We start from the raw sequence: 57,671 nt of genomic DNA on the forward strand, positions 1-57,671 counted from the left end.
CGTCGCACCGCCGGAAATGCCGGACGACCTGCACTGGTCCAAGTGGCCGTCGTACACCACGTGGCTGTCGGGCGCGAGCCTCTTCACGGTGCTGTATCTGATGTCGCCGTCCACCTACCTGATCGACAAGAACGTGCTCGACATGGGTCCGGTGGTCGCGGTTGCTTCGGCACTCGGCTTCCTCGCCGCGGGCTGGATCGTCTATGACTCGCTGTGCCGCCTCCTCGGCAATAAGGACAAGGTGCTCGGCATCTGCGTCGGCGTTTATGTGGTGATTGCGGCGTACCTGGCGTGCCATATTTTTGCGGGCCGCGCGGCTTACCTGATCATGGGCGCGATGCTGGCCACGATCATGTCGGCGAACGTGTTCTTCGTGATCATCCCGGGTCAGCGCAAGATGGTTGCCTCGATGCTCAAGGGCGAAACGCCGAATCCGATTTACGGCAAGCGCGGCAAGCAGCGTTCGGTGCACAACACGTATTTCACGCTGCCGGTGGTGTTCGCGATGCTGTCGAACCACTACGCGATGACGTACACGAATCAGTACAACTGGGTCGTGCTCCTGATGATCATGCTGGCCGGCGCGCTGATTCGCCAGTTCTTCGTGATGCGTCACCGTGGCCAGGTGCTGTGGTATCTGCCGCTGGTTGGTATCGTGCTGATGTTCGCCGCCCTCTTCTCGACAATGCCGAAGCCGATCGTGCCGCAAGCGCAAGCCGCGAACGCGCCGAAGGTCACAGTGGCTGAGATTGCGCCGGTGCTGCAACAACGCTGCGTGGCATGCCACTCCGCCCATCCGACAATGATGGGCAGCGCGCCGGCTGGCGTATTGCTGGACACGCCGGACGAAATCTCGCAGAACGCACAGCGGATCTATCAGCAGGCGGTGACGTTGAAGGCGATGCCGCTGGGCAACGTCACGCACATGACCGACGACGAGCGGATGAAGATCGCCGCGTGGTTCGAAGGCGGTGCGGTGAAGTAATGAACCGGCCGGGCGTGTTGCCCGGCTTGGCAAAGCAGCATGAAGCGGGCTTTTCGCGTGAGCGGGAAGCCCGCTTTTTTGTTGATCGTTCGGTTCGAATGGTTTATCAGAACGACAAGGCAAATTGTAGCCCATGAGACACAAAATCAATGATATTCGATAAAATGTAGCCCATGAGACACAAAATCATAAAAATGAATTGTGTCTTATGGGCTACAATATCACCAATACTTTCCAATTTGACGCCCTGGGGCTACAAATGACCAATCTCGCTGACGTATCGGACATGTTGAAGGCCGTTCGGCGCGAAAGCCATCTGTCGCAAGAGGAATTGGCGCGCCGCGCAGGCGTCGCCCGTACCACTGTCGCGCGCATGGAAACGCTCGCCAAAAACGATATGAGCGTGTCGGTACTCGTGCGCCTGCTCGAAGCGGCCGGCTACGACCTCAAGTTCGTCGAGCACGGTCACGGGAGAACGCTCGACGATATCCTGGCTGAACAACGCATGCCGGACGCGGACGCATGAGGCTCGACGTTCAGGTACTGGGCAAGCACGTCGCTACGCTATTTCGCGAGCGCGACGACTACGTCCTCAAATACGACCGTAACGCGACGGCGGCCGACTTCGTCAGTCTGACCATGCCGGTACGCGAAGAAGCCTGGCGCTGGCCACGCGACCTGCATCCGTTTTTTCGCCAGAACCTGCCAGAAGGCTATCTGCTGAATCTGATCCGCGAGCAATTCGGCCCTCTGCTCGACGGCACCGATCTGTCGCTGCTTGCCGTAGTCGGCGCCATGGGAATTGGCCGCGTCACCGTGACGCCCGAAGGCGTCGTGCCCGGCACCGATCTGCAAGCGCTAGATGTGCGGGATATCCTGCACGGCGACAACACCGCCGAACATTTCGCTTCGCTGGTGCGCGAATATGCGCGCGCGGCCATCTCGGGCGCCGTGCCGAAATTCATCGCGCCGCAGGCCGAAGCTTCCGGCGCGTCCGTGCCGATGCCGCTCGGCAAACCAACAATCCGAACGAGCCGCCACATCGTCAAAGGTTCCGACGACAATACGCCGTTTCTCGGCTTCAACGAGTTCTACTCGATGCGCGTGCTCGAACGGCTCGGCGTAGCGCCGGTCGCGCGCACGCAGATGTCGGACGATGGGCGCGCGTTGATCGTCGAGCGTTTCGACGTGGATGCGCATGGACTGCCCGCCTACGGCGTGGAAGACATGTGCGGTCTATTGGGCTTGCCACCGCACGAAAAATACAATTCGACCAGCGAAAAGATGCTCAAGGCCGCACGTGCCTACCTGCTCGATCGCGACAGCATGCGGCAGCAATTCGAGCATCTCGGCTGGCACTTGCTGACGAACTACGTCGTGCGCAACGCGGACTGCCACACCAAGAATGTCGCGTTGTTTTACACGTCCGTGGACGACGTCGCGTTTACGCCCGTCTACGACATCGTCACGACGCAGGCTTATCCGCGTTTCGCGGCCAATCCGCCGGGCCTGCCGATCGACGGACGTAAAACCTGGGCGGCCGGCAAAACGCTCGAACGATTTTTCAATACGCGCATGGGAATCGCACCGCGGCAATACGCGCAGATGGTCGAAGCATTGTGCGACTCGGCCGTCGCCGTCGGTCACGAGTTGATTGAAGCGGCGCGCAACGAGCCGCAGTGGCGCAACGTCGCCAAGCAGATGCTGCATGCGTGGGACGACGGTATGTCGACATTGCGATCGCCTAAGAAGAGCTTGCAATTCAAGGGGCTCAAACCGGCAATCGAAGCGGCGGGATTTTCCGCACCGGAGCCGGCCGAACATGCGCGTGAAGTCATCGGGCGTTCACCGCTTCTCAGCAAGCGAAACTGACCGGCGAGATTGCGCCCTGCGGCGTGGTGGTCCGCGAATGAAAAAGCCCACAGCATGACACTGTGGGCTTTTTTATAATCAAGCTGCTCAACGTAGTCGCTGAAGCAACCTAAGGCAACCTAAAGCAACGACCTCAAACGCTCACCGCGCTCAATGCGTCTTCAGTGAGCCAGAGCGACTCGGCCAGATCCAGCTCGTTCAGGTTGAGTCCGTCGCCGCCACGATCGACGACGATAAAGTCGCTCACGTCGCCCAATGCGATCAGCGGATGGTGCCAGACACCCTTCGCATAGTTCACACCCTGCCAGCCGCTCGTCACGAACGCGCGGATCTGTTGCGGGTTCAACTCGCCCGCCGGCGCCACGACCACCAGATACGGCTTGTCGTTCAACGGCACGAAGGCCTGGCTGCCCAGCGGATGCCGTTCGAGCATTTTCACCTCGAACGGCAACGTGCGCGGCTGCCCGCGAAACAGATTCACCAGCGTGCGGCCGCTCTCGTCGGTCACGTCCACTTTCGCAAGATCGTGATAGCGGATCGTGGTGCCGAGATTGATCGGAATCTGCTTCGCGCCTTCGAGTTCGATCACGTCGCCGAACGCGGCGAACGCTTCCTTCGTCAAGGGTTCGATGGCCAGCGTTTTCATGATGCGAGTGTGCCCCACAGACGCAGACGCGACACGCCGCCGTCCGGAATGATGTTGAAGCGCACGTGCGTGACCGGGCCCAATGCCGCGATTTCGCTTTCAAAGTAGTGCTGGTTGTCCATCTTCAGCTTCTGTTCGCCCAGCAGCACCGGCCAGAACATGGCTTGCGTGATCAGCGAGCTGTCCGTGCCGCCCGTTACATACGCGGCCTGGATCGAACAACGATCCGGATAGTTGCCCTTGAAGTGAGCCGTATCGACTTCGATCTTCCTGATCACACCCGGTTGCGCCAGCGCGACGATCGCCCAGTCGTTGCCCGGTTCACGGCGGCGGCGCGTTTCCCAGCCGTCGCCCATGTTCACGCCGCGGCCCGGCATCAGGATCGTCGATGCAGCGCCGAAGTGCTGGTTATTTGCCGCGACCAGATACGCGCCGTTTTCCATCGCGGCCAGATCGAACTGCTCCGTGCGGCTTGCGCCGGCCCAGTCCACTTGCGGCTGGCCATACACACGCAGACGCGCAATACCGCCGTCCGGGTAGATATTCACGCGCAGGTGCGTATAAGCGTTCGCGTCGCTGACTTCGTGATAGTGGTGACTGTTGCCTTGCAGCGTGGTCGACGGGACGATTTCGGTCCATTGCGTCGACTGGTTCGGCACGCCGTCTACAACGCGCGCAGCCTCAACCGACGCTGCCGGCGGAAAGTTGCCCGTGAAGTGGCTGGTGTCGAGGTCGAGCCCCTTGATCACGCCCGGACGCGCGAGCTTCACGACGCACCAGTCGTAACCGTTGGCGCGCTTGCGGCGCGTTTCCCAGCCGTCCATCCACTTGCCGTTGTCGTCGTACTTGCCCGGAATGAAGACGGCCGGCTCCGGATTCAGCATACGTTCCTTCGGTGCGAAGAAATCGTCGCTGGCCTCGAGGGCCTGCGCGCCCAGACGCGGGTCCGCCAGATTCACATAGCGGCGCGTGAATTCCGGTGCGTTGGGGTCGAGAATCGGGAGTGCCATCTTTGTCTTCCTTGATGTTTGTTGGTACTGAAAAAACGTTTCAATTCGAAGTCCGCGACGCGTGGTGAAAACCTTACGCGTCGATCAGGTCGTCGAGTCGGAAACGCGCGATACGGTAGATCTGATCGAGGCTGGCGCGAAGTTCATCCGCGCGGCTGTTGTTCACGCGCGCCTCGAAGTTCGCGATGATGCCGTGGCGGTCATAACCGCGCACCGCAAGGATGAACGGAAAACCGAACTTCTCACGATAAGCGCTGTTCAGCGCGACCAGCCTGTCGAATTCTTCCTGCGTGCACTGGGCCAAGCCCGCGCCGCTCTGCTCACGTGTGGATTCGGCCGTCAGCTCGCCACGCACCGCGGCCTTACCGGCGAGCTCCGGGTGGGCGTTGATCAAGGCCAGTTGCTTCACTTCACCGGCAGTCTCGACGATGTTCGACATCTTGGTATGCAGCTCGCCGATGCTGGCAAACGGCCGTTGCTGCGCGGCGATTTCCGCGACCCACGGCGAGTGCTCGAAAATGCCCGACAGCGCTGCGACGAACGCGTCGGTCGAGGTGCGGTTGAGTTGGTCCAGAGTGTATTGCATCGCCTTCATGCCGCTGCCCCGCGGTTGTTTTGTTGGTAAGGGTGATGTTCGCGCCAGTGCCGCGCGATATCGACGCGACGCGTCACCCACACGCGATCGTGCTGCTCGATATGGTCGAGAAAACGTTGCAATGCGCGGAAGCGCCCCGGGCGGCCGAGCAGACGGCAGTGCATGCCGATCGACAGCATTTTCGGTGCTTCGTCGCCCTCTTCGTACAGCACGTCGAATGCGTCGCGCAGGTACGTGAAAAAATGGTCGGCGGTATTGAAGCCTTGCGGGCTCGCAAAGCGCATATCGTTCGTGTCTAGCGTGTACGGCACGATCAGTTGCGGGCTCTTTGCACCGCCCGTCACCTCGACATCCATCCAGAACGGCAGATCGTCGCCGTAGTAATCCGAGTCGTACAGAAAGCCGCCGTGTTCGGCGACCAGACGATGCGTATTGGGACTGTCGCGGCCGGTATACCAGCCGAGCGGCCGTTCGCCGGTGATACGCTCGATCGCTTCCATACCGAGACGCATGTGTTCCGCTTCTTTTTCCGGCGACACGTCCTGGTAGTGAATCCAGCGATAGCCGTGGCACGCGATCTCATGACCGAGTTCCACGAAGGCCCGCCCCAGATCAGGATGTCGTTCGATCGCCATGCCGACGCCGAACACCGTGAGCGGCAGGCCGCGCTTTTCGAATTCGCGAAGAATGCGCCACACGCCCGCGCGCGAGCCGTATTCGTAGATCGACTCCATGCTCATGTGACGCGCCGGATAGGACGCGGCGCCAACGATTTCCGACAGAAACTGCTCCGAGCCCGGATCTCCGTGCAGTACGCAGTTTTCACCGCCCTCTTCGTAGTTCAGGACAAATTGCACCGCGACACGCGCTCGACCCGGCCAGTTCGCCTGCACCGGGTGGCGGCCGTAGCCGATCAGATCGCGTGGATAGTTCGAGTCGAGTGGCATGGTTTAACGAAAGCGTGATGACGGTACGTAAAATTCGCAGGGAACTCACGTGACAGGCACGTCGGGTTTGCGTGCGCTCAGCGTGTGTTTGCGAATGTTTGTGCGTATTTGCGTGTTACGGATGCCGGCGCGGGAGGAAACAACCCACAACAGCGGCACCAGAAGCAGCAGCAAAATAGCGTCGAGGTACCAGCGCCGAGTGGGACCAGTGTAGCGAAAACACCCGGGTGCGCCCATACACCCGGGCAGATAGTGCGTGTCAGACTGGATGTATGTGCAAAGCCGCCTCCAGCGGGCGTTCCGTGGTGTTTACCCGAAGTAAACCGGTCGAATTTGCACTTTCCGCGGCGCTTAGGTTCAAATCGCGACGCGGCGCAAGATTTGGGTCCGCATCGGCCGGACTGAAGGCTTCCAGCGCGCCGTCATAGCGCTTGGCTAGCGGCCGGGCGTAGTCACCTCGCTTGGCCGTCGACAAGCGCAGCGCGACCAGTGCCTCTGTCCATTTGAGTGCCGCCGTCACGCCCTCGATCACCGGCGCGCCCAAGGCATCTTCGATCTCCGCGCACAATTCGGCCATGCCGGCGCAACCGAGCACGATCGCGTCCGAACCGTCCTCCTCCAGCGCGCGCCGGCATTCGTCGAGGATGATGCGGCGCGCCGCCGAACCCGGCTTATCCAGGTCCAGCACGGCAACATCGGTGGCGCGCACGTTGCGGCAAAAGCGCTTCATGCCATAGCGCTCGGCGAGATGCCAGGCCATGCCGCAGGTGCGTGCCAGCGTGGTCACCACCGAAAACCCCGGTGCCAGCACGCTCGCGGCATGCATCGCAGCTTCGGCGATGCCGATCACCGGCCCGCGCGCCAACTCGCGTGCCGCGTACAAACCGGGGTCGCCAAAGCAGGCGATCACGTAACCATCGCAGCCCTCGCGCTCACCGGCGAGAATCTCGCCCAGCAAGCCGGGGGTCGCGAGCGCTTCGTCGTAATAGCCCTCGATCGACGGCGGCCCCATCGTCGGATTGACCGCGATCACCTCGGTGCCGGGGGCGGCGACTTCACGCGCGCAACGGCCCATCGCTTCGGTCATGCGTTGCGTCGTATTCGGATTGATCAGTTTGATGCGCATATCGACTCCTGTTGCAGCACTGGCTCAGCGAGCGAGCACACGGTAGAACACGGCACCCAATGCCGCGCCGATAAACCACGAGAAATTGGCGAGCCCATCGAGCCCCGGCACCATCACGCAGATTACGGCGATGAGCGCAGCCGGCAACAAGGCAGCCACGGCGCGGTAGTTGACACCGTTGCTGTACCAGTACGAGCCGCTTGGCGAGACCGAGTAGAGATCATCAAGCACGATCTTTTGACGTTTCACGAGAAAGTAGTCAACGATCAGGACACCATACAAAGGTCCAATGAAACTACCGAGCACGTCGAGGGTGTAGTGAATCACCGCCGGATTGTTGAACAGATTCCACGGCGTGATGAAGATCGATGCCACCGCCGCGAGCATGCCGCCCGCGCGCCAGCTGATCAGACGCGGTGCGACATTCGAAAAATCGAAAGCCGGTGACACGAAGTTAGCGACGATGTTGATGCCGATGGTCGCGATCGTGAAGGTCAATGCCCCGAGAATGACCGCGGTCGGATAGTCGATGTGGCCCACCGTTTCGACCGGGTCCGTAATGAGTTGGCCGAACACCGGCAGCGTGGCTGCCGTCGTCACCACCGTCACCAGCGAAAAGGCGAGGAAGTTGACCGGCAGCCCCCAGAAGTTGCCCCGCTGCACACTGCGAAAACTTTTACCGTAGCGCGAAAAGTCGCCGAAATTCAGCATCGGTCCGGAGAAGTACGACACCACCAGCGAGATTGCCGTGATCATTACCGGCACCACTTCCATGCCGTGATACTTAACACCGCCCAGGTTGATCCCGATGTTTCGCCATCCTGCGCGATACACCATGTAGCCGGCAAGGATGAACATCACCACATAGACCGCGGGACCAGCGAAGTCGATGAACTTCTTGATGGTTTCCATGCCGTGCCAGAATACCAGCGCCTGCAATACCCACAGCAGCATGAACCCCGCCCAGCCCAGGGTGGAGAGACCCATGAAACCGTGGTGATGCACATCCGCGTACGGCAACAGTTGCGGGACGAACTTCAGCACCACGATCACCAGCGCGCTCGACGCCAGATAAGTCTGGATTCCGTACCATGCGACTGCGATCAAACCGCGAATCACCGCGGGAATATTCGCGCCGAGCACACCGAACGTCGCGCGGCAAGCGACCGGATAAGGCACGCCGTTCGCCTGACTCGGCTTGGCAATCAGGTTGCAGAGCAGGTTGACGATCGTAATACCGACCAGCAGCGCGATCAGCACCTGCCAGCTCGTCAGCCCAAGCGCAAACAGACTGCCCGCGAATACATAGCCGCCGACACTGTGCACGTCCGACATCCAGAACGCAAAGATGTTGTAGGCGCCCCAGGTTTGATGGCGCAGTGGCGCGAGGTCTTCGTTGTATAGCCGCTCGCTGTAGCCCGCGGGTATCGGCGGATCGCTGGGCGCGTCTGCGTGGGCGGAAACTGCGGAAATTGCGGGACTGCCTGGCGCTGCACTGAACTGGGCCATGATTCCTCCTTGGGATAGGGACCGTCGATAGCAAATCGAAGGACTTTGCATCGGCCATGCCAGTCGTCCTCTTCTTCCCGATCGGGAAACAGAAGGTTCTAGCCAACTGGTTGACCACGCCGCGGCTGTCTCCGTACTTGATGTACTTTTGCTTATCGCATCGCCTATAGCCGCGGATTCCCGGCGATGCGTTACTACTTCAAGACCGTCATCCCGTAACGGCCACGCGTGCACAAGCCGGCAGCGCTCATGTCGAGCCGCCTTGCAACGCCTGATTCGATTCAGTTCAGTTCAGTTCAGTGCAGCGCGTACCAGCAACGAGTGCGCACCGGCCGCTTGCCTCAGTCTGGCGCGGACTTGGTCCTGGGTGCTTCCTTCGCTGCGCCGTTCAATGCGCCGAAAACTTCGTGCAGATCGGCCGCGCCACGCACGGGGCGCTCCAGCATCTTCAACTCGACGCTTTGCAAATGGCGCGACATCAGTGCCGCCGCCTCTTTGGCATCGCCGGCGTCGAGCGCGGCAAGAATCGCTTCATGGTCTTCGAACGAGCAAGGGCTGCGTCCGAGCGACTCGTACAGCGCGGAAATCAGCGTGGAGCGCGCCACCAGTCCATTCAGGCAATCGCACAGCACGGTGTTGCCGGTGAGTCCGGCCAGCTCGGTATGGAATTCGCCCGACAAACGAATCCACGCCGGAAAATCACGTGTTTCGAACGCTTTGCGTTCGCGGCCAATCATGCTGCCGATGCTCTTCAAACGGCGCATGCCATGACCGCCGCAAATCTTTTCAACCACGGCCAGTTCGATGATCCGGCGCATTTCGAACACCTCATGCACTTCTTGCAGCGACGGACTGGCAACAAACGCGCCACGATTCGGTTCCAGGTCGACGAGGTGGTCAGTCGCCAGTTGGGCGAGCGCCTGCCGGATCGGACCTCGCTTCACGCCGAATACTTCGCACAACTGTGCTTCTGTCAACTTGGCGCCAGGTGCCAGACGATGCTCGAGAATCGCGGCGCGGATGCGCTCGACGATCGCTTCGGGCTTCGAACCATTGGCTGCGGCGGAGTCTTTGTCGGACATGATGTTCGTCTCGGTATGGTGGTAATCATAGAATGGACATAAAAATTGTCAACAATTTTTGCCATTAATTTCGACAATCCGGATGGCTGGAGTGATGCTGAACGTCAGCGGATACGGCGCACAGGCCCTTCTGAACTTCACTACGAGTTTAATTAATGTAAGCGACGGCCGTCTATGGCAAGCTGATTTTGTCAACAAAGTGAAGAACTATATGCGACGGGTCCGCCAGGAGGCGCCTTGAAAAATTGACAGTTAGTTGCGTTATTGACTCAAAAAAAAGCGGGCAAACGCCCGCCTCCCTGCCTCACGCCGCTTCAGGCGAGGGTCGGATAGCCTGACACCATCAGTTTGAATCCGTGCGCGTTGGCGACGAGGTGCGCGTCCGCGCCAACCGGCAACGTCAGCATGTTAGGAATATGGCCGAATTGCAGACCGGTAATCACCGGAATCCCGATCACCGACCTCACCTGCTCGATCATCGTGTGCAAGTCGTAGCCGTTGTCGTATTCGTACTGTTTGCTGCCGGAGAAATCGCCAAGCACAAGCGCCTGCTGCTGCGCGAGGATACCTGACAGGTGCAGCTGATAAAGCATCCGCTCAAGCCGGAACGGCTGCTCGTTGACGTCTTCGAGGAACAGAATGCCACCCTGCACCGGTGGCATGTACGGCGTGCCGATCAGCGATGTCAGCACCGCCAGATTGCCACCCCACAGCGTGCCCGTCACGTCGGCAGTCTGCGCTTGCGGCACATTGCTCATTACCGTCATGGTCGGATTGCTTAGCGCGGACCAGAAGTGCTGCATGGTGAACTGGCTCAGTTCCTCCGCGCCGAAGTCGCTCAACAGCATCGGGCCACCGAATGTCTTCACGCCCGCGCGTGCCAGCAAAGCAAGCTGCACTGCGGTGAAGTCACTATGGCCCACCAACGCGACCGGCTGACCGGTCAACCGGCGTTGCAGTCCTTCGTAGTCGAGACCGTGCAGTATGCGCGCCGCACCGTAGCCACCACGCACGGCCAGCACGACGTCCGGCAACGCCCGCGACGGATCGGCCAGCCGGTTCAGATCGGCGGCACGCTCGCCGTCGGTGCCGGCGAAGCGCAGGTAGCGGCGCTTTGTTACCTCCACACCTTCGACGCGATGCCCCTGCTCGTGCAAGCGGTGCAATGCGCGATGCAACACCTCGGAATCGTGCGGATAGCCGGACGGCGCAATCAGCTCAATGGTGCGATGAACGGTCATTGGCAAGACCTGTTGGACGTTGTTGTTTTAGAGCGGCTCAGCCGACCCCGGTTTGCTGTGTGCTGTGGCGTGCGCGTCGAGGTGTGCTTCAACATGCGCTTCGTTGCCTGTTTCAGCGCGCGCCTCCGGCCGTGCTTCGCCGCCTGCTGCGGTTTGCGCTTCGCCCCGTGCCGCCGCGCGTGCTTCACGGCTTGCGCGCCGCCGGTCCGCAAAAAACGATTTGAGCGCGGCACCGCATTCGGTTTCGAGTACGCCGCCGGTCACCGTGGTGTGATGATTCAACTGCGGATTCGAGAATGCATCGACGACACTGCCGCACGCCCCGGTTTTCGGATCGCGCGCCCCGAACACGACGCGTGCGATACGCGCATGCATGATCGCGCCGGCGCACATCAGGCAGGGTTCCAGCGTCACATAGAGTTCGCAGCCCGGCAGACGGTAGTTTTCGACAGCTTGCGCAGCCGCGCGCAACGCGATCATTTCCGCATGCGCCGAGGGGTCGTGAGCACCGATCGGATGATTAAATCCCGTGGCGATCACCTGGTCGCCACGCACGAGTACCGCGCCCACGGGCACTTCGCCAGCTGCGCGAGCTTCTTCGGCGGCGGCCTGGGCGAGCGCCATGAAGCGGCGATCGCGCTCGGGGAAAGACGGCGCGGGAGATGCGTCTGAATTAAGCGTGTCGACCGGCGTAGCGGCGACAACGGTTAGCGCCGGGTCACTCGCCGTGGATGCGGGCACGTCTGGGGCAACAGATCCGGCCTGAGGCGCTGGCAATATAGCCGCCTCTGCCGACTCAGGGTATTCGACGGACTCCGGACCTGGCGCGGCGGAGTGGACAAGCGGCTCGCTCACCGCGGACCCGCATCGGCCATATTGAGGTTGCCGGCGCGCTCCGAAAGCCGCTCGGCAATGCGACGGCAGTATTCGCGCGGCAAGACCAGCGGGCCGCCGCGCAGCGATTCAAGTGCCATATCCAGCGCCAGCATGCGCGCCTGGAGACGGCAGCGGGTGGCGGGGTCGCTCACGGCATTCAACTCCGCTTGCAGGTCGCGCAAGGCGCGCAACTGCTCGACAGCCGGCGGCACGAAACCCGCATTTTTCAAAATCCGGTTGGCGACACGCACTTCCTCCGGGACCAGTACATCGTCCTCCAGGGGCAGCGGCGCACCCGCGCCCGGCAAATCGTCGAATTCGCCGCGCGCGGCTGCGGCGGCAATACGCTGTTCGACTAACGCATCAAGCAATTTCATCTGCAGTCCACTACGTTGCGGCCTAGGCATTCTATCAGGGAGCGCGCGACGGTTCCGGCAGTCTGACCGACGAATCCTCCTGGTTTTCAGATTTTGCGTATTTTAGGGACGCATAACGTGGCTTAGGCTGGGAGGTTCGCGGCCGCGCCACTTTCTGCCCGCCGGAACCAACAAAAACCTTTCGATCAACAGCACGACTCGTTTCGTTACGCGTCGCTTATCGTGCCCAACTACGCCATGCAATCAGGAATGACCGACCACCGCCTTGACAACTCAGGTTCCGCTTGTACCGCGAGCAACCGTCCCAGACTTGCTGCATGCCCTGCCCGCGCCGGACTGCGCGTTCTCAAAACTCGTCTGCGTGCAACGGTGGCGGTTGTTGCGATGTCGGTCGCCCTATCAGGCTGCGGCGTATTCTGCGGCGGTGGGGGCGGAAGCGGTGGTGGCTTTGCCGGTGGTTGCGCGACCGGCGTGCGGTTCTAGGCACTAGCGCTTGGACGCATTGGCAGCATCCCGGCTCGAACCGTGCGCTGAGGCACTACTCCCCCGCGCCAACCAGGGGCCATCGGGCCAGCGCGATATGCCGGGTACGCCCGAGCAAACTGTGCACCAACGCAAACTCGCGCACGTTCCAGCAGACAGACTCGATAGGGCGTGTGGGCAATGGAGGCATGCCATAAGCGAGGGTAACGTGCGGGGTGTACGGTGTGCTGGGCGCCACCGTGCGATCGCCAAAACCCGCGTCCTGTAAGGCCAGTCCAAGTGTATCGTGCAACGCATGAAGTCCGACGAGCCCCTCGTCTCCGCCTAATACCAGCGGCCCTGGCCTCGGCTTCACCGCGAAGCTCACCACCTTGTCGAATTCGACAGTAAAGGGCTTCATCCTGATCGACGCGGCCGCGCGGATCGCAGCATCAACACGTGCCTGCGGTAAGCCACCGGCGAAATTCCCAAGATGCAGCAGCGTGACATGCAAGCGGTTGGCCGCGAGCGGCTTGCTCTTCGAGCGCGTTTCCCCGCACAGTTGCTGCGCGAGCTTCGCAATGCCGGTCGCCGTGTTGGTATCGGGAAAGACCGCGAAAAAGAGCCCGTCTGTCGGCGTTGGCGGCGCCTCTAGCCCAGGTAACCAGAGTTGTTCAGGCATGTTGCGCCAGAATGGATAACACAGACATTTAGACGAATCTCCTCTTATCGATACCGGCCGGCCCACGCATCCGAAACTTCTCATAACTCGACGGAGCGAGGTTCGGCACGCCCCGTTTCCCAACAAAATGTGCACTCACTACCTACGCCAAACACTGTATATTCATACAGTATAAATGGCAACTTGGAATTGCTCAGGAAGCCGCAAATACCGCCCGACGTAGCGGAATACCACCAGGCTGTTGAGCATGCCGGCACATTTAAATAAGGGCGCCGTAGCGCCCTCTTCCATACAGTCAAATCGTTCCCGGAGGTTGGTGAAGCACCTATCGAAGCGAGTCCAGTGTTGCCTCCTTCGCAGGTAACAACAAACGCTTAGCGCGTAGGCAAAACGGCAACACCCACAACCGCAACCCGCTAATCTTGGGAAACTCAAAAACAGGCAGTGGCTGGTCAAAGGCAGCCGTCCTGGGATAGATCAGTACAACATCGCCCTGCCCATTCAGGTAGCTCTGCCCGTAAGCCTGTAACTGGTAAAAATCGCGCTGCGATAAACCGTACTTCTCCGCCCCGTTTGCTTTCAAAACATCCAGCAATTTCCACTTGGTATCCAGCACGAGAATATCGCGGCTGGCATTGCGAACGAGTAGATCCGGCTTCAACTGAAACCAGTGCTGCTCCCGATGACGCACCAGATGATGGCTGCGGGCCTGAGTCTTCAGTATCAGTGGCCGCGACAACTGTCGCGCGAGATGTTTTGCAACAAATGCCTCGAATACCCCCTCCATCGGGAACAGCAGCGACGGTGCCTTGTGGCCGCCCGCTCCTGTCAGGGGCGCCGCCTCCTCCAGGAGCAGGCGTGCCCAAGCCATGGCATCCGAGTAATAGCCCATACCCCGGTCCAGCCGAACTCGCTGAAAATCGAAGCGTGGTTGAGTTGAAGCCGGAACATCCGCAAACACGAAATCCAGTTCACGGGCCAACTGCTGGTTGGCCTGTGACACCGACAATGTCAGCACGCGGCCCAATGCGGCGCGAAGCAAACGGTTTTCTGGGCGGTCTGTCGAGAACTCATCATGCGCCGTAAAAAAACGATCGGCCCGATGGAGGTTTTGTCGCAAATGCGGTGCGATCAGCAGCTTGCCACGCAGCGCAAACAGATTGTCTTGCCGGGCGACGTAGTCGCTGCGCAGACCTCGCTTGACAATATGTTCTACCGTGCGCAGGAACTCAGCGATAAAGATCTCCATCAGTGGCATACGCACCGCCATGAGCTTGGCGCTGTCCGTCTGAACGTGCCGGAAACCTTGAAGGCAGCAGAGCATGTCGATCAAAAGCTGGCGCGCCTCTACCGCACCACCGCTGATCGCCTTGCCGACCTTGGGCAGCACCTCGATCTGGTAACCATTCGGCGCGCGGATCACACCGACAAAACTGGTGACTTGAACCACACGGCGTCCGCGCCGATGGTTCAAGCGCAGCCATGCACCTTCACCCTGATCCGCTGCCTGTAGACACTGTGTCTCGAGCCACCTGAATACTCTTTCCGGAATGACGTGCAAGCACTCGCCTCCTCCGAAGTCGGGCCCGTTTGCCGCCAGCGCATCAAACTCGTAGATTGTGATGCCGCTCATCCGCTCCACCACCGATCAGGTTGACAGCGTCTGATAGATGCCGATGTAGGCATCCGGATTGGAAAAGGCAGCCTCCTGCACAACATAGCTCGGCTTTGTGCCGTAGCTTTCCAGACCGTGGTCATCACCGAACAGACGCGCCAGATCATCCTCGTGATCCGGGCTTTCGATGACAAATCTCGCCGCCTCGATCTTCTGGTTGTCCGCCAGCACAAGCCTGATCTTCTGCCAATCCTCAAAGAAATATTCTTCCAGCAGCGGCAGGATGCGCGTGCTGAACACTTGCTGCAGAGCCACCAGCCGTTCGTCCCCGTCAGGCACTTTCGCCAACGGAGTGAAGTAAGCGTGGCCAATGCAGTGATCGCGATCGTAGAGTGCCCCGACCCGTTGGTTGACGGCACTCAGTATTCTCGGAATGTCGATAATCTGTTCGCCCACCGTTACCCGCAATCCGGAGAGCGGGGCACCAGGTTCATCACGCGCATCTGGCATTACGGGTACGAACTCGAAACGTCGACGCAGCGCCGTATCGAGCAGTGCCAATGATCGATCCGCCGTATTCATTGTGCCGATGATGTCCACATTCGGCGGAACGGAAAAGATCTCTCCGGAATACGGTAGTGTCAGTGAAACAGCGTTTTCCGCACCCTCCCGCTTGTCCGGTTCGATCAGCGTAATCAGCTCACCGAATATCTTGCTGATGTTGCCCCGATTGATCTCGTCGATAACCATCGCGAAGCGCTGCTCGGGATCCAGACGCGCTCTACGGCACAGATCCTTGAACACTCCTGATCGGATCTCGTACTGAATTTCACTCGCCTCTATATCCCCGTCGAGCACCGGGCGCAGCCCTTCAACAAATTCCTCGTAACCATACGACTGATGAAAGGTAACAAAGCTATAGCGTTGCACGGCACCCATTGGCCTTGGGCCAGCTTGATAGGACTTCACTGTCTCAATGAGATCAGCACCGGTTTCCTGCCAGTCACCTGCAAACTGCCATACCGAGTCGGGTGTCTTGTCAAACACCGCCGGTGCCACGCGCTGCGCGATGTTGACGGTTCTTGATTCTTTCACCGTGTGGTGCTGCAGAGTCCCCCACAGCGTATTGCGCACATTCTTATTCCCCGACTTCGTCGCTGCAATCGCCTGAATGAACGGGTGGTCGAACAGTTGCCCGACCTTGGCATTCCCGCCAAGGTCGTAAAGTGCTGCAGCAGCCCCCTCCCACCACGTCAAGCCCGCGATACGCTCGTTGATGAACTGGTGACGCCATTCATCACGAGACAGCGTGGTCATGGACTGTTCGTACTTGCGCTTGAGCAGCCTGGACAATTCGTAAGTCTTGCCCGTCCCCGGCGGTCCATAATAAATGCGGTTGAGCGCCTGCTTGGCGGCATCCAGATCACCAGACCCTCCTTCTTCGTCTGCATCATCCGACGGCTCGGCCGGGTCGTCCTGCAACTCGTCCGGCCACAAACCCGAACGCTCGACGTCGAGCGCAAGCCAGGTATCCAGGGATTCCCGATCGGCCGCCAAGGCCGCCTCGATCCTGCTGACCTGTTCGTCCGTCAGCACTTCCCGATCGAACTTGGCCATAGCGCCCAAGGCCCGCGTCGAACTGATCTTGCAGACCCGGGTTCCCTGAATACGAGCAAGCACACCCACTGCGCGTTCGTTGCCCGGATTTTTTCGTCCAAAGCGCACTTCGATGCCCTTGCCCACATGCCACCAGTCAAGACCGGCCGCATGGACAACCCGAGCCAGCCTGCAGAAGACTGCCTTCTGCTGTGGCGACCAGGCAGCCCGGAAGGTTTTGAACGCAAGCTTGGAGTCAAAGTGCTTGAGCAGGTCTTCATCGCTCAACGCATTGCCCAGGTTGAGCATGGCTACCACCTCGTCATAACGCAGCTTGAAATTACGGATAGCCTCCACAGTCCACGCCACCAACTCAGCTAACGACTTGGACAGTCCTTTGTCCGTCGGCAATTTCGCGACGTTCAGGTTTTCGCCACCATGATCCCTTAACAGTTGCAAGTAAGTTCGGCGGATTGGGTCATCCATGGGCAAACCCACCGTCCCCAATCTGACAACGAACCCGTCGTCAGGATTCACGCTGACGGTATAGGCCAACGCGTTGGGAGCGTGCCTGGATGGATAGATGCGAACACCGATGTATCTGATGAATTTTCCATCGTGTCTGGCGAAACGGCGTGTATCAATCTGTCCTATGGGGAACAATTTCGCGTTGACCTCGCTCGCCCATGCCTCGGCCACCTCGTAAGCTCTATTAAGTTCCTCGTAGGCACGGTTCTGTTCGGGATTGGACTCATCGCGCTTTTGCCCTTTCCATTTGTTGAGCAGCTTGAAGTGGTCGCTGGTGAAATAGTCCGCCATTGTTTTTAGATCCCTTCGACATCGATTCCGTGTTCGGCCAGCCAAACCTTGCGCTGCGTGAAATCCGGCATGGCGCGCTCCACGCGCAGCCAGAACGCAGGCGTGTGGTGTGGCTCGTGCAGGTGGCGCTCCAGTTGGGGCAGAGTCAGAGGCATTGAAAATCCAGTGGATATATTGAGTCGTGTTGATCTGATTGGTAGTTACGCATGCACGGCAAGACGAAAGGCAGCTTCCATTTTCTGCTGTTCTCTGTGCGAAATCGACAGAGAGTCGGCAATCGTCCGCCACTGCGACACAACCAGAATCTGGTTCGAAATAATTTCTTCGGCCTGGTCAACGGAAACTCTGAAGTACGGCGCAACGGATTGCGCCAACTCCAGACTCATGGCGTTGTCCGACTCGCTGATATTGAGCTTTAGCCCGTGCGCGTGGGCTACAGGATTCATATCGAAGGCAGGAGAAAGCGCCCACCCCCGGCTTGGCTCCAGCAAGAAACCGTGGTTACGCAAATGATCATCCGTATTGGACACGAGCACATTGAAGACAACGCGTGACCACAGTTCTCGCAGATCGGCATCGGTACTCGCACCGTCTGTCATCAACACCTGCGCGATTTCCAGGTAGCTAACGCCCGTCGAGGCATCGTCGCCATCCTGATGACCAGTCAGGTTCATCGCGGAGGCAAAGTGCCGCCGCCGTCCCTGCGCCGTACGATCGAAGCGTTTGACCAGGAAGGTGTGGTGGGCGCTGCCGAACCGCCGGACCAGCGCATCGGGTACATCAAGCCCGCAAGCTTTGGCCAGGGCGTACACCACCATCTCCCAGGCTCCGACGTCATAGTCGTCCCGCACACTGGGAAACTTGGCGATCCACAGGTGTCCTGCCGGATCGACCACGCTGGCCTTGGGACGTGCGCCGCCCAATGAACCGCCGGGTGCGATCAGCATGCGCAGCCATTCGTCAGCTTCGCTCGCCATATTGTCTTTATCGCGCTCCAGGGCCAGGCTTGCGGCCTCCAGTGCACGCAGTTGCACAAAGGGCGGCGCCGCAATATCGTGCTGATCGTCCAGAAACGGCCCTTCGTCGTCGCGCCGAAAGCGCAGCGCCCCCGCCCGATATGCGTCGTGCACGCCCGTCAGGTAGTCCGATTCGTAGAGCCGTGTCTTGGGATTGGCCTGACCAGCGCGTTGCGCCCGCTCCAGCCGTCGGCGCATCAACAATCGCCCCCATCGGTCCGGGCTGGCGTCGCTGAATGCACCAAACGTCTCCTGTCCCTGCGGCGGATATTGCCGACCCGCAAACCAACCTAGCCGCGGGTCGAGCTTGAGACCTGCCATATCGGGTCGATTCAACACGTCGCCCTCGAATTCGTATTCGAAGACTTCCTGAGCGCCAGCGGGACGCGTGTAAAGCCGGCCTAACCTTACCGGCTCGGCGAGGCCATCCCAATCTCCATAGACGGTAATAAGCCCGTTGCTCATCTCGCCGGCCCCTTCTTATCCGGCTTGGGAATCTTGATGAGAGAAGCCAGGCTGTCGGCACTGACGAACGTGTCATCTGCCGTCCAATCGCTCGTCGCCGTGGGCTCTGCCCTTGCGGCAGGCGCAGACGGAATGGCACGGCGCTTTGGCGCCCCAGGCGCGACATGCGCTGTCGCGCGCGATCGTCTTGGCAGTGCCGCATCCTGCAGGTTTCGGCCGAGGGGGTCGTCCTTCAGCAGCAGATCAAGATCTTTTTCCGCGCCCAATACCTGCATGACAGCCAGGTAGGCGCCTATCGTGACCCCGGAACTCCCTTTCTCCAAACTGCGCAACGTGACGGGCGTCATCCCGGCCCGCTCCGCGACCTGTTTGCCGGTCAGGCGCCGACGCAGGCGGCCCAGGCGCAAGCGCTCCCCGAGCTGCTGCAAGCGCAGCTCGGTACCTGGAAGCAAGGGAGCGGTTTTTTTTGCCATAAAGGCAATATTACTATCTTAATCGCCGAAAAAGGAAAGAATATTATGCTTTTCCTTCTACCCGGTCGCTGACAGAACGCTCCTGCTACAGCGCTGGTAGGCCTTATCGACGTTATTGCCGACTGCCGGATTTGGCGAACTACCCAGATCACGACGCATGCTCCCCCATTGGGCCGAAGATGAGCCAAGTGACAGAACGAGGCTCGCCAAGCTAGAACCGATACCCCAATCCGAGAAAAACAATCACCGGATCCGCCGTGATGCGGGTCTTGTTCGACAACACCGTCTGACCATTGGCGGCCACCGAACTGACCGTCGCGTTCGTCTTCAGAAACAGATACGTCACCGACGCCGTCGCGTACCAGTTCTTGCTGATGTTGTACGAAGCGCCCACGTCGAACGCGGGGTTCCATGACGGACTGAGCGAAGCCGTGACCCGTCCGCCTGGCCCTGCGATCTGCTGCAACGCGCCATTGAATGTGGAATTCAGATCGGTATGCGAGTACCAGGTATAGTTCGCGCCTACACCGATAAACGGGCGCAGCTTCGTCTGTGCGTCGAAGAAGTAATACTTCAGGAACAGAATCGGGGCCCACGACCGGGTGGTGGCGAGCGGCTGCAGATTCCCCAGCGCGAGCGAGGGTCCGCCGCCGCCGAACGGCGTGGCGTTGCCCTGTGCATAAAGCTTGAGCTTGGGCGGTATGCCTGTTGCCAGATCAACCGCAATGTGGTCCGTAATGAAGTAGGTGGTCGAGAGTTCCAGGGTGAACGTGTTATGGATCTGACCACCCGTTCCCGCCGACGTGAACGTGCCCAAGGCCGAACTGCTCTGCAACGACGTGGCGGAAGACGGCCCAAAGTCGAGCCAGGCCCCGCCCACACTGGTGATGAGACTCCCGGCGCTCTGCCCCATGGCACGGGAACATATCGCGCCCAGCACTAATGCAACACATAATAATTTTTTCATCACATCTCCTCCTTATTATTTCGGATTGCATATCAATACTTTTGCATCGAATTGCTTTTCATGAATCGCCGTCTAGAATTGCTCGATTGGTAGGCCGGACGCGCTCGACGCGCCGCTGCGGATCGCCTCCAGAAGCCCATTCGCTTTCGGCAAGACTTTGTCGGCGTAGAAACGCGCAGTGGCGAGCTTGGTGCGATGGAAGTCCGGATCCTCATTCACCGCGATTCTTCTTGACGCAGCAAGCGCTGCGCGCGCCATCTGCCACCCGCCACACACGTAGCCGGTCAGCATCAGGTAGTCGACGGAACTGGCAAGCGCAGCGTCAGGCTGAGTCGTCAATGCGTGCAGCATCCAGGCGGTGGCATCTTCGAGCGCATCCACGCCCTTCCCCAGCGCTGTGCCGACAGATGCCACTTGCGCATCCGTGCTGCGCTCGAGTTGCAGCGCCGTCTCACGTATCTCCGCAACCAGCGCGGCCATCGCCGCGCCCTGATCCGATGCGAGCTTGCGGCCCGCAAGGTCGGCGGCCTGGATGCCGGTCGTGCCTTCGTAGATCGGCGCGATTCGTGCATCGCGCAGGAACTGGCATGCGCCTGTCTCTTCGATGTAACCCATCCCGCCGTGCACCTGCACACCCGTCGATGCAATCTCGACACCCAATTCCGTGCACCACGCCTTCAATACGGGAATCAGAAGGTCGACCCGCGCCTGCCGGCGTGCGCGTTCGCCAGCGTCCGGGGCACGGTGCGCGCGATCCATGTCCGCGGCCATCACGTACGCAAAAGCACGCATCGCTTCGATCTGCGACTTCATCGTCAGCAACATGCGCTGCACATCCGGGTGATGGATGATCGCGACGGCGCCGCCCGATTTGCCGCCCGCGAGCTTCCCCTGGACGCGCTCCTTCGCATATTCACGGGCCTGTTGATAAGCGCGTTCCGCGATTGCGAGACCCTGGATACCGACCTTCTGGCGCGCCTCGTTCATCATCGTGAACATATGCGCGAGACCCTTGTTCTCCTGCCCCACCAGGTAACCGATCGCGCCGCCGTGATCGCCGAAGCTCATCACGCAGGTCGGACTCGCGTGAATGCCGAGTTTGTGTTCGAGCGACACGCAGTGCACATCGTTGCGTGGCCCCGGCGAGCCGTCGGCATTCAGCAGGAACTTGGGCACGACAAAGAGCGATATGCCACGCACGCCCTCGGGCGCATCCGGCGTGCGTGCGAGCACGAGATGAATGACGTTGCCCGTCATATCGTGGTCGCCCCACGTGATAAAAATCTTCTGACCGTAAAGGCGATAATGGTCGCCTTCGGGCACCGCCTTCGTGCGCACGGCGGCCAGATCCGAGCCCGCCTGCGGCTCGGTCAGATTCATGGTGCCCGTCCACTCGCCATTGACGAGTTTCGGCAAATACTGTCCCTTGAGTGCTTCCGAGCCGTGCTGCCTCAACGCCTCCGTGGCGCCCGCCGTCAGCAGAGGACACAGTGCGAACGCCATGTTGGATGAATTCCACATCTCGACCGTCGCCGCGTGCAGCAATTCAGGCAAGCCCTGGCCGCCGAAATCCGGGTCGCCGGCGAGACCGCTCCAGCCGCCGTCGGCAAACTGGCGGTAGGCCGCCGCGAAACCGTCCGCAGCCACCACGCCGTCCTTCGTCAACCGGGCGCCCTGCTCGTCGCCGGATTTGTTGAGCGGCGCCAGCACTTCGGTCGCGAGCTTCGCCGCCTCGTCGAGTACAGCGCCGGTGAGTTCGGGCGTGACCTCCTCGAAGCCCGGCAGCGCAGACAACTCGCCAAGGCCGGCCAGTTCCGTCATTACGAAGCGCATGTCGCGCAGCGGTGCAATATAAATGCTCATCATGGTCTCCGGAATCAGTCTTGTTGAAGCTTGTCCAGTTCGCCGGACAACTCGGGCAATACCTTGAAGAGATCGCCGACAATCCAGTAATCGGCGACCTGAAAGATCGGTGCTTCCTCGTCCTTGTTGATCGCGACGATCACCTTCGAGTCCTTCATGCCGGCCAGATGCTGGATCGCGCCCGAGATGCCGACCGCGATATAGAGTTGCGGCGCGATGACCTTGCCGGTCTGGCCCACCTGATAATCGTTCGGCACGAAGCCCGCATCCACGGCGGCGCGTGACGCGCCGACGGCTGCGCCCAGCTTGTTGGCGATGTCCTCCAGCAAGGCGAAGTTTTCGCCGGAGCCCATGCCCCGGCCGCCCGAGATCACCCGCTTCGCCGAGGTCAGCTCGGGACGCTCGGAGCGGGTCAACTGCTGGCTGACGAAACGTGAACCCGGGATTGCGATGGCCGGCGCGAGCAATTCGATCGCTGCGGCACCGCCTTCGGCGGCCGCCGCCGCAAAGGCTGTCGTGCGTACGGTGACGACCTTGATGCGGTCCGCGCTGCGCACCGTCGCCAGCACGTTGCCCGCGTAAATGGGGTGCACGAATACATCGGCGGAGTCGACCGCGACGATGTCGGAAATCTGCGCGACGTCGAGCAGCGCGGCCACGCGTGGCATCGCGTTCTTTGCGGTTGTGGTGGCAGGCGCCAGCACGTGGCTGTAGTCGGCCGCAATCGTCGTAATCAATGCGGCCAGGTTCTCGGCCAGCGGATGCGCATAGTGCGGCGCCTCGGCGAGCCGCACACGTTTCACGCCGACGATGCGTGCAGCCTGTTCGGCGACGCTCGCGCATTGCGATCCGGCGACGAGAACATGAATGTCCTCGCCAAGACACGCAGCGGCGGTGACGGTGTTCAACGTTGCAGCCTTCAGCGTCTGATTGTCGTGTTCTGCAATAACGAGTATGGACATGGTTTCCTCTTCCGCTCAGATGACGTGCGCGACGTTTTTCAGCTTCGCCACGAGATCCGCAGCGTCGGCGACGCGCACGCCCGCCTCGCGTTTCGCCGGCTCGGCCAGCTTCAGTGTCGACAGCCGCGGTGCAATATCGACGCCGAGGGCAGCGGGCGTCATCACCTCGAGCGGCTTCTTCTTCGCCTTCATGATGTTGGGCAGCGTGGCGTAGCGCGGTGTGTTGAGCCGCAGATCGGTGGTCACGACCGCAGGCAGATCGACCTCGATCGTCTCGAGTCCGCCGTCGATTTCGCGCGTCACGCTCGCCTTGCCTGCTGCAACGCTCACCTTCGATGCAAAGGTCGCCTGCGGCCAGCCGAGCAGCGCCGCGAGCATCTGGCCGACCTGGTTCGCGTCGTCGTCGATGGCCTGTTTGCCGAGCATCACGAGTTGCGGCTGCTCCTTGTCCACCAGCGCCTTGAGCAGCTTCGCCACGGCAAGCGGCTGCAACTCGGCATCGGTCTCGACGAGGATGCCGCGATCAGCGCCTGTCGCCATCGCCGTGCGCAGCGTTTCCTGGCAACCCGGCACACCGCAAGACACGACCACCACCTCCGAGGCCACGCCGGCTTCCTTCAACCGCACGGCCTCTTCCACGCTGATTTCGTCGAAGGGGTTCATCGACAGTTTCACGTTCGCGAGATCGACGGCGCTGCCGTCGGCTTTCACGCGAACTCTTACATTCGCGTCGACGACACGTTTGACTGGAACCAGTACTTTCATTGCCTACTCCGTTGGGATAAAGAATGTCGGGGACTCACCCATGCCGGCCACGTGAACCGGTCGCACAAGGTTTCGTTCTGTTGGCCGGGGATACGTGCCGCCGCTCCGGGTTGGTGCGCCGCAATACGACCCGCTGCGGCAGACATGTCTCCTCCCCCGGGTGGTTGGGCGTATCATTTCCAGAGCAAAACACCGGTTCAGGCAGAGCCCGCCGAGGGCAATCACCCACCACTGGCTGGCTGCACCGTTATCCGGTTGTCGAACTGCGTGTCTGCTCGCTGGAATCCATAGTGTCTGAGCGCAGCACCGCGCAAAATCCCCCATAAAGGGGAGCACGACTGGATGGATGGGGGATGGCAGCCAGGGTCAACCCGAACGCCTGGAGTAGCTGATGCGCGTGATAGAAGCGACGAAAGCGATAACGGTGCCGCCCCTCAGCAGGCCACCGTTCGTCCTCGCGACGAAGGTTTTTCCGCCACGCCTGCCCGCCGGCCTGATCGATCGCCCGCGTCTGGCCTCGCTTGCCGGGCAGACGGAAACGAAGCGCCTGACGGTGATCAAGGCGCCGGCCGGCTTCGGCAAGACCTCGCTCGCGCTCACCTGGCTCAAATTGCTCGGGACAACCAGTGCGCGGGTGGCCTGGCTATCGCTCGACGCCGAAGACGACGAGCCCGCCCGATTCTTCAATCATCTCGCGCACGCATTGCGACAAGCCTGCGGTAACGTCGGCGCCTCGGTGATCGGCTTGACCGCCGAGGCCTCGTTTGTGCCGGCGAATTCGCTTGCGGCAACGCTGATTAACGAGCTTGTCGACGTCGACGACGAGGTCTACCTTTTCATCGATGACTACCACCTGATCAGCGAGGCACCCATTCACGAAGCGATGTCGCTGTTCATCGCCAATGTGCCCTCGCAGGTCCACGTCGTGCTGTGCACGCGAACGGATCCCCCATTTCCCACGGCCAAGCTGCGCGCTCACAACGAGCTGCTGGAAATCGACGCGTCGACGTTGCGCTTCAACTTCGACGAGACGCGCCGCTTCGTCGAACACGAATGCCCCGGCAAGCTCGGCACCACCGACGTCAAGTCGCTCTTCACGACCACCGAAGGCTGGGCGGCGGCGCTGCGCATCTCCTCCTCGGTGCTGGCCCGCAACGATCGCCCCCGGGGCTGGCGGACAAGCGCGCCGAGCGGCGCGTCAAGGCCGCTGGCGGACTACCTCGAAGACATACTGCAGTCCTTACCGGTTGGAATGCTCGAATTCATGTTGCGTACAGCGATACTCGATCGTCTTAGCGCACCGCTGTGTGAGGCGCTCACCGGTCTGGCGCCGAGCCAGGCCATGCTGGACGCCATTGTCGCGCGCCAGTTGCTGCTGGAGCCGCTGGATCTCGAAGGCCACTGGTTCCGCTATCACCCGCTCATGGCCGAGTATCTGCAGCGTGGGCTGGAGGCGAGGCACCACGAGGAGATCACCGAACTGCATCGCCGCGCGTGGCAATGGTATGCGGCGCATCATCAATGGACCGACGCAGTCAGGCACGCCATTGCGGCCGGCGCGACCGATGAGGCCATTCGCCTCATGGAACACTGCGCCATGTCCCTCCTCAAAGGCGGCGACCTGCTCACGCTGGTCGGCTGGCAACGTCAATTCCCGGCTGACCTGATGCGCGCACAGATCACGGTCACCCTTGCGATCGCCTGGGGCACGGTACTCGCCTTGCGTTTCGATGACGCGGTCACGATGCTGGATTCGATCGAACACGATGCTGCGCACAGGGAGATCGACGCGGAGCACGTCCGTTCGGAGTGCGTCGCGATCCGTTCGACACTCGCAGCCTTGCAGGATGACCCACAACGGGCGCTCGCGCTCACGCAAGACTATCTGGAGCGGCCGTCGCGCGATTCGTGGACCACCAACGTGGTCTCGAACGTCGCCCGTTTCTGTCACTGGAAAGCGGGCGATCTTGACGCGCTGCATGCCACACCGTGGATTCCCGACTCGATCGCGGAAGACCAGCGCAGCGTATTCTCCACGGTCTACCGGCTTTGCCTGCTCGGCCATGTGGAAATGCAGCAACTGCGCTGTCCGCTCGCGGAGCGCCGTTTCAACGAAGCGATGGCGCTTGCCGAACAGCATTCGGGTCCGCAGTCGATAGCGGCGGCGTTGTGCGCGCCGATGCTCGCGCAATTGCGTTATGAACAGGGCCGGCTGGACGAAGCCGAAGCGCTGATCGTCGAACTCATGCCGGTTATCGACCTGGCGGTGTTTCTCGACAGCGTGCTGATCGCCTATCGCATACTCCTTCGAATCGCCGTGGCGCGCGGCAATTTCACCCGCGCATATGCGTTGCTCGATAACGCACAGGAGCTGGGTCAGGCACGTCGATGGAACCGGCTGGTCGCGGCCGGGCTCTCGGAAAGAACCCGGCTCCATCTCGCAGAAGGCCGATTTGCCGAAGCAGCCGCGTGCGTGGCACAGCTCCGTCAGTTGGCGACCGCCAACGCCGGGTCGTCCGTGCCGGTCTCGCCGGAGATCGAGAACTACCGGGACCTCGCGGCGGCTTGCCTCGCGATACGACGGCAGCAGGCTCAGGAGGCGGTCACGCTATTGAACGGGGCGCTGGCGCGTCTCGAACCTCTCCACGGAATCTATCTCGCGTTGCGATTGCGGACCCTCCTCGCGCTGGCGTGGCTGAGCGCCGGCGAGCGCGATCGGGCACTCGACATATTCCACCAGGTCGCAACGGTCGCAGCGCCAGCCGGGATTTGCCAGTCTATTGTCGACCAAGGGCCGGAGATCGGTCCTCTATTGAAGCTGGCACGCGAAAGCACGCGCGCGACCACGGCCAAAGCGCAGGAAATCGTGATCTGGCTAGACCGTCTGCTCGACAGCTGGCGCGCACAACACGAACCCAACAGCCAACCACAGCGGGACAGCGAGCGCGAGCGTCTCAGCTCGCGAGAACGCGGTATCGTCGAGTTGATCGCACAGGGACAGTCAAACAAGGAAATCGCGCGTACGCTCGGCATCACCCCTGAAACGGTCAAGTCCCACGTAAAGAGCATATTCATGAAGCTCGAGGTCGACAAACGCGCTCAAGCCGTCGCGCGCGCACAGGCACTTGGTCTCGTCATGCACAGCTAGCAGCACCTGATACGCGGGTGGTGCCTGGTCTACCGCAAGACAAGCAACACGCACGCATGGATCAGGACGCCCACCGTGCCAGCAACAAACGTCCCGTTGATGCGGATGTATTGAAGGTCCCGGCCGATCTCGGCTTCGAGCTTGCGGCTCACCTCCTTCGCGTCCCAGCCTTTCACGACGTCGGCGATCAGCGCCGACAACTGACGGCGATGACGCGATACGAGCAGGCCGGCAATATCGAGCCACCACGCATTCAGTTTGCGCTGAATGGAAGGCTCACTCGCCAGACCCCTACCGATAGATACGAGTGTCCCCGCAAGCATGTCGCGCACGACCGAGTCCTTGCTGCCAAGGTCAGCAAGCACGGCCGCACGGACGTGCTCGAGCATGACACCGTAATAGTCCCCTGCTTCGAAATGTCGAATGCAGTCGCGCAGCAACAGCCGGCCAAACCGGCGATAAACCGCTGAGGTCCGCAGATTGCCGGACAATTCATGCACCGCCGCGTCGAACCGGCGCCGAAGCTCGTGCTCCGGATTCGCCGCAACCTCATGGATGAGCGCGATGACGCCTTCGACAAATTTGTTGACGATGTAGGCGTCCAGCGATGCCAGCGTGAATTTCGACGCCTCGCTGAACTTCGCCTTGATCAGGTCCACGTTGGCAGTCAACCACGTTTGCACGGCGCTCAGTCCGCGATCCAGCAAAGGCTGATGACGTTTGCCTTCGGTAAGGATAGTCAGAACGTGGCCCGCCACACGCGATACCTCGAGCGTGCGCAAGCGCGGCATCAGCAGTCGATCGAAGAGATGCTCGACGTCCGTCTCGTCGATATCGTCGAGCAGACCGGGAAGCGAGTCGGCTACCGCACCCGCGATCACCGCACTGTTTTCAGATACCGCGAGCCAGCCTGCCAGCGCTTGCGCCGCGTTGAAATCACCCAGTCGCCCGACGATCACTTCGGCGGTCAGGAAATTTTCTTCGATAAAACTGCCCAGACTTTCGGCAATGCGCTGCTGATTCTTCGCAATGATGGCCGTGTGCGGAATCGGCATCCCGCACGGATACCGGAACAACGCAACGACGGCATACCAGTCCGCAATCGCACCGACCGTACCCGCTTCGGCAAAAGCCCGTGGCCACGCGAGCCACGGATGCCGCGCCTGCCAGGCGACGCAGATGACCAGCAACACAATCATCACCGCCAGCAAACAGGTCGCCGCCGTGCGCATGCGCTTCAACCGGGTGAGCTTGGTGTCTCCGGTTGGGTCGCGCTCAGCGCGCTGAAAATTTCCGCTCCTCTGCGGCACGGAACTCAACGCGCCTCCCGCCGCAGAAACCGCTTCACCACGGGAGCGACTTCTTTTGCCCGGGTGATCAGAAACAGATGGCCGTCGTCTATCACATGCAGCGTCGCATTCCGAATCCTTGCCGCGAGAATTTTTGCGTTCGTGAGCGGCACAATGGGGTCGTCGTTGCCATGCATGACGAGCGTCGTTTGCCGAAGCGCGCCTAGCCACGGCAAGCTGGTCCAGCCCGATGCGGCCAGCAATTGATAAAGGTAGCCACGCCCGCGCGGCGCCTCGATATGCCGGCTGTGTTCTTCGAGCAACGCGGGGTCGCGCCGGTACGCACCCCCGTATATCTCCGCTCCGATTTGCCGCAGGTAAGCCGGATCGGTATAGCGTCGCGGCCCGATCAGTTTTGAAAGCACCGACAGCCGCGCGGGCACCATGATCACCCCGGGCGACGTGGCCGCGAGAATCAGTCTGCGGCAGCGCTGCGGGTAAAGGTGCGCGAACTGCTGGGCCAGCGCCCCGCCCCACGATACGCCGAGCACGTCGACCGGGTCGACGTAGCCGAGCCGCGTCAGCAGCTTGTCGGCCAGGACGGCAAGCGTCGAGAACCGATACGGGATCAAGGGAGCGGGCGAGCCGCCAACGCCGGGGACGTCGAAGATGATGACAGTCACGTCATCCAGTGCCGCAACGAACGGTTCAACCAGTTCGAGATTCGCTCCGATACCATTGAACATGAGCAGCGGCGGCGAAGCGTCGCTGCCTCGCCGGACTGCGACACGCAGCACCTGCCCGTCAAGATCGATCGTTTGAGTTTGCATCGCGTCGATAGACTCCGCGCCTGTTTTTAAGTCGGTCATCCGGTTGGCCCCAGGTTGGACGCTTCGCTTCGTTTCGTTTCGTTTCGCTATGGCGGCGGCTCGCACCAGCCCGTTACTTCTTCGGCTGCACGAGCGCTTTCAGCTCCTCGACATGCTCCGCAAAGCGCTTCGTGACGACAGCGATACTGTCGGTTTGTGCCCGGTATGCCGCGTCCGCGAGTTCCTGCATGTCCACGAAGGCTTTTTGCAACGCCTTTTGAACCCCTTCTCCCGTAGCCGCGGGCGACTCGCCGCCCGGGGTCCTCAAACGCGTCACGAGCGATTGCAGTTCCGTCATCGTCGAGCGCGCGATATCCATCTGCTTCTGACCGAGTTGCTGCACCCCGGCGAGCGCAGTCATATTCGCTTCGGCGAGCGCTTCAATGTCCTTGCGGCGCGATTCGAGGATGGCGGATACGTCGACGCCCGGTAGTTTGAACTGGGTAATGAGCTTCGTATATTCGCCAAAGATATTGCTGGGTTGAGTTGCTGCCATGATGACTCCGTTAAGGTAATTACAAAAAATCGGTTTCGCTATTCGGCAACCATGCCGCTTAGGCTTCCGAAACATAGGCCCCGGGTGCTTTCACACCGGGCGGGTGCCCTTCACTGCCGAGCGCCGCCGGCGCTGCACGCTTGTCGCCGGAACGGGCGACCAGCCAGTCTCTCCAGTTGCCCCACCACGAATCCGTTTCTGCCTTTGCACTGGCAAGCCACGCATCGGCACTCGTGGGCAACTCGGGGTTGAGGTAGTACTTCGCCTTCGGATTGCCCGGAGGGTTGATCAGGCTCTGGATATGACCGCTCGAACTCAGGACGAAACGGGTACTGCCACCAAACGTCGTGGCGGTGTTGTACACGCCCTTCCACGGCGTAATGTGATCCGTCATGCCCGCCACCACATACTTGTCGCACTTGACCTGGGACAGGTCGATCGGCGTGCCCAGCACCGTCAGCGCGCCAGGCTTGCTGAACAGGTTCTGCGTGAAAATGTCGAGCAACTGCCCATGCAGCTTCGCCGGAAGCCGGGTCGTATCGTTGTTCCAGTAAAGGACGTCGAAGGCAGGCGGTGCATTGCCGAGCAGGTAATTGTTGACCCAGTAGTTCCATACCAGATCGTTGGGCCTCATCCACGCGAAGACTCGTCCCATTTCCTCGCCCGCCAGCACTCCGCGTGAAATGCTGTGCTGCTTGGCCGCCGCAATCGCCTCGGGCGTTGCAAAGAGACCGAGTTGCGAGTCGTTAATATTGTCGAGTACGGCGACCATCAAGGTAGTGGCATTGACCGTCGTATCACCCCGGCTCGCGAGATGTCCAAGCAAGGCCGAGATGGTCATCGCACCGGAGCACGCGCCATGCAGGTTGACATCGTCGCAGCCGGTGATCTCGCGCACCGCCGCAATGGCTTCCACGAGCGCGCGGACGTACGTGTCCAGGTCCCAGTGGCTTTGCGCCGCAGTCGGATTGCGCCAGCTGACGACAAAAACCTGGAGCTCGCTCCTGACCAGATAGTCAACGATGCTCTTGCCTTCGGAGAGATCGAAGATGTAGAACTTGTTGATCTGGGGCGGCACGATCAGTTGCGGCCGGCTATAAACCTGCTGCGTTGTCGGTGCGTACTGGATCAGTTCCAGTACTTCATTGCGAAACACCACTGCGCCTGTGGATGTACCGAGATTCTTGCCGAGTTCGAAAGCCGCCTTGTTGACTTGCGCGGGCATGCCGTGATTCTTGAGCAGGTCCGTCACGATGTTATTGCAACCGTCGAGCAGACTCGCACCACCCGTATCGATGACTTTCTTGAGCGCGGCGGGATTGCCCAGCAGCGTGTTGGTCGGCGACGCCGCGTCAGTCAGGAGCGACATCACGAACCGCGCGCGCTCCTTGTTCACCGGATCCAGAGCGGAGCGCTCGACGAAACCAGCCAGCGCATCGCGCCAGGCGAGGTAGCCTTGCAGCGTCATGCGATACAACGAATTGTTCTGCCATGCCGCGTCGGCGAAACGTTTGTCGCCCTTGGGCGGGGTAGCTTGCGCGCTACCCGGGAAAAGCCCCAGAAGCTCGCGAACGAAAGCCACTTCCTGCTCCATGACAAGACCCGGTTGCCGCCATGCCTGCGCGCCGATTTGCTGCGCGGTGGCGACGATGTCGCACGGCCGCAGCCCGACAAAGGGATTCGGGCCCAGCATGCCTTCCGCCGCCGACGCCGCGAGATCGTCGGCCTTGTCACCGGGTTGCGAGTTCTGCTGCGGGCTTTGTTGCGGGCTTTCTGTGGTCACCGCCATGTTGCTGCTCCTTCAGGAATATCTTCCACTTCGTCAATCGTTATGGATCACGCGACCAGCATTGCGAGCGTTTCCGCAATCAATGCCGGCTTATCCTCGCCATCGATCTGCAGCTCGTTCATGACCTTGATAAGAATGCGGCCACCGCCCTTGCTCTCCGCCGACACGAGCGTCATACGGCAACGCACGCGCGCGCCCGCCTTAACCGGTGTCATGAAGCGCACTTTGTCCAGACCGTAGTTGAGGCCGGCGGACGCGTCTCCCGGAACGATGCCGATCTCGATCGCGAGGCCTCCTAACAAGGACAGGGTCAGATAGCCGTGTGCGATCGTGCCGCCGAACGGACTCTCTCGTTTTGCCCGCTCCTCGTCGACGTGAATCCATTGCCTGTCGCCGGTACACTCGGCGAACGCATTGATCCGCGCCTGATCGACCAGCACCCAGTCCGACACGCCCAGCTCGCGCCCCACGAAGTCGCCGATAGTGGCAACGCTGTAATTCGCCACGCTGTCATTGTTCATACTCATCGCTTGCACTCCCGGAAATTGGCCGGCCAATCAGGCGAACTGCTCGCGCAGCCACTTCTTGTTGGTCTTGCCGACACTCGTCTTCGCGATCGCGTCGACGAACTTCACCATCTGCGGCACCGCGTACTTCGATATCTTTCCGGACGTGCTGAACGACAGGACGTGTTGCTTGATGTCGTCCTCCGTGACGGCCGCGCCCTCCTTGAGCACGACCAGCGCCACCGGCCGCTCGCCCCATTTCTCATCCTTGATCCCGATGACGGCCACTTCGGACACGCCCTCGTATCGCGAGATCAGGTTTTCCACCTCGAGCGATGAAACCCACTCGCCGCCGGACTTGATCACGTCCTTGAGACGGTCGGTGATTTGGACGTTGCCCGTCGGATCGATACTGGCAATGTCTTGCGTATGCAGATAGCCGCCGGCCCAAAGTTGCCGGGAAGCTTCGGGATTGTTCAGATAGCCCTGCGTGAGCCAGGGTGCCCGCGCGACGATCTCGCCGGTGGCTTTGCCGTCGTGGGCGAGCTCCACCATGGTGTCGTCGACGACCCGCAGATCGACCAGAGGAACGGGTCGGCCTGTCTTGCAGCGCAGGCTGAGTTGCTCGTCGGCGCTGAGTTTTTCGGCACCGGGCGGCAGTTGTGCGAGACTGAGCACGGGGCAGGTTTCCGACATGCCGTAACCGACGAACACATCGATGCCCCGCTCCAGCGCCGCCTTGGCGAGACCTTGCGGCAACGCGCCGCCGCCGATGATGATCTTCCACTTGCTCATGTCCGTCGCCTTCCCCTCCTCGCACGAGAGCAGCATGTGCAGGATCGTGCCGACGCAATGCGAGAACGTGACGCCTTCTTCGCGCACGAGCCGTGCAAGCCGGTCCGGCAAATAGCGACCGGGATAAACCTGCTTCACACCCAGAACCGTGGCGATATACGGCATGCCCCACGCGTGGACATGAAACATCGGGGTAAGCGGCATATACACGTCGCCACGATGGAAACGCTGTCCCGAGACGGGGCTCGCCAGTGCCGCCATCAGCGTGATGGTGTGCAAAACCAGTTGCCGGTGCGTGAAGTAGACGCCCTTGGGCAGACCGGTCGTGCCGGTGGTGTAGAAGGTCGTTGCACGCGTGTTCTCGTCAAAGTCGGGAAACACGTAGCTCGTGCTGCTCGCCGACAGCATCGCCTCGTATTCGGTCGAGAATGGAATGCTGTGTGCAGCAACTTCGCAGCCTGGCTCGTCGATCCAGATGAAGGTATGCACGGTTTCCAGTTTGTCCCTGATCGTTTCGACGACCGGCAGAAAATCCGTGTGAACCAGCAGGACTTCAGCGCCCGCGTGATTGATCGTGTAGGCGATTTCAGCCGGGGACAAGCGCACATTCACGGTCTGCAACACAGCGCCCATCATCGGCACAGCGAAATAACTCTCGAGATAGCGGTGGCTGTCCCAATCCATCACCCCGACGGTGCTGCCGTGCCGCACGCCAAGCTGGTTCAAACCGTTGGCGAGGCGCGCGATACGCTCACGCAACGTCGCATAGGTCATGCGGAACTGATCGCGGTAGACGATCTCCTCGTCCTGTGCCTGAACGAACGGTGTAAGCAACAGTTGCTTGATCAGCAACGGATAAGCGTAGGCGGCGGACCCTGACGTCGTGACTTCGTCCTGCATCTGTATCTCCTTCAGTCCCAAATTGAATGGCAAGCGTGGATTGCAGGCGAATGCTGATCGGGTTGTTTTTCTCGGCCTGCTGCGATAAACGCGTTGGGATAATCATGCAAGCGTCGGGGCGTGCGAAATACCCCCTGAATGGGGGAGCGCTGCGGACACGAAAGGGGGAGAGATGAGGCGGCCGCGAATCGTCGGAGGAAACGCGGCCCAGTCAGGCGGGGAGTTAAAGCGGTGAAACTGCTGCTATGCGTTAGATCGGCGCCGCCAGGTAGGGATTCCCCTTACCCGGCTCATAGCGGTGCGCCTTGAGTTCCATGCGTGCAATGCTCTGCAGATGAACCTCGTCCGGGCCATCGGCGAAGCGCAATGCACGGCCCCACGTCCAGCTATCGGCCAAAGGCGTGTCGGGGCTCAACCCCATCGCGCCAAACACCTGCATCGCCCGCTCGCAGACGGCGGTGTGAACACCCGGCACGAGCGCCTTGATCATCGAGATCTCCTTGCGCGCCTCCTTCGCACCGACGTTGTCGATCATCCACGCGGCCTTGAGAACAAAGAGCCTCGCCTGATCGATTTCGATGCGTGACTTCGCGATCCATTCGGCGACCGTGCCATGCTCAAACAGCGTCTTTCCGAATGCCACGCGTGCCTGGGCCCGCTCCACCATCAACTCGAGCGCCAGTTCCGCGGCGCCGATCGAGCGCATGCAGTGGTGAATCCGTCCCGGCCCGAGACGCGCCTGCGCGAGCGCGAAGCCGCTGCCCTCTTCGCCGAGAAGATTCGACCGGGGTACGCGCACACCTTTGAATTCGATCTCGCAGTGTCCTTCCGGCGCGACGTGATTGACCACCGTGATATTGCGAACCACTTTGACGCCCGGTGTATCGCGCGGCACGAGAATCATGCTCTGCTGACTATGGCTCGGCGCGTCCGGATCCGTTTTGCCCATCACGATGAAGAGTTGGCAATTCGGGTGGGCTGCGTTCGTGATGAACCACTTGCGGCCGTCGATGACATAGTCGTCCCCGTCACGGCGAATCGAGGTCGTGATATTGGTCGCGTCTGACGAGGCCACAGCCGGCTCCGTCATCGCAAACGCGGAGCGGATTTTGCCATCGAGAAGGGGCTTGAGCCACGCTTCCCGCTGAGCGGGCGTGGCAAACATATGGAGCAGCTCCATATTGCCCGTGTCAGGCGCATTGCAGTTGAACACTTCGGACGCCCACGACACCCGCCCCATGATTTCAGCGAGCGGCGCGTACTCGAGATTGCTCAGGCGGGTGCCGGGTTCGTCGTCACGCAGATGCGGCAGGAACAGGTTCCACAGCCCCTCTTCGCGCGCCTGTTCTTTCAGCGTCTCCATAAAGGAGACCGGATATTGACCCGCGCTCACTTCGTCGTGCCATTGCCGGATGCGCGGAACGATATGAGTGTCCATGAACGCGCGCACCTGTGTGCGCAGCGCTTCGACCTTCGGGCTGTAGGCAAAGTCCATTTTTACTTCTCCAGAATCGTGATTGATGTCGCCGGCGCAATGGTCTGTACCAGGCGACGAGCGCTTGACTAGATCGTCAGTCCACCGTCGACGACGACGCACTCTCCATTGGTATAACTCGCGGCGTCGGACACCAGATAAAGCACCGTACCCGCCATCTCGCGAGGTTCCGCGTGACGCCGCAGCGGAATCTGCGACAACCACTTTTCGTACGTAGCCTGATCGGCGAACAATGCCCCTGCAAAGCGGGTTTTGGTCAATCCTGGGAGCAGCGCGTTCACCCGGATCCCCAACGGTCCGCACTCCTTTGCGAATGCTCGCGTCATGTTGACAATGGCGGCCTTGGTGATCGAGTAGATGCCCTGCCGGTCGCCAGGCTGCAAGGCATTGACCGAAGCCGTGTTGACGATCGCACCGCCGCCATGCTCGCGCATCAGCTTGCCCGCCTCCACGGACATGAAGAAGTAACCACGCAGGTTGACTTCCACCGTCTTTTCGAAGGACGTCAGATCGGTGTCGAGAATGTGACCAAAGTACGGATTGGTCGCCGCGTTGTTGACGAGGATGTCCAGACGGCCATGCCGTGCGCGAATGTGCTGAAAGATCGCGAGAATGTCCTCGACACGCCCCACATGGCACGCGTGCGCTTCCGCGCTCCCACCCGCTTCCCTGATCGTGCGCGCGACGGATTCGCAATCTGCCAGCTTGCGGCTCGACACGATCACGTGGGCGCCCTGTTCGGCGAGCAGCCTGGCGATCTCTTCGCCGATTCCGCGGCTGGCACCCGTCACCAGCGCTATTTTTTCTTTCAGATCAAATAAATTAGTAGTCACGATCAGCTTTCCTATGTCTATGTTCTGGTTCCGCGCCTGCCTTCAGATCAGCTCGGTGCCCATTCTGGCAAGCGCCCCAGCCATGTTGCCCACCTGGCGCGCCTTTTCATTCGATGCGTTACCGCCCAGGGCACGTTTTTTCACGCCCTGGGCGATAGCGGCAAGCCTGAAAAAGCAGAACGCGAGGTAGAAATTCCAGTTCTCGATCGACCCAATGGCCCGCAGCCCGCAATACCGCTCGACAATCGCCGCCTCGTCCGGCACGCCCAATACCGCCCGATTCAGGCCTGCGAGTCCGGCGATATGGCTGCCGGGCGGGAGCCGCAAACACATGCAGAAGTACGCGAGATCAGCCAGAGGATTGCCGAGCGTGGAGAGCTCCCAGTCGAGAACGGCACGAACTTGCGGCGCATCGCGCATGAAAATGAGGTTGTCGATACGAAAATCGCCGTGTACAAGCGAAGGCTTGCCGGTTTCCACCGGGCAGTGAGCCGGCAGCCATTCGATCAGCGACTCCATCGCTTCCAGCACATCGGTTTGCGCGGCGCGATATTGTTTGGTCCAGATATCGATCTGACGCGCGAAATAGTTGCCCGGGTGGCCGTAGTCCGACAAGCCGGCTTCGTCGATATCCACGTCGTGGAGCGCCGCCATCGTGCCGATCAAGGCGTCGTAGATCGCGCCGCGTTCCTCGACGGGCACTTCCGGCAACGCCGGATTCCAGAAGATTCGCCCGTCTTCGTAGCTCATCACGTAAAACAGGCTGCCGATGACGTCACGGTCCTCGCAAAGATGCCAGGCGCGCGCGACAGGGACCGGAGTCCGGCCCAGCGCCGACAGCACGCGAAACTCGCGATCGACGGCATGGGCGGACTTGAGCAACACGCCGGGAGGTTGGCGCCGCAGCACATAGCGACCGCTTTGCGCGTTCAAAAGAAACGTCGGATTAGACTGTCCGTCGGGAAATTTCTCGACGGACAACGGTCCATGAAACCCGGGCACGTGCGCCGTCAGATAACGTGCGAGGTGTTCAGTGTCGAATTGAAGCGGAGCGTTCATGTTGTCTCCCGCCGGGCCGCCCCAAGGGGGACAACCGCCCCCTCGGGGGGCAGCGAACGATAGTGAGCGTGGGGGTGGTTCATCTTGTCTCCCGCCGGGCCGCCCCAAGGGGGACAACCGCCCCCTCGGGGGGCAGCGAACGATAGTGAGCGTGGGGGTGGTTCATCTTGATGGGGATATCAACCGTAGGTGACAAATTCACGCCTCCCGGCATGTTCGAGATGAGGCACTGAATTGAAGCTGACCAGCGACATCGCGTCGTGGTTGAAGACGTATTGGCAAATGCTGCTGTTCCGGATCTGCAGGTTCAATGCAATCGCAGTGGCCGCGGGCGTCTGCAGAACCTGTTGAGCGGTTACCGCGATCGGACCGCCCGAACTCACCACCAGAACGCGCCCACCGCCAGCCCGCTGGATGTCGGTAAGCGCACGTTGCACACGCGTCTGGAATTGGCGCCATGTCTCTGGAACACGCCCCGGCAAGCGGTCATCGGCCCAGAGCTGCAGCACGTGTCTGAGCCCTTTGTAGAAGTCCTTTCTGGCACTTGTGGCCGACCTGTCTGCAACCAACCCCGAAGGCAAGCCCTCTTCGCCGACGGCTGCGAACAACGCCTCGAAATCGTATTCGTTCAGACCGGCGTCTTGCGCGACCTCGACTTGCGGGCCACCCATCGCGGCCAGGATTCCGTCGGCGGTTTGCCGATGCCGCTGCATCGTGCCGATGACAACACGATCGAACCGCAAGTTAGCCTGCGCGAAGTACTCGCCGAGCCAACGCGATTGGGTGCGGCCGCAAGGCGATAGCTCGTCATAGTTTTCAGCGCCGAATGACGCCTGGCCATGCCGTACAAGATAGAGTTCTGCCATGCCATCCTCGCTTCAACATGGCTAGCAGAATACCCAGCGCCGCAGCATTCAGGAAATTGATTGTTGTGATAGATGACTATAAGTTTTCGTGACACCTGGCGTGGAGGTCCCTGCTCCCTCATCGCCCCCGGCTACTGATTCATTTCCCGCATAAGCCGGGCAATCTGCTCGCGCAGCCACCGGTGAGCCGGGTCCCCGGTCACGCTCCGATGCCAGTAGCAATGAGACTGAAGATCGGGAAGATCGAACGGCAGCGCAAGGATCCGCGCGTCATACCGCTGCAGGAGCACGAGCGGAGCCGTCAGCACAAGATCGGTCCGCATCGCGATCAAGGGGGCGACCAGATAGTGTTGAACCCGCGTCTGAATCGATCGCCTGAGGCCGAGCCTGTTCAGTTCCGCGTCGACGAGACCCGACCCCTGCGGGCGGCTCGATACGTGGATATGACCGAATTTGAGGTAATCGTCGATCGTCAGCTTCTTGCGTTTGAACGGATGATCGTGGCGCAGCATGCAGGCATAACGGTCACGGCCCAGCGGCTCCTGCTCGAGGTAAGGATCGTCAATCAGCGGCGCGTCGATCGCGAGATTGACCGCCCCGCTGGCTAGCGCCTCCGGCACCTCTCTGCGCGTGGTGAAGTAGCTTTCGATACGGATGCCGGGCGCCAGTTGTTGCAACACCTCCTCCAGCGCGGGCAGAAGGAGTGCTTCGGTGAGGTCTGTCATGCTGAGGCGGAAGGTACGCTCAGACGAGGCAGGATCGAAGCGCTCTCCGACATGGGTACTCGAGTCAAGCAGTTGCAGCGCCTCGCGAATCTGGCCGATCATGTTTTCCGAAACGGGCGTCGGCATCATGCCGGCCGACGTGCTGACGAAAAGCGCGTCGTCGAATGCCTTGCGCATTCGTGCCAGCGCATTGCTGACAGCAGGCTGAGTGATGAACAGCAGTTCCGCCGCGCGCGTCAGGTTTCGCGTTCTGTAGACGGCTTCGAAGACTACGAAGAGATTCAGATCAACCCTGGACAGACGCATTCTCGATTTTTCCCCGACCCCACTCGACCCGCATTCCCCACTCCATTGACTCACGCGCATGGTTTGGCGCGGTCTCACGGAGCAACCCTGGCGAGTCTACTCCCGCGAGGGTAAGACAGCCAAACCGGGACATGAAGAGACTCCGCACGCACTTATCCCGTGCTTTTGCGCGATCGTCGAGGGGGTGATCGCATCAGGGACCACCCCGCTTGCCGCCTGAGTCCTATAAATTTTCGCGGATCATGGCGAACACGTCGGCGGATTGCCCCTGCAGCATGGCCTTCGCCGAATACAGGACCATGCCGTACGCCGCCCCCCACTCGATCTTCGGCGGCATCACAAGCGTCATCGTGTCGACCTTGACGTTCAGCAGCGCGGGGCCGGGCACGTACAACCAGGTCATCACAGCCTCTTCCAGCTCATCGGCTTTCGCCACCGTGCGCCCCCATAATCCGATCGCCTCGGCGACCTTGCCGAAGTCCGGATTTTGCAGACCTGTATAGAGCGGGAGCATGCCTTCTGATTTCTGCTCGATGTCGATAAATCCAAGCTTGCCGTTGTCGAACACGACCACCTTGACGGGCAGCTTCTCCTGCACGGCCGTCATTAGCTCACCGAACAACATGGCGAGACCGCCGTCGCCGGACATGGAAATCACCTGGCGTCCAGGCTGGCACTTTTGCAGCCCCAGCGACATCGGCAGTGCCGCCGCCATCGTGCCGTGAAGCAGACTCGAAAACACCCGGCGTTTTCCGTTCGTCTGGATGTGCCGATAAAGCCAGACGGTGGGCGTCCCGTCGTCGGCGCAGAACAGTGCATCGCTGGCCGCGTGGCGGTTGATCAGCTCGGTCAGATAGATCGGCGGAATCGTTCCGCGTTTCGATGCAACGGCTTTGGCGAGGTGGGCTTCCATCGCGCTGACATGCCGTTCGACGAGCTTGTCGCGGAACTCGGTCGACGTACGCGGTTTAAGCCGCGGCAACAACGCCTCCATCGTGGACTTGATATCGCCCACCAACCCTAGCGTAACCGGATGCCGGCGGCCGAGATGATCCGGTGCGATGTCGATCTGGACGATTTTGGCCTTCTCCGGGTAGAACTGCCGCCATGCGAAGTCGGCGCCCAGCAACAGCAAGGTCTCGCATTCGGACACCGCCAGATAGCCCGCTTCGCTGCCGATAATGCCGGTCATGCCGACGTTATACGGGTTGTCGTGTTCCAACGCGTCTTTTGCGCGGGACGTGTGCGCAATGGGCGCCTTGAGCCGCTCGGCAACCGCCAGGATTTCCGCGTGAGCGCCACGGCATCCCGACCCTCCATAGATCGCGATCTTGTCGCCGCCGGCATTGAGGATCTCGGCGACCCGGTCGAGGTCTGCGTCACTCGGCCGGACCACCGGCACATTCGTGTGGACCGAATACGGAACATCGTCGCTCGTATTGGCGTGGGCGATGTCGACCGGAACGATCAACACGGCGACGCCGCCCTTTGCGATGGCGGTCTGACAGGCAATCACCGTTTTGCGGCGCGCCTGCTCCGGCGTAATGATCATGTCGCAGAACACGGTGCACGATCCGTAGATCGCCTTGAAGTCGACCTCCTGCGGAAAGTTAAAACCGAGCTCCTCGCTCGCTACCTGGGTTGCGATCAGAATGACCGGAGCCCGATTGCGGTTCGCGTCCACCAGACCGTTAATGAAGTGAAGGCTGCCGGGGCCGCAGCTTCCCGCCACGGCCGTGAGGTTGCCGGTCAACATGGCTTCGGCTTCTGCAGCGAACGCCCCTGCCTCCTCATGGCGCACATGAACCCACTCGATGTCGCTCTCGTTGATATGGTGGGCGATGAGATTCAGCGTATCGCCCACGATCCCGTAGCAATGCTTGACGCCCGCCGCGGCGAGCGTGTCCACAATGACTTCCGCAACTTTCTTGCTCACGTCTGCTCTCCTGAAGGTGCTTCCCGGATGAAACAATCAGCCGCCGTTGCACAAGCGCAGTCCCCGAGTTCGTCACTGCCGGTCACGCTGCGCCCATCGAAGGGACAATTCACTTGCCTTGCAGCATGCGGGTCCGCCAACTGTTGGGTGACTCGCCGACCATCCGCCCGAAGACCGTCGTGAAATGCGCATGCGAACCAAAGCCACAACTGAGCGCGACGTCGAGCACGCTGAGCGTCGACGAGCGCAACAGCATCTGGGCGTGTTCGATCCTGCGCCGCAGCAGGTACGCGTGCGGCGAATAGCCGGTCGTCGAGCGGAATTGCGCGGCAAAATGCATGCGGGTCAGGCCCGTGCTGGCGGCAACATCGGCAAGTCCGACAGGCTGCGCGAGATTCGCTTCGATGAAATCGAGCGCGCGCCGCAGACGCCACGCCGGCAACGGCGCTGCTTGCCGCTCGGCCCGCGGCGCGCGCTCGGCCGCCCGCGCGAGCAGACGCGCGACGATCGCGTCGCAAACGCTGTCCGCGAAGAGCCTGCCTGATGCGTCGGCGAGCGGATTGACCTCCTCGAGCGCGGTTGCGAGCCGCTCGACCGCGACGTCGCTGAAAATGCGCGGATTTGCGATTGCCCCGAGTGGCTCCCGCAGCGCGCCCTCGGCCTCCTCGTAGCGCCTCGACAGCAGATCCGGCTCGATGAACAGATGCATGACGCGGCACGAGGTCGAATACGACGCACTGACGCTTTCGCCGGGTGCCGTGATCTGGATCGCGCCCGGCATCAGGGGACCGTCCCAGATCACGTTGCCGCCGTGCTGCAAGTGCACCGTGGCCGGCGTCAGATTGATACCGACAATACAGAAACGGTCGTCGCGGCGGCTCGACACGTCCCGCCCGTCGCCGGGCTCCCGAGCCCAGCGCGCTACAGCGATCCGGTCGCCGGCGAGGCTGCCGGCCGCCGATGGCGGCGGGCAACGCCAGGCCTGCTCGACCAGCACGACCGGATGGACGGTCACAGCCCCAGGGTCGGCGGCGAGCCCCGCCGCCTCGTTGCCGCCCGCCACATTCGATATCCTCGTGATCATGTACGCCTCTCCTGTCGATGCAGGCGATGCGCCCGCGACGAAAGCCGGCCGGCATCCTGGCCCGGTCTCGACAGTTCCTGATCTTGCGCAGTCCGGCGGCGGCGCAACATCCCCCCTTTGGGGGAGTGCGACGGGTGCGGCGTCCCTCGCTCCTTGTTCCTCGGGTCATCTCAGGTTGTCGCGACGCGGCTTGATCGCGCCCGCGGGATGGAGCCTTGCGATCGACGAGCGCAGCGCGGAATAAGCCGGTGCGACCATCGGGTAATCAGCGGGCAGGCCCCACTTCGCGCGATATTCGTCGGGGGTCATCGCGAAACAGCGCTGCAGGTGGTACTTGAGCGACTTCAGCTTGCGTCCGTCCTCGAGACAGACGAGGTAATCGTCATGCACCGAGTCCTCGATCGGCACCGCGGCCCGCTGCTGCGCAGCCGGTGCGGACGTCGTGCGCAATGCGGCCAGCGCGGCGTAGGTGCTCGAGATGAACCCCGGCAGATCAGCCGGCGGCAACGGATTGCACGACACGAAGCTCGCCACGATTTCGGCGGTGAGTTCGATCAGATCAAGGTCATCCCTCACATCCCGCCTCCCTGGTGCGTCTTCGTGCCGGCCGGGTCTCCCGGCAGGTCGTCGCTGCGATAGCCGCCACCGAGCGCGCGGGTCAGCAAGATGCCCGCCTCGATCTCGTCGCCGGTCAATTGCACGAGGTCCAGGCGTCCAACGATTACCGGCGCCTTCGCCTGCATCGCGCTCGTCCTGTCGCCGAGGCCAGTCTGGTAACCCGCCTCGGCGCTGTCGCTCGCAACACGCAACGCGTCGATGCGCTCACGCTGCAGATGCACGCGATGGTCGAGATCGTCGATCTCGCTGCCGTTCTGCGCGACGTCGCGCACCGCGTCGAGCACCGCCTGGTCGTACTGCTCGATCAGCGTGTTGCTGGCCGTGCGTGCGCCGTGCAGGTTCGCGTTCAGACGGCCGCCGTCGAAGATCGGCAGTGTGAGGCCTGGAATGAGGTTGATCTGCTGACTCGAGTGCATGAACAGGTCGCGCATTCGCAACGCGTTGAACCCAAAGAACGCAGTGATATCGAAGCTCGGATAGAACGCCGCTTTCGCCGCGTCGATCCGATCGAACGAGGCCTCCACCAGCCAGCGCATCGCCTGCAGATCGGGGCGCCGCGCGAGCAGCTCATACGACAGCGTCGACGGCAGCGAAACCGCCGGCGCGGGCAACGGCACCGGCACGATCGCCGGCAGATCGTCGGGACCCGCGCCCGCCAACGCACGCAGCGCCTCGCGCGCGTGAACGATCTGCTCCTTGCTCGCGGCGATCTGCTGGTCGATCGCGAGCAACTGTGAGCGTGCCTCGGCGCTTTGAGTCAGCGCTTCGAGGCCGCGCTCGTGCCGCGCCGATCGCGTGTCGAGCTCGAAAGCACGCACTTCGCGAAGTTGCCGCAACAGATCGAGGCTCGCGTAGGTGATCTGGATACTGTAGTAGAGCTGCGCGACGCCCGCCGACAATTCGAGCTCGGCCTGTGCCGCCTCTGCACGCCGCGCATTCTGCTCGCCGAGCGCCGCGCGCACGAGGTCGCGCTGCTTGCCCCAGATGTCGATGTCGTAGTGCGCGGTGACCCCTATCAGCCCGGTCCAGTACCACGGCCCATACGCGCCGATCGCCGGATCGTGTGACGAATACGCGCTCAGGAAGCCGTGCCCCGAAACCCGCTCGCGATCCGCACTGCCAAGCGCGGACATCTGCAAACCGGATCCCGCGCGGATCAGTTCGACCTGCGCGTGGGCCTGTGCGACATGCTCGCGTGCGATCGCGAGCGTCGGTGCATGGGCAAGCGCGAGGCCGATGAGCGTATCGAGCTGCGGATCACGATACTGCTCCCACCAGCGCGCGGACGGCCAGCCTTCGTTCGCGAGATGGATGTCGTCGGCGAGGCGGATCTGCTGCGGCGCGATCATCGCGGCGGGCGGACTGTCGTGATGAATGATCGCGCACGAGGCGAGCAACGGCAGCGCGAGAGACGCGAGCCAGTGGCCGGGCACTCGTGCGATCCGTGCGCGCGGCAGACGGTGCCGGATGAGAGCGAAGCGCGTCATCACACATCACCCCGCGTTCGCGAATTCGCCGGACGTACGTTCATCCGGCAACCAGCGTGGCAATCCGGCGAGCGCCGCATCGATCCGTTGCGCTAGCAGCTCCAGCGTTTGCCCGCCCGCCGTCCCCGCGGCCCCTGCCAGCGTCAGCGCGGCGCGCAGCCCACTCGGGTCGAGCCGCGCCGGCGTGATCGCGGCCGGCGGCTCGGTCGCCAACTGTGACGCGTATCGTTCCAGCGCGTCCGCGACATCCGACTGAAACTTCGCTGCGCGCTCCATCGCCGCACTTGCCGACGCATTGATCATCGCTTCATGATGAAACGCCTCGATCGCGACAAGCATCGCACGGCTCTGCGCAAGCACCGTCTGCGACAGCAGCGTGATACGGGTCGTCTCCCCCTCGCGCCAGTCGGGTTCGAGCGCGACACGCGCCAGCACCATCTCGCAGTCCGCGACCATGGCCCACGCTTGAACCACCGCCGCCGAATCCGTTACGCGTGGGCCGGTGAGCCCCGCCTGCGCCTCGATACGCGCCAGCGCCGCGATCTTGCGCAGTATCGACGTCAGTTGCATACGCAGGCCATCCGCTTCGCGCTCCGGCCACATCGACATCTGGATGAAGGTGGCCATACCGACACCCAGCACAATGCCGACGATCCGGTCGCGGATCTCGGTGAGATCCGACGGCGGCGAGAACGATTCGAGCAGCGCCAGCGCAAACGTAAACATGATCTGGATCCCGGCATAGGCGCTCCGCTCGGAACCCGCCGACACCCAGGCGCCGAGCGCGATCACAGGCAAGCTCATCAGCAACAACCCTGTCACGCTTTCCAGTTGCGGAATCACGAACGCGACCATGAATAAGGCAAGCGCACTGCCGATCAGGGCGCCGCTGATCCGCAGCACGCCCTGGCGGCTCGACGCGCCGAGGCTCGGCAGCGCGACCACGAGACACGTCAGCATGATCGTGTGGATACCCGGCCAGTTCACCGCGTTGTAGAACACGTAGCAGATCAGTACCGAGAACAGCGTACGCAGCGCGAAGCGCGCGTAACGCGGATTCGCAAAGACGTCCGGTTCGGGCTGTGCAGAACGCGGCGCCGCTTCCGTCGCTCTCGTCGCATTCACCGCCTGCTCCGCTTGCTCCACTTTCTCCGCTGCACTGCCGGCGGCCGCATCAGCTAGCGGCGGCTCGACGGCACCCCGGGTGGCCTCGGAGAACGCGTTGAGCGCGCGTTGCATCGCGTCGAGCGCCGGTATCGAGGTCGACACCGGCGCCTCGCGCGATACGCTCCAGTGCAGCCATTGCTCGTTGTCGCCAAGCGCGTGATCGAGCGACACGAGTTCGCCCTGCACCACGCGGATGGCATCGATCTGTCCGGCGTCGCGCGCGAGCGCATGGTCGGGCAGCACCGCCGCAGCTTCGAAGATGCGCGATACCACGGTCACGCAGGCCAACCACGCCGCGGCATCTTCCTGGCTGTAGTGGTGACGCATGGTCGAAAAGCGCAGCAGCTTCTGCAACGCCAGTGCGCCGCGCTCAAGATCGCGCGAGCCGATGCGCACGGCCGGCGCATTCGCGTCGATCATGGCCGCGAGCCGCGCACGGGCCGTCGCGAGCTGTCGCTGCGCGGCGGCGCGCAACTGCCGCTCCGGTTCGGCCGGCAGAAACAGCGTGTTGATGATCAGCGACAGGACAACTGAGTAGTTGACCGCCACCCACACCCACAGACAGTCACGCACCAGCGCTTCTGCGTTATCGGTCTGATCGGCAAAGGTCTGCGCGTAAATCACGATCAGCGAGACGAGAAAGAACACCAGCCCCAGTTTCACCACGGCCCGCATCAGATAAACGCTGCAGAAAAAGATGGCGCTTGCGATGGTGATGCGCAGCAGCGGGTAGTCGAACGTCAGCCGGTAGACGCCGATGATGCAGGCGATCGCGCAGGTCGTGCCGATCACGATACTCAACGCGACCAGGCGGGTCATCACGATGTTCGACTGCGTGACGAAGAACACCGCTATCAGCGACAACGCCAGCTCCGGCACCTGCAAGGTCATCGACACGACAATCACGATCGCGCAGCCGAGCACGCAGCGCAGGGTCACGTTGGCGCGGCCCGGGAACCCGCCCAGCTCCGAGCGCAGGAAGGCGGCCAGTTGCCCGAGCGGCCGCGGCCACGCGAGATGACGCCCGACGCCGTCGAGCCCGCTCATGACGGCGCTCCATTGGGTGTCGTGCGACTATCGCGACTATCGCGACGTTCAGGCTGCAGCACGGCGACGGCGGAGGTGCCGATCCGGAACATCCGCGGATCGGGATGATCGACCAGGATCTTCACCGGAAAGCGCTGCGCGACGTGCACCCAGTTGATGCTGCGCTGGATGCTCGGCAGACCGTTCGCGCTGCCGCCGCCGTCCTGGGGGTCGACACCGAAGCCGATCGAATCGACCGAGCCGCTGAAACGGATGCGGGTATTGCTCATCAGGTACACGGTTGCGCGCGTGCCGGGCCGGATGTTGTCGAGCTCGTTCTCGCGGAAGTTGGCGATCACGTACCAGTGCCGCGTGTCGATCAGCGTGAAGACCGGTTTTTGCGCGGACACGAATTGCCCAACAGACGTGCGCAACTCGACGACACGGCCGTCGAACGGCGCGCGCACGGTCGCATATTCGAGGTTGAGCTGCGCGGTCGCGATTTCCGCGCTCAACACCGCGCGCTGCGCGACCAGCGCGGCGACGCTGCTGACCGCCGCCTGCGCCTCGCGAGCCTGCGCTCGCGCGGCCGCAAGCTCGGCGAGCGCGGCGCGTTGCGTGGTACGCGCGCGCTCCAGTTCGTCGGCGGAGATGTAGCCCCTGCCGATCAGCGGTTCCATTCTCGCCAGCGTGTCGCCCGCCTGCTTCGCAGCGCTCTGCGCGCGCACGACTGCCGATTTCGCAGCGTCGGCGCTGAATCCTTGCGCGTTGACGGTGCGCTGCGTCAGCGGAATCTGCGCATCGAGTTGTGCAAGCGCCGCCTGGGCACGCTGCAATGCGAACTGATACGGCCGTGGGTCGATCTCGAACAGCAGATCGCCCTGCCTCACCGCCTGATTGTTGCGCACCGCAAGCGTGACGATCTTGCCGCTGACTTCGGGCGAGACGCCGATCGTGTCGGCGTACGCATAGGCGTCGTCGGTGCGCGGGACCGTACCCACGCGCCAGATCACGGCGATGAGCGCGATCACGGCCAGCACGATCAGCAGCACCGCGGGCCAGGTTCGCGGACGGTGCTTGCCTGCATCAGTGCTGTGGTCGGCGTTCATGGTCAGACGGTCGGTTGAAGATTGAAGGAGTGAAAGAGGCTAATGAAGGGCTAATAAAGGGCTTAAAAGTTGAAGCCGACGGCCCACAGCGCGATCGAAAACAGCACGGTGAGCGCCGGGTAGACGATCGCGGGCGGCGTGAGCCACGCACTGCGGCCGCTGCGCGAGAGCAGCACGTGCGCGCACGCGACCAGCAGCACGCCGCCCGCGATACAAAACAACCAGTCTGGAAAATACGCGCCCAGCACACCGACCGAAGGCGCGTCGCTGCAGCCAGTCAGCGTCGCGCACGACATCAGCATCGTCCAGGCGTGGCGCCCGGAGCGCACACCATTCAACATCGCCGTCTCCCCCTGATGGCAGGCAATGAAGCAACCTGGTTCAACGGCACGCGCGGCCGGATTTCACTGCAAACACAGGAAGCCGCCGTTCAGCGCGTCAGGTTCACTTTCGCGAGATCGATCAACTCGCCGCCGCGGCCATCCATGACTGCCTTCATCATGAAGAGTCCGAAATGCCAGGCTTCGTCAATGGTGGTCTTCGGCGGCATGATGAGTTCCTGGCGCGCGCTGACGACATCGACGAGCGCGGGGCCGTCGTGCGCGAGCGCCGCCGCGAGCGCGCCTTCGAGTTCCTGCGGTTTCTCGACGCGAATGCCCTTCACGCCCATCGCTTCGGCCATGCGCGCGAAGTTCGGATTGACGAGTTCGGTGCCGGTATCGACAAAACCCGACGCGCGCATTTCGATCTCCACGAAACCGAGCGTGCCGTTGTTCAGCACGATCACCTTCACCGGCAGCTTTGCCTGAACCAGGGTGATGAAATCGCCCATCATCATCGTGAAGCCGCCGTCGCCGGACATCGAGATCACCTGGCGGCCGGGATACGCCGCCTGAGCGCCAATCGAATGCAGCATCGCGTTCGCCATCGAGCCGTGATTGAACGAACCGACCAGCCGGCGCCGGCCGTTCAGCTTCAGATAGCGCGCTGTCCATGCGATCGGCGTGCCGACGTCGCAGGTGAAGATCGCGTCGTCGGCCGCGAGCTGGCTCACGAGCCGCGTCACGTACTGCGGATGGATCGTCGTGCTCGACGGATTGCTCTCGGCGAGCGCGTCGAGATCCTTGCGCGCCTGCCGGTAATGCGCGAGCGCGCTGTCGAGATGGGACGAATCGGTCTTGTCCTTGAGGACCGGCAGCAACGCGGCAAGCGTGTCCTTGACCGTCCCGACCAAGCCAAGATCGAGTGAACAGCGGTTGCCGAGCGCATCGGGCCGCACGTCGATCTGCGCGATCTTCGCGTGTTCCGGATAGAACTGCCGGTAGGGAAAATCCGTGCCGAGCAGCAGCAACAGGTCGCATGCTTTCATCGCGGCGTAGCCCGACGCGAACCCCACCATGCCCGTCATGCCGACGTCGTACGGGTTATCGTGTTCGATGTGCTCCTTGCCGCGTAGCGAATGCACCACGGGCGCCTTGAGGCGCTTTGCGAGTTCGACCACGTCGTCGTGCGCGCCCGCGCAGCCCGCACCACACATCAGCGTCACGCGCGACGCTGCGTGCAGCATATCCGCGAGGCGTGAGATATCCTCGTCGGCCGGACGCAGCACGGGCGGGGCCGACGGCACCAGCCAGGGCGCAACCTCGGCGCTCGTGGGCGACAGCGCGACATCGCCCGGAATCACAACGACCGCCACGCCGCGCCGCCCTACCGCGATCCGCATCGCACGGGTCAGGATCTGCGGCAACTGGCCGACGTTCGAGACGAGTTCCACATAGTGGCTGCACTCCTTGAACAGGCTTTCCGGATGTGTCGCCTGAAAGTAGTCGATGCCGATCTCCGAGCTGGGAATGTGCGCGGCGATCGCAAGCACGGGCACACCGCTGCGATGGCAATCGAATAGCCCGTTGATCAGGTGCAGGTTGCCCGGTCCGCAACTGCCGGCGCACACCGCCAGTTGACCGGTGAGATGCGCTTCGGCGCCGGCCGCAAAGGCAGCGCCTTCCTCGTGGCGGACATGGACCCAGTCGATCTTGCCGGAGCGCCGGAGGGAATCGGTGATGCCGTTCAGCGAATCGCCCACGACGCCGTAAATGCGCTTCACGCCGGCCTGTGTCAGCGCATCGACCAGATAGTCGGCTGCCGTGGTCATGATGCCTCTCCGGTGGATCCCTTCAGCATCTCGTTCTCCCGGTAACGAGGCGTGCAGGCACATGTGCCACGGCCTCGGGTTGCCATACGAGCATGGTGTCGCGGCTCGTCCGGGTGTGCTTTAGGAATCGCACGGTGACGCATCGAAGTCGCACGAACCGACGCGGCGGCTTTCACAAGCTGACCGTAATCGGGTTTGATATAACGGTCAGCCAGATGAAAGCAACGATCGTCGTGGGTGATCACCAGCGCCTGAAGAGCGTGCGGCGCGCTGCCTTAGCCCACCTGCGAGACGAGGCTCCGCAGGACGGTTTCCAATTTCACTTCGCCCTTGACGATATTGGCCGGATCGCCTTCGAAGGCGATCCAGTTTTCATTGAACCCGTCGAGCATGCGCATACGCGGCAACGGTTCCTTCATACCCTGCGAGCGGAACAGCGCCTCCCAGGTGTCGCGCGGCACCCCTTCCGCGCGAACCGGGCGACCGAGCACCTGCGCAAACGCCTCTGCCAGATCGTTCGGGCTCGCACGTTGCGGCCCCTCCAACTCGACGACACGCACGCCGCGCCAGGTCTGTTGCAGCAATTGCGCGGCAACTCGACCAACGTCCGCGGTCGCGACCATCGGCACCACCTTGTCGAGCGGCTGCAGAAAGCTGGGGATGATCCCATTGTCGCGGGCCGGCGCGACGTCCCACGCGGCGTTTTCCATGAACCACCCGGGACGCAGAAATGTCACGGGCATCGGTAAATCGCGAAGCGCCTGCTCCATCAGCGTTCGTTGCGTGAGCAGATTGGTCTCGGCGGCCTGCGCACCGATCGTCGACAGGCAGACAAGCTTGCCAGGTGCCGCCGCCTGAAGCGCTGCACGCACAGCGTCGATGACCGTACGTGCCTCGGGAAAGCCCGGCGACGGATCGAACTCGGACGGCGGCAGAATGAAGACGCCTTGCGTGCCGTCGAACGCGGCGGTAAGGGACGCCACGTCGTCCATGCCGGCTGTTACCACTTCACACCCGCGCTCAGCCCACGAACGTGCCCGAGCAGCATCGCGCACAACCGCGCGTACCGGCTGGCCCGCTGCGAGCAACGTGCGCGCCAGCGCGCCGCCGACCTTTCCAGTTATTCCTGTGATTGCATACATTGCAGTTTCTCCTTGCGTAGATAGATGTGTCCCGCTCACTGATCGCCGCCCAGGCATAGCTGGACTGAGGTTGAAACGATCTGTCGGGATGCATTGTGGACAAACGCGATGAGAAACTAAATGACACGAATGGCACTTATTAAATGACTCATAGTTACTAATGAGTCATAGTGCAATTTTTGACACACGGTGCGGCGTCTATGAGATCGTCCAGCGAGAATCTCTCTAGCGGTATCAGCGTATTTGCCGCGGTCGTCGATGCGGGGACGTTCGCAGCCGCCTCCGAATTGATGGGCATGTCGCCACCCGGGGTCAGCCGGGCAATCGCCCGACTCGAAAAGCGGCTGAAAATACGACTCTTCAATCGGACAACCCGAGCCGTTTCCCTGACTGAAGAGGGCCGGCTGTTCTACGAGCAGGTCATGCCGCACTTGAGGGGCATGGAGGAAGCGGCCGCCGCTGCGGCGGGCGGCGCCGTGACAGTGCGCGGGAAGCTGCGCATCAATCTTGACCCGGTTTTCTCGCGAATCATTCTGGGTCCGAAGCTCGACGAATTCATGGACCTGCATCCTGAGCTTGAACTCGAGCTCATTGCGAGAGATCAGCTCGGCGACCTCATCGTGGACGGCTTCGATCTGGCCTTGCGATTCGGCGAACCTCGTTCATCGAGCCTGGTTGCCCGGAAGCTCCTCGACACCGCGGTTGTCACCGTCGCATCGCCCTTATACCTCGCTCGCCGGGGCCGGCCGGCGGAGCCTCAGGAACTGGGGCGCGGCGTGCACAGGTGCCTCGAATTCAGGAATCCTGAAATCGGCAAACCGTATCCGTGGGAGTTTCATCGCAAGCGCAAAAAGCTGGTGGTCGAAACGGCTGGACGGCTTACGGTGAACGATCCGAGCGCACTCCTCAACGCGTGCCTCGCCGGCTCAGGCGTGGCGCAAATGCTTCTGGTCGGCGCCCAGCATCTGATCCGGGAGGGACGGCTCGTCAATCTGTTCCCGGACTGGCCGGACGAGCGCTTCCCGCTTTATGCATACCATCCGTCGCGGCATCACATGCCGGCCAAGGCACGGGTATTTCTTGATTTTGTCGTGGCGTTGACGAGTACGAGTTAGCTACACCCGTCAAGCTTGACTCGCGCTCGACGCTGCACAGATTTATTTGCGCGCGATCGCGAACACCGCGCTGGCGGTGGCGACGACTTCGTCGGCCGCGTCGCGAATTTCCGCTTCGCAGAATGCGAGCGAGCGCCCGCAGCGGCGCACATTCGCATGAGCCGCAATGCGCCCGCGCGCCGGACGCAGATAGTTGACCGTGAGACTCGCGGTGCCGAGATTCTCGACTTCCCCGCTGGCGCGAGTCGCGAGGCCCATCGCGGTATCGAGCAAGGTGGCGCTCAACCCGCCATGCGCGTTGCCGTGGCGGTTCGAATGGCGTTCGAGCACGTTGCAGGCGAGGACCACCCAGTCGTTCCCATGATCGATCAACTCGAACCCCAGATCCCTGCAGAACTGCGATTCGACGCGCAGGCGTTGCAAATCCGGCTCGCTCATACCGGCTCCACGCGTTTGAGCAGCGGACTGAGGCCCGTGCGGGCCACGCGGCTGGCGAGCTGCCTGCCTAGCGCTGCCTCGCATGCCTCGGAGGCAACCATCATCGCGTCGAGATCGATACCGGTCTTCACGCCCATCGTCTCCAGCACGTTGACGAAATCTTCCGTGCATACATTGCCAGTCACCCCGCCGCCGTATTTCACCTTGGCCGGATGGCCGCCGACTCCACCGAATGCGACATCGAAGTGCGTTACGCCGGCTTCGAGCGCCGCGAGGTAATTGACGATGCCAGTGCCGCGCGTGTCGTGGAAATGCGCGATCGCATGAAGATCGGGAAACGATTGCAGCATCGCGCCGAAGTGTGCTTTGGTGGACGCCTGGGTCGCGACGCCGATCGTGTCGCCAAGCGTCACATAGCGCACGCCGAGCGCGGCGAAGCGCTCGACGTCGCTCAGCACGCGCGCCGGGTCGATCGCGCCTTCGAACGGACAGCCGAACGCGACCGAAATCGTCCCCACCAGACGAAAGCGCCCGCGCGCCACCTCGGCCATCGCCTCAATACGCCGCCACTGGTCTGCGCGCGACTGGTTCAGGTTGCGCAGCGAGTGCGTGTCGCTAGCCGACACCAGCAAGCTGATTTCATTGGCGCCGATACCGGCCTCGAGGTCCGCCACCGCCCGCTCGACTGCGCGCGTATTCGCGCAGGTAGCCTTGTAGTAGACGCCGTCCACGCGAGGCAGAGTCTTGAGGAGCTCGCTCGCGTCGGCGAATTGCGGAACCACCGCCGGGTTCGAGTAGGAGGTGGCTTCCACGCGGCGAAAGCCCGCTCGCGCAAAACGATCGATCAGGCCGATCTTTTGCCCGGTAGGGATGAACTCGACTTCATGCTGCAAACCGTCACGCGCAAAGCATTCGCACAGGATCAAATCGGACATGGAGGGCCGGCGCCGATGCGCCGAAGTGCTGTTCTGATTGAACGAATCAGATCATTTATACGATCTACTGTCAAATATTTTTATCCTAACTAACCCGTCGATATCGTCGCATATATGGATATATTCGCCATTTTTCCCGATCAACAGTCTGCCGCATTGAAATTTTTATTTGACTTAATCACGTTATTTACATTAGCCTGAAAGGACGAACTGCAGTTTTGCCCAGGCTCACCACTACTCGACACTCATTCGCCTATGACCGTCTTCACCTCTTTGCTCACCGACGACCACGGCGCCGTTCGCGTGCTGACCCTGAATCGCCCCGACAAGCGCAATGCGCTCAACAACGAACTCACGCACGCGCTGCTCGCCGCACTGAAAGCCGCCGATCGCGATCCCGCCGTCAAGGCCATCGTGCTGGCCGGCGCCGGCCAGAGCTTCTGCGCGGGTGCCGACACCAGGGAATTTGGCGGCTTCGTGAACACGGGCGGCGGCAGTAGCGGCGCACAGGCCGCGCTCGAACGCGCTCACCTCACCACCCACCTGCACCGTGCCTTCGTCGAGATCGGCAAGCCCGTGGTCGGCGCCGCGCAGGGATACGCGATGGGCGGCGGCGCGGGGCTCGCGCTGGCGTGCGACATGCTGGTCGCGGGCGAAAGCCTCAAGCTCGGCTACCCGGAGCTCAAGCACGGTATCGTCGCCGCTATCGTGATGGCGAATCTGGTTCGCCAGACCGGCCGCAAAACGGCCTTCGAACTGGTCTCGCTCGGTGAGACAGTCGACGCGCCGCGCGCACTGGCGTTGGGCATCGCCAACCGCGTCAGTCCCGACCACAGCCTGCTCGAGGACGCCATCGCGCTCGCCCGGCGGCTCGCGGAGCACGATGGCGCCGCCATGACCGCCACCAAGCGGCTGTTCTACCGCGTCGCGGATCTGCCGCTCACCCAGGCCTTCGACGTCTCGCTCGACACCAACGTGATGATGCGCGGCTTCCGTCAGGAGCGTGCATGAACGGTCTCGTCAAACCGCTGACGGGCGTGACCATCGTCGAACTGGCAAGGGTGCTCGCCTGCCCGTTCGCTGACATGATCCTTGCCGAACTCGGTGCGAGCGTCATCAAGATCGAACAACCCGGCGCCGGCGACGAAACGCGTTCGTTCGAACCGATGGTCGGCGAACAATCGGCGTATTACTTCGCGTGCAATCGCAGCAAGCAATCGGTCACCGCGAACCTCAAAACGGAGGCTGGCCGGCAAGTGGTGCGAGAACTGGCCGCGCGCGCGGACGTCGTGCTGGAAAATTTTCCAGTCGGCACGCTTGCGCGTTACGGCCTCGACTACGCGGCGTTGCGCGAAGCAAACCCGCGCCTCGTCTACGTCTCCTGCACGGGTTTCGGACAGACCGGCCCATATGCGAAGCGCAAAGGCTACGACACAGTCTTCCAGGCCATGGGCGGACTCATGAGTCTGACCGGCGAGCGCGGCGGCGGTCCGGTGAAACCCGGCCTGCCGATCGCGGATCTGTCTTCGGGACTCTGGATCGCGATTGCGATTCTCTCCGCGCTTCATGGCCGCACGGCGAGCGGCGCCGGTTGCCACGTGGATTTTTCGATGCTCGACGGCCAGGTCAGTCTGCTGACGCTCGCGGCGGGGCGCTTCTTTGCACTCGGCGAGGTGCCGCCGCGCCTCGGCACCGAACATCCGGGACGGGTGCCGTCGGCCACCTTCGTCTGCGAGGACGGCGCGTTCGTGCACATCACCTGCAGCGACCAGCATTGGCAACCGCTTTGCACCTTGCTGAAACTGGATGCGCTCGGCGCCGATCCACAACTCACCAGCAACGCCGGCCGCGTCGAGCACCGCGAACGCGTCATGAGCGCGCTGAGCGGCGCCATCGCCCGCTGGCCGCGCCGCGCGCTATGCGACGCATGCGATGCGGCGGGCGTGCCGGCTGGCCCGATCAACCATGTCGACGAAGTGCTGCGCGATCCCCATGTGCTGGCACGTGGCATGGTCGGCGAATTCGAACACCCCACGGTGGGTACTTTCGGCGCGCTGCCTCTGCCGTTCAAGTTCGACGGCTTCGCCGATCCGCAACTCGGCCGGCCGCCGCTGCTCGGCGAACATACCGATCAGGTGCTGCGCGAACGCCTCGGCTATGACGACGCGCGGATCGATCGATTGCGGCGCGACGGCGCAATCTGAATGCGCTGGCGAGCCCGCGTGCCGACCCGGGCGACAAACAACGAACAGGCAACGTACAAGCAACGAACGGGCAAAGGAAGACGAGACGCATGACACCCTACGAAACATTGATCGTCGAGCGCCATGAAGCGGTCGCCGAGATCGTGCTGAACCGGCCGCAACAGCGCAACGCGCTCAACGCCGCGATGTGCAACGAACTGCGCGCAATCGCGGATGCGTTGCGCGACGACGCCGCCGTGCGCTGCGTGATCGTGCGGGCCAACGGGCCGGTGTTCTGCGCGGGCGCCGATCTGAAAGAGCGCAAGGGCATGGACATCGACGGCGTGCGCGCGCGACGCATCAAGGCCTTCGCCGCATATGACGCGCTCGAGCAGATCGGCAAGCCGTGCATCGCGCTCGTCGAAGGTCCGGCGGTGGGCTCCGGCGGCGAAATCGCGCTGGCCTGCGATTTCATCGTGGCCACCGAAGCCGCCAGTTTCCGCACGCCCGAGGCGCTGTGGGGCACGGTCGGCGCTACCCAACGGCTGCCGCGCGCGGTCGGCAAGCGGCTCGCGAAAGACATGGCGTTCACGGGCCGCACCCTGTCGGCCCAGGAAGCGCTCGAGGCCGGACTCGTCACGCGCGTCGTACCCGCCGCGCAGGCAGGCGATCTGGTGCGGCAACTGGCGCACCAGATCGCGGCTGCGCCGCCGCTGGCAATGCAACTGACCCGGCGCTGCATCGACCGCGGCATGGAGACGGACCAGGCGGGCGCGCTCGCCGTCGAACTACTGGCAATCGATACGCTGCTGCAAAGCGCCGATTGGGATCGCACCATCGCAACCTTCGGCAACGCCGCCGACGACGACGCGGCGCCAGGAGGCCGTCATGCATGAGGAATTGGCCACGCGTTTCGGCCTCGTCAACCCGGTCACCCTGCCCGCGGTTCTCGCCTCGCGCAGAGCCGCAACGCCGGACGCCCCGGCGCTCGTGATCGAAGACGAACGGATCGACTACCGCACCCTCGCGGCGCGAGTCGAGAGCGCTGCGGCGCGCATGATTGCTGCGGGCGTGCAGCACGGTGAACACGTTGGCATCCTGATGGGCAACTCCGTCGACTGGGTGGTGCTGTTCTACGCCGCCGCCTCGATCGGCGCGGTAACCGTGCCGGTCAATACCCGCTTCAAGTCCGACGAGCTGAACTATTGCCTGAAGCAGGGCGACGTGCGCGTGCTGTTCTTCGTCGACACGTTTCTCGGCATCGACTATTCGCAACTGCTGCGCGATGTCGAACCCGCGTTCAACAACCAGTTGCCTGGCGCGGTCCTGCCGCTCCTGCGGCGCGCGGTGCTGGTCGGCGGCACAGGGAATGCACAGCGTGAGGCGCCGGCGGGCGTCGTCCGTTTCGACGCGCTGCCCGACACCGCCGAACTGCGCACCGAAGCCGCACGCCGCGCAGAAAGCGTAACGCCCGAAGACATCCTGCTGATCCAGTACACGTCCGGCACGACATCGTTTCCCAAGGGCGTCCTGCTGCGCCATCGCAACATGCTGTTGAATGCCGCGGCGTCGGCGCAGCGCATCGGCGTACGGCCGGACGACCGTTACTTCAGCGTGCGGCCGTTCTTTCATGTCGCGGGCACGACCATGTCCCTGCTCGTCTCGCTCGTAACCGGCGCGTGCCTGCTGTCGATTCCTGCGTTCGACGTGGCGAAAGTCCTGACGATTCTCGACGAGGAGCGCTGCACCCTCACCTCCGGCAACGACACGATCTTTCTGATGCTGATGTCGCATCCCGAGTTTCGGCGCGAACGCATTCATCTGCGCGGCGGCTGGGCCGCGGCCGGTCCCGAGATCATGCAGAAAATTCACGATCAGATGGGCGTGCCGCAGATGGTCGGCGCCTACGGCCAATCCGAAGCCTCGCCGAATGTCGTGTTGCACGACTGGCGCGATCCGCTCGAACTGCGCGTGGCCGGCTGGGCGCTTCCGCATCACGGCGTGGAGATACGCACGGTGTCGCCCGACACCGGCGCCGTGCAGCCGCCCGATCGGCCCGGTGAAATCCAGGTACGCGGGTGGAGCGTGATGCAGGGCTACTACAACAAACCGAAGGAGACCGCCCAGGCATTCAGCGAAGACGGCTGGCTGCGGACCGGCGACCTCGGCGTGATCGACGGCGACGGCAGGATGCGCATGCTCGGCCGGCTCAAGGACGTGTTCCGGGTGGGCGGTGAAAACGTCGCGCCCGC

51 protein-coding genes (2 of these 51 running past the window's edge) are annotated in these 57,671 nt (G+C 62.1%); 9 read left to right on the forward strand and 42 right to left on the reverse strand.

Features of this window, described 5'->3' with window-relative positions; all coding sequences use genetic code 11:
* From PQR67_RS02665 to PQR67_RS02675, 3 genes are all read left to right on the forward strand, one after another.
* Nucleotides 1-985, forward strand: partial view of a urate hydroxylase PuuD gene (locus tag PQR67_RS02665; protein WP_408454069.1) — the 3' portion only. It extends 209 nt beyond the left edge of the window; only the last 985 of its 1,194 coding nucleotides appear in the window; the start codon falls outside the window, past its left edge; it ends in the stop codon at nucleotides 983-985.
* A gap of 259 nt (nucleotides 986-1,244) precedes the next feature.
* A complete protein-coding gene (locus PQR67_RS02670) occupies nucleotides 1,245-1,511 on the forward strand; it encodes a helix-turn-helix domain-containing protein (protein WP_408454072.1) in 267 nt (88 codons plus the stop codon).
* Complete coding sequence (locus PQR67_RS02675) at nucleotides 1,508-2,857, forward strand: type II toxin-antitoxin system HipA family toxin (protein ID WP_408454075.1); 1,350 nt, start codon at nucleotides 1,508-1,510, stop codon at nucleotides 2,855-2,857. The genes PQR67_RS02670 and PQR67_RS02675 overlap by 4 nt, the downstream gene beginning before the upstream one ends.
* A gap of 133 nt (nucleotides 2,858-2,990) precedes the next feature.
* Here PQR67_RS02675 and PQR67_RS02680 read toward each other — a convergent pair whose 3' ends face one another.
* The 20 genes from PQR67_RS02680 to PQR67_RS02775 form a co-directional block, all read right to left on the reverse strand.
* Nucleotides 2,991-3,503: an ureidoglycolate lyase gene (locus tag PQR67_RS02680; RefSeq protein WP_408454078.1), complete on the reverse strand. Its 513-nt coding sequence runs from the start codon at nucleotides 3,501-3,503 to the stop codon at nucleotides 2,991-2,993.
* Nucleotides 3,500-4,513: an allantoicase gene (alc, locus tag PQR67_RS02685; RefSeq protein WP_063495873.1), complete on the reverse strand. Its 1,014-nt coding sequence runs from the start codon at nucleotides 4,511-4,513 to the stop codon at nucleotides 3,500-3,502. Before alc ends, PQR67_RS02680 begins: the two co-directional genes overlap by 4 nt.
* Nucleotides 4,514-4,586: 73 nt before the next feature.
* Nucleotides 4,587-5,108, reverse strand: coding sequence for a 2-oxo-4-hydroxy-4-carboxy-5-ureidoimidazoline decarboxylase (uraD, locus tag PQR67_RS02690; protein ID WP_408454081.1), 522 nt, complete (start codon nucleotides 5,106-5,108; stop codon nucleotides 4,587-4,589).
* Nucleotides 5,105-6,055, reverse strand: coding sequence for an allantoinase PuuE (puuE, locus tag PQR67_RS02695; RefSeq protein WP_408454084.1), 951 nt, complete (start codon nucleotides 6,053-6,055; stop codon nucleotides 5,105-5,107). Before puuE ends, uraD begins: the two co-directional genes overlap by 4 nt.
* A gap of 259 nt (nucleotides 6,056-6,314) precedes the next feature.
* Nucleotides 6,315-7,181, reverse strand: a complete 867-nt coding sequence (locus PQR67_RS02700; protein WP_408454088.1) for an aspartate/glutamate racemase family protein — start codon at nucleotides 7,179-7,181, stop codon at nucleotides 6,315-6,317.
* 24 nt (nucleotides 7,182-7,205) lie between these two features.
* Nucleotides 7,206-8,690: an NCS1 family nucleobase:cation symporter-1 gene (locus tag PQR67_RS02705; RefSeq protein WP_408454091.1), complete on the reverse strand. Its 1,485-nt coding sequence runs from the start codon at nucleotides 8,688-8,690 to the stop codon at nucleotides 7,206-7,208.
* Nucleotides 8,691-9,031: 341 nt separating this feature from the next.
* Nucleotides 9,032-9,772 carry a GntR family transcriptional regulator gene (locus tag PQR67_RS02710; RefSeq protein ID WP_408454094.1) on the reverse strand — a complete coding sequence of 247 codons (741 nt, stop codon included), beginning with the start codon at nucleotides 9,770-9,772 and terminating at the stop codon, nucleotides 9,032-9,034.
* 314 nt (nucleotides 9,773-10,086) lie between these two features.
* Nucleotides 10,087-11,013: a muramoyltetrapeptide carboxypeptidase gene (gene ldcA / locus PQR67_RS02715; RefSeq protein ID WP_408454097.1), complete on the reverse strand. Its 927-nt coding sequence runs from the start codon at nucleotides 11,011-11,013 to the stop codon at nucleotides 10,087-10,089.
* Between the two features lie 27 nt (nucleotides 11,014-11,040).
* Nucleotides 11,041-11,868, reverse strand: coding sequence for a tRNA adenosine(34) deaminase TadA (gene tadA / locus PQR67_RS02720; protein ID WP_408454100.1), 828 nt, complete (start codon nucleotides 11,866-11,868; stop codon nucleotides 11,041-11,043).
* Nucleotides 11,865-12,266: a DnaJ family domain-containing protein gene (locus tag PQR67_RS02725; protein ID WP_408454103.1), complete on the reverse strand. Its 402-nt coding sequence runs from the start codon at nucleotides 12,264-12,266 to the stop codon at nucleotides 11,865-11,867. Before PQR67_RS02725 ends, tadA begins: the two co-directional genes overlap by 4 nt.
* Before the next feature lie 538 nt (nucleotides 12,267-12,804).
* Nucleotides 12,805-13,410: a 2'-5' RNA ligase family protein gene (locus tag PQR67_RS02730; RefSeq protein WP_408454106.1), complete on the reverse strand. Its 606-nt coding sequence runs from the start codon at nucleotides 13,408-13,410 to the stop codon at nucleotides 12,805-12,807.
* A gap of 325 nt (nucleotides 13,411-13,735) precedes the next feature.
* Entirely contained in the window at nucleotides 13,736-15,043 is a 1,308-nt protein-coding gene (locus PQR67_RS02735; RefSeq protein ID WP_408454109.1) for an McrC family protein, read from the reverse strand.
* A gap of 15 nt (nucleotides 15,044-15,058) precedes the next feature.
* Nucleotides 15,059-17,440 carry an McrB family protein gene (locus PQR67_RS02740; protein WP_408454112.1) on the reverse strand — a complete coding sequence of 794 codons (2,382 nt, stop codon included), beginning with the start codon at nucleotides 17,438-17,440 and terminating at the stop codon, nucleotides 15,059-15,061.
* Between the two features lie 5 nt (nucleotides 17,441-17,445).
* Nucleotides 17,446-17,595 (reverse strand): YgjP-like metallopeptidase domain-containing protein, encoded by a 150-nt coding sequence (locus PQR67_RS02745; protein WP_408454115.1) that lies wholly within the window; start codon nucleotides 17,593-17,595, stop codon nucleotides 17,446-17,448.
* Nucleotides 17,596-17,640: 45 nt separating this feature from the next.
* Nucleotides 17,641-18,921 (reverse strand): type II toxin-antitoxin system HipA family toxin, encoded by a 1,281-nt coding sequence (locus tag PQR67_RS02750; protein ID WP_408454118.1) that lies wholly within the window; start codon nucleotides 18,919-18,921, stop codon nucleotides 17,641-17,643.
* Nucleotides 18,918-19,394, reverse strand: a complete 477-nt coding sequence (locus PQR67_RS02755) for a helix-turn-helix domain-containing protein (RefSeq protein WP_408454121.1) — start codon at nucleotides 19,392-19,394, stop codon at nucleotides 18,918-18,920. The genes PQR67_RS02750 and PQR67_RS02755 overlap by 4 nt, the downstream gene beginning before the upstream one ends.
* A 211-nt stretch (nucleotides 19,395-19,605) precedes the next feature.
* Nucleotides 19,606-20,361 (reverse strand): OmpW/AlkL family protein, encoded by a 756-nt coding sequence (locus PQR67_RS02760; protein WP_408454124.1) that lies wholly within the window; start codon nucleotides 20,359-20,361, stop codon nucleotides 19,606-19,608.
* Between the two features lie 72 nt (nucleotides 20,362-20,433).
* Nucleotides 20,434-22,224, reverse strand: a complete 1,791-nt coding sequence (locus PQR67_RS02765; protein WP_408454806.1) for an acyl-CoA dehydrogenase C-terminal domain-containing protein — start codon at nucleotides 22,222-22,224, stop codon at nucleotides 20,434-20,436.
* A gap of 14 nt (nucleotides 22,225-22,238) precedes the next feature.
* Complete coding sequence (locus tag PQR67_RS02770; RefSeq protein WP_408454127.1) at nucleotides 22,239-23,186, reverse strand: electron transfer flavoprotein subunit alpha/FixB family protein; 948 nt, start codon at nucleotides 23,184-23,186, stop codon at nucleotides 22,239-22,241.
* A 15-nt stretch (nucleotides 23,187-23,201) separates the two neighbouring features.
* Nucleotides 23,202-23,951, reverse strand: a complete 750-nt coding sequence (locus PQR67_RS02775) for an electron transfer flavoprotein subunit beta/FixA family protein (RefSeq protein WP_408454130.1) — start codon at nucleotides 23,949-23,951, stop codon at nucleotides 23,202-23,204.
* A 391-nt stretch (nucleotides 23,952-24,342) separates the two neighbouring features.
* Here PQR67_RS02775 and PQR67_RS02780 point away from each other — a divergent pair, with 391 nt between their 5' ends.
* Nucleotides 24,343-27,099 carry a winged helix-turn-helix domain-containing protein gene (locus PQR67_RS02780; RefSeq protein ID WP_408454132.1) on the forward strand — a complete coding sequence of 919 codons (2,757 nt, stop codon included), beginning with the start codon at nucleotides 24,343-24,345 and terminating at the stop codon, nucleotides 27,097-27,099.
* A 29-nt stretch (nucleotides 27,100-27,128) separates the two neighbouring features.
* Here PQR67_RS02780 and PQR67_RS02785 read toward each other — a convergent pair whose 3' ends face one another.
* From PQR67_RS02785 to PQR67_RS02880, 20 genes are all read right to left on the reverse strand, one after another.
* The gene (locus PQR67_RS02785; protein ID WP_408454809.1) at nucleotides 27,129-28,409 is read right to left on the reverse strand and encodes a DUF445 domain-containing protein; all 1,281 of its coding nucleotides are present in this window, start codon (nucleotides 28,407-28,409) and stop codon (nucleotides 27,129-27,131) included.
* 5 nt (nucleotides 28,410-28,414) lie between these two features.
* Nucleotides 28,415-29,218: a poly(3-hydroxyalkanoate) depolymerase gene (gene phaZ / locus PQR67_RS02790; RefSeq protein ID WP_408454135.1), complete on the reverse strand. Its 804-nt coding sequence runs from the start codon at nucleotides 29,216-29,218 to the stop codon at nucleotides 28,415-28,417.
* Between the two features lie 112 nt (nucleotides 29,219-29,330).
* The gene (locus tag PQR67_RS02795) at nucleotides 29,331-29,753 is read right to left on the reverse strand and encodes a phasin family protein (RefSeq protein WP_408454138.1); all 423 of its coding nucleotides are present in this window, start codon (nucleotides 29,751-29,753) and stop codon (nucleotides 29,331-29,333) included.
* Between the two features lie 58 nt (nucleotides 29,754-29,811).
* The gene (locus PQR67_RS02800) at nucleotides 29,812-31,542 is read right to left on the reverse strand and encodes an alpha/beta fold hydrolase (protein ID WP_408454141.1); all 1,731 of its coding nucleotides are present in this window, start codon (nucleotides 31,540-31,542) and stop codon (nucleotides 29,812-29,814) included.
* Nucleotides 31,543-31,589: 47 nt separating this feature from the next.
* Complete coding sequence (locus tag PQR67_RS02805; RefSeq protein ID WP_408454143.1) at nucleotides 31,590-32,069, reverse strand: MaoC family dehydratase; 480 nt, start codon at nucleotides 32,067-32,069, stop codon at nucleotides 31,590-31,592.
* Nucleotides 32,070-32,099: 30 nt separating this feature from the next.
* Nucleotides 32,100-33,743 carry a fatty acid--CoA ligase gene (locus tag PQR67_RS02810; protein ID WP_408454146.1) on the reverse strand — a complete coding sequence of 548 codons (1,644 nt, stop codon included), beginning with the start codon at nucleotides 33,741-33,743 and terminating at the stop codon, nucleotides 32,100-32,102.
* A 250-nt stretch (nucleotides 33,744-33,993) separates the two neighbouring features.
* Nucleotides 33,994-35,238, reverse strand: coding sequence for an acyl-CoA dehydrogenase family protein (locus PQR67_RS02815; protein WP_408454148.1), 1,245 nt, complete (start codon nucleotides 35,236-35,238; stop codon nucleotides 33,994-33,996).
* 68 nt (nucleotides 35,239-35,306) lie between these two features.
* Nucleotides 35,307-36,071 (reverse strand): SDR family oxidoreductase, encoded by a 765-nt coding sequence (locus tag PQR67_RS02820; RefSeq protein WP_408454151.1) that lies wholly within the window; start codon nucleotides 36,069-36,071, stop codon nucleotides 35,307-35,309.
* Nucleotides 36,072-36,113: 42 nt separating this feature from the next.
* Entirely contained in the window at nucleotides 36,114-37,130 is a 1,017-nt protein-coding gene (locus PQR67_RS02825; RefSeq protein ID WP_408454154.1) for a phosphotransferase, read from the reverse strand.
* 179 nt (nucleotides 37,131-37,309) lie between these two features.
* The gene (locus PQR67_RS02830) at nucleotides 37,310-37,996 is read right to left on the reverse strand and encodes a histidine phosphatase family protein (protein ID WP_408454156.1); all 687 of its coding nucleotides are present in this window, start codon (nucleotides 37,994-37,996) and stop codon (nucleotides 37,310-37,312) included.
* 131 nt (nucleotides 37,997-38,127) lie between these two features.
* Complete coding sequence (locus tag PQR67_RS02835) at nucleotides 38,128-39,027, reverse strand: LysR family transcriptional regulator (protein WP_408454159.1); 900 nt, start codon at nucleotides 39,025-39,027, stop codon at nucleotides 38,128-38,130.
* Nucleotides 39,028-39,250: 223 nt separating this feature from the next.
* A complete protein-coding gene (locus PQR67_RS02840; protein ID WP_408454162.1) occupies nucleotides 39,251-40,963 on the reverse strand; it encodes a thiamine pyrophosphate-dependent enzyme in 1,713 nt (570 codons plus the stop codon).
* Nucleotides 40,964-41,072: 109 nt separating this feature from the next.
* Nucleotides 41,073-42,047, reverse strand: coding sequence for a helix-turn-helix domain-containing protein (locus tag PQR67_RS02845; RefSeq protein ID WP_408454164.1), 975 nt, complete (start codon nucleotides 42,045-42,047; stop codon nucleotides 41,073-41,075).
* A 165-nt stretch (nucleotides 42,048-42,212) separates the two neighbouring features.
* A complete protein-coding gene (locus PQR67_RS02850; protein ID WP_408454167.1) occupies nucleotides 42,213-42,623 on the reverse strand; it encodes a Ros/MucR family transcriptional regulator in 411 nt (136 codons plus the stop codon).
* The gene (locus tag PQR67_RS02855) at nucleotides 42,620-44,152 is read right to left on the reverse strand and encodes an MdtP family multidrug efflux transporter outer membrane subunit (RefSeq protein WP_408454170.1); all 1,533 of its coding nucleotides are present in this window, start codon (nucleotides 44,150-44,152) and stop codon (nucleotides 42,620-42,622) included. Before PQR67_RS02855 ends, PQR67_RS02850 begins: the two co-directional genes overlap by 4 nt.
* 6 nt (nucleotides 44,153-44,158) lie before the next feature.
* Complete coding sequence (locus PQR67_RS02860; RefSeq protein WP_408454173.1) at nucleotides 44,159-46,366, reverse strand: FUSC family protein; 2,208 nt, start codon at nucleotides 46,364-46,366, stop codon at nucleotides 44,159-44,161.
* Nucleotides 46,363-47,454 carry a multidrug transporter subunit MdtN gene (mdtN, locus tag PQR67_RS02865; protein WP_408454176.1) on the reverse strand — a complete coding sequence of 364 codons (1,092 nt, stop codon included), beginning with the start codon at nucleotides 47,452-47,454 and terminating at the stop codon, nucleotides 46,363-46,365. The genes PQR67_RS02860 and mdtN overlap by 4 nt, the downstream gene beginning before the upstream one ends.
* 62 nt (nucleotides 47,455-47,516) lie before the next feature.
* Nucleotides 47,517-47,795 carry a YtcA family lipoprotein gene (locus PQR67_RS02870; protein ID WP_408454179.1) on the reverse strand — a complete coding sequence of 93 codons (279 nt, stop codon included), beginning with the start codon at nucleotides 47,793-47,795 and terminating at the stop codon, nucleotides 47,517-47,519.
* Nucleotides 47,796-47,884: 89 nt separating this feature from the next.
* Nucleotides 47,885-49,606 (reverse strand): ubiquinone-dependent pyruvate dehydrogenase, encoded by a 1,722-nt coding sequence (gene poxB, locus PQR67_RS02875; RefSeq protein WP_408454182.1) that lies wholly within the window; start codon nucleotides 49,604-49,606, stop codon nucleotides 47,885-47,887.
* A 275-nt stretch (nucleotides 49,607-49,881) separates the two neighbouring features.
* On the reverse strand, nucleotides 49,882-50,748 hold the full coding sequence (locus PQR67_RS02880; protein ID WP_408454184.1) for an NmrA family NAD(P)-binding protein: 867 nt from the start codon (nucleotides 50,746-50,748) through the stop codon (nucleotides 49,882-49,884).
* 200 nt (nucleotides 50,749-50,948) lie between these two features.
* On the opposite strand from PQR67_RS02880, the gene PQR67_RS02885 reads away from it, so the two are divergent.
* On the forward strand, nucleotides 50,949-51,863 hold the full coding sequence (locus PQR67_RS02885) for a LysR family transcriptional regulator (RefSeq protein ID WP_408454186.1): 915 nt from the start codon (nucleotides 50,949-50,951) through the stop codon (nucleotides 51,861-51,863).
* Nucleotides 51,864-51,905: 42 nt separating this feature from the next.
* Here PQR67_RS02885 and PQR67_RS02890 read toward each other — a convergent pair whose 3' ends face one another.
* Nucleotides 51,906-52,301, reverse strand: coding sequence for a PaaI family thioesterase (locus PQR67_RS02890; RefSeq protein WP_408454188.1), 396 nt, complete (start codon nucleotides 52,299-52,301; stop codon nucleotides 51,906-51,908).
* Nucleotides 52,298-53,236, reverse strand: a complete 939-nt coding sequence (locus PQR67_RS02895) for a hydroxymethylglutaryl-CoA lyase (RefSeq protein WP_408454190.1) — start codon at nucleotides 53,234-53,236, stop codon at nucleotides 52,298-52,300. Before PQR67_RS02895 ends, PQR67_RS02890 begins: the two co-directional genes overlap by 4 nt.
* Nucleotides 53,237-53,491: 255 nt before the next feature.
* On the opposite strand from PQR67_RS02895, the gene PQR67_RS02900 reads away from it, so the two are divergent.
* The 4 genes from PQR67_RS02900 to PQR67_RS02915 all read left to right on the forward strand — a co-directional run.
* Entirely contained in the window at nucleotides 53,492-54,247 is a 756-nt protein-coding gene (locus tag PQR67_RS02900; protein ID WP_408454192.1) for an enoyl-CoA hydratase/isomerase family protein, read from the forward strand.
* Nucleotides 54,244-55,440 carry a CaiB/BaiF CoA transferase family protein gene (locus PQR67_RS02905; RefSeq protein WP_408454195.1) on the forward strand — a complete coding sequence of 399 codons (1,197 nt, stop codon included), beginning with the start codon at nucleotides 54,244-54,246 and terminating at the stop codon, nucleotides 55,438-55,440. The genes PQR67_RS02900 and PQR67_RS02905 overlap by 4 nt, the downstream gene beginning before the upstream one ends.
* An 89-nt stretch (nucleotides 55,441-55,529) precedes the next feature.
* Nucleotides 55,530-56,315, forward strand: a complete 786-nt coding sequence (locus tag PQR67_RS02910) for an enoyl-CoA hydratase/isomerase family protein (RefSeq protein ID WP_408454197.1) — start codon at nucleotides 55,530-55,532, stop codon at nucleotides 56,313-56,315.
* On the forward strand, nucleotides 56,308-57,671 hold the 5' portion of the coding sequence (locus PQR67_RS02915; RefSeq protein WP_408454199.1) for an AMP-binding protein. The gene runs 289 nt beyond the window's last position; only the first 1,364 of its 1,653 coding nucleotides appear in the window; its start codon is at nucleotides 56,308-56,310; its stop codon lies beyond the right edge, outside the window. Before PQR67_RS02910 ends, PQR67_RS02915 begins: the two co-directional genes overlap by 8 nt.

This window comes from Paraburkholderia fungorum, assembly GCF_046026025.1.
Classification (GTDB): domain Bacteria; phylum Pseudomonadota; class Gammaproteobacteria; order Burkholderiales; family Burkholderiaceae; genus Paraburkholderia; species Paraburkholderia fungorum_E.

What these genes read in the sequence shown, in the direction of transcription:
- uraD (WP_408454081.1), bottom strand. Translation starts at nt 5,108, where the DNA reads ATGAAGGCGATGCAATACACTCTGGACCAACTCAACCGCACCTCGACC.
- PQR67_RS02710 (WP_408454094.1), bottom strand. Translation starts at nt 9,772, where the DNA reads ATGTCCGACAAAGACTCCGCCGCAGCCAATGGTTCGAAGCCCGAAGCG.
- PQR67_RS02900 (WP_408454192.1), top strand. Translation starts at nt 53,492, where the DNA reads ATGACCGTCTTCACCTCTTTGCTCACCGACGACCACGGCGCCGTTCGC.
- PQR67_RS02810 (WP_408454146.1), bottom strand. Translation starts at nt 33,743, where the DNA reads ATGCAGGACGAAGTCACGACGTCAGGGTCCGCCGCCTACGCTTATCCG.
- PQR67_RS02815 (WP_408454148.1), bottom strand. Translation starts at nt 35,238, where the DNA reads ATGGACTTTGCCTACAGCCCGAAGGTCGAAGCGCTGCGCACACAGGTG.
- PQR67_RS02895 (WP_408454190.1), bottom strand. Translation starts at nt 53,236, where the DNA reads ATGTCCGATTTGATCCTGTGCGAATGCTTTGCGCGTGACGGTTTGCAG.
- PQR67_RS02780 (WP_408454132.1), top strand. Translation starts at nt 24,343, where the DNA reads ATGCGCGTGATAGAAGCGACGAAAGCGATAACGGTGCCGCCCCTCAGC.
- PQR67_RS02795 (WP_408454138.1), bottom strand. Translation starts at nt 29,753, where the DNA reads ATGGCAGCAACTCAACCCAGCAATATCTTTGGCGAATATACGAAGCTC.
- PQR67_RS02800 (WP_408454141.1), bottom strand. Translation starts at nt 31,542, where the DNA reads ATGGCGGTGACCACAGAAAGCCCGCAACAAAGCCCGCAGCAGAACTCG.
- PQR67_RS02905 (WP_408454195.1), top strand. Translation starts at nt 54,244, where the DNA reads ATGAACGGTCTCGTCAAACCGCTGACGGGCGTGACCATCGTCGAACTG.
- PQR67_RS02885 (WP_408454186.1), top strand. Translation starts at nt 50,949, where the DNA reads ATGAGATCGTCCAGCGAGAATCTCTCTAGCGGTATCAGCGTATTTGCC.
- PQR67_RS02855 (WP_408454170.1), bottom strand. Translation starts at nt 44,152, where the DNA reads ATGACGCGCTTCGCTCTCATCCGGCACCGTCTGCCGCGCGCACGGATC.
- PQR67_RS02675 (WP_408454075.1), top strand. Translation starts at nt 1,508, where the DNA reads ATGAGGCTCGACGTTCAGGTACTGGGCAAGCACGTCGCTACGCTATTT.
- PQR67_RS02770 (WP_408454127.1), bottom strand. Translation starts at nt 23,186, where the DNA reads ATGTCCATACTCGTTATTGCAGAACACGACAATCAGACGCTGAAGGCT.
- PQR67_RS02805 (WP_408454143.1), bottom strand. Translation starts at nt 32,069, where the DNA reads ATGAGTATGAACAATGACAGCGTGGCGAATTACAGCGTTGCCACTATC.
- puuE (WP_408454084.1), bottom strand. Translation starts at nt 6,055, where the DNA reads ATGCCACTCGACTCGAACTATCCACGCGATCTGATCGGCTACGGCCGC.
- PQR67_RS02760 (WP_408454124.1), bottom strand. Translation starts at nt 20,361, where the DNA reads ATGAAAAAATTATTATGTGTTGCATTAGTGCTGGGCGCGATATGTTCC.
- PQR67_RS02700 (WP_408454088.1), bottom strand. Translation starts at nt 7,181, where the DNA reads ATGCGCATCAAACTGATCAATCCGAATACGACGCAACGCATGACCGAA.
- PQR67_RS02825 (WP_408454154.1), bottom strand. Translation starts at nt 37,130, where the DNA reads ATGAACGCTCCGCTTCAATTCGACACTGAACACCTCGCACGTTATCTG.
- alc (WP_063495873.1), bottom strand. Translation starts at nt 4,513, where the DNA reads ATGGCACTCCCGATTCTCGACCCCAACGCACCGGAATTCACGCGCCGC.
- PQR67_RS02740 (WP_408454112.1), bottom strand. Translation starts at nt 17,440, where the DNA reads ATGGCGGACTATTTCACCAGCGACCACTTCAAGCTGCTCAACAAATGG.
- PQR67_RS02750 (WP_408454118.1), bottom strand. Translation starts at nt 18,921, where the DNA reads ATGAGCAACGGGCTTATTACCGTCTATGGAGATTGGGATGGCCTCGCC.
- PQR67_RS02735 (WP_408454109.1), bottom strand. Translation starts at nt 15,043, where the DNA reads ATGAGCGGCATCACAATCTACGAGTTTGATGCGCTGGCGGCAAACGGG.
- PQR67_RS02730 (WP_408454106.1), bottom strand. Translation starts at nt 13,410, where the DNA reads ATGCCTGAACAACTCTGGTTACCTGGGCTAGAGGCGCCGCCAACGCCG.
- PQR67_RS02835 (WP_408454159.1), bottom strand. Translation starts at nt 39,027, where the DNA reads ATGCGTCTGTCCAGGGTTGATCTGAATCTCTTCGTAGTCTTCGAAGCC.
- PQR67_RS02745 (WP_408454115.1), bottom strand. Translation starts at nt 17,595, where the DNA reads ATGCCTCTGACTCTGCCCCAACTGGAGCGCCACCTGCACGAGCCACAC.
- PQR67_RS02910 (WP_408454197.1), top strand. Translation starts at nt 55,530, where the DNA reads ATGACACCCTACGAAACATTGATCGTCGAGCGCCATGAAGCGGTCGCC.
- PQR67_RS02680 (WP_408454078.1), bottom strand. Translation starts at nt 3,503, where the DNA reads ATGAAAACGCTGGCCATCGAACCCTTGACGAAGGAAGCGTTCGCCGCG.
- mdtN (WP_408454176.1), bottom strand. Translation starts at nt 47,454, where the DNA reads ATGAACGCCGACCACAGCACTGATGCAGGCAAGCACCGTCCGCGAACC.
- PQR67_RS02775 (WP_408454130.1), bottom strand. Translation starts at nt 23,951, where the DNA reads ATGAAAGTACTGGTTCCAGTCAAACGTGTCGTCGACGCGAATGTAAGA.
- PQR67_RS02725 (WP_408454103.1), bottom strand. Translation starts at nt 12,266, where the DNA reads ATGAAATTGCTTGATGCGTTAGTCGAACAGCGTATTGCCGCCGCAGCC.
- ldcA (WP_408454097.1), bottom strand. Translation starts at nt 11,013, where the DNA reads ATGACCGTTCATCGCACCATTGAGCTGATTGCGCCGTCCGGCTATCCG.
- PQR67_RS02860 (WP_408454173.1), bottom strand. Translation starts at nt 46,366, where the DNA reads ATGAGCGGGCTCGACGGCGTCGGGCGTCATCTCGCGTGGCCGCGGCCG.
- PQR67_RS02830 (WP_408454156.1), bottom strand. Translation starts at nt 37,996, where the DNA reads ATGGCAGAACTCTATCTTGTACGGCATGGCCAGGCGTCATTCGGCGCT.
- PQR67_RS02705 (WP_408454091.1), bottom strand. Translation starts at nt 8,690, where the DNA reads ATGGCCCAGTTCAGTGCAGCGCCAGGCAGTCCCGCAATTTCCGCAGTT.
- PQR67_RS02890 (WP_408454188.1), bottom strand. Translation starts at nt 52,301, where the DNA reads ATGAGCGAGCCGGATTTGCAACGCCTGCGCGTCGAATCGCAGTTCTGC.
- PQR67_RS02670 (WP_408454072.1), top strand. Translation starts at nt 1,245, where the DNA reads ATGACCAATCTCGCTGACGTATCGGACATGTTGAAGGCCGTTCGGCGC.
- PQR67_RS02870 (WP_408454179.1), bottom strand. Translation starts at nt 47,795, where the DNA reads ATGTTGAATGGTGTGCGCTCCGGGCGCCACGCCTGGACGATGCTGATG.
- PQR67_RS02765 (WP_408454806.1), bottom strand. Translation starts at nt 22,224, where the DNA reads ATGAGCATTTATATTGCACCGCTGCGCGACATGCGCTTCGTAATGACG.
- PQR67_RS02845 (WP_408454164.1), bottom strand. Translation starts at nt 42,047, where the DNA reads ATGATCACGAGGATATCGAATGTGGCGGGCGGCAACGAGGCGGCGGGG.
- PQR67_RS02755 (WP_408454121.1), bottom strand. Translation starts at nt 19,394, where the DNA reads ATGGCAAAAAAAACCGCTCCCTTGCTTCCAGGTACCGAGCTGCGCTTG.
- PQR67_RS02880 (WP_408454184.1), bottom strand. Translation starts at nt 50,748, where the DNA reads ATGTATGCAATCACAGGAATAACTGGAAAGGTCGGCGGCGCGCTGGCG.
- poxB (WP_408454182.1), bottom strand. Translation starts at nt 49,606, where the DNA reads ATGACCACGGCAGCCGACTATCTGGTCGATGCGCTGACACAGGCCGGC.
- phaZ (WP_408454135.1), bottom strand. Translation starts at nt 29,218, where the DNA reads ATGCAAACTCAAACGATCGATCTTGACGGGCAGGTGCTGCGTGTCGCA.